Here is a 54,398-nt window from a genome sequence, read left to right as displayed (position 1 = left end):
CAGGGCGCGCGACTGCTGCCGTTCCCCGCCAACTGACCACCCCGCACGCCCTTTTGGAGCATCCGCACATGACCGTCCGCAAGAACCAGGCCACCCTGACCGCCGACGAGAAGCGGCGGTTCGTCGCCGCCGTCCTGGAGCTGAAGCGCAGCGGCCGCTACGACGCGTTCGTCACCACGCACAACGGCTTCATCATGTCCGACACCGACAACGGCGCACGCACCGGCCACCGTTCGCCCTCCTTCCTGCCCTGGCACCGCAGATTCCTGCTCGACTTCGAGAGCGCCCTTCAGTCGGTGGACCCCTCGGTCGCGCTCCCCTACTGGGACTGGAGCACCGACCGCTCCCCGCGCGCCTCGCTGTGGGGCCCCGACTTCCTCGGCGGCACCGGGCGCAGCCGGGACGGGCGGGTGATGGACGGCCCGTTCGCCGCGGACACCGGCAACTGGCCGATCAACGTGCGGGTCGACGGCCGCACCTATCTGCGGCGCGCGCTCGGGAGCGGCGTCCGGGAGCTGCCGACCCCGGGCGAGGTGGAGTCGGTGCTGTCCATGGCGACGTACGACACGGCCCCCTGGAACAGCGCGTCGGACGGCTTCCGCAACCATCTGGAGGGCTGGCGCGGGGTCAACCTGCACAACCGCGTCCATGTCTGGGTGGGCGGGCAGATGGCGACCGGGGTCTCCCCCAACGACCCGGTGTTCTGGCTCCACCACGCCTACGTGGACAAGCTGTGGGCCCGGTGGCAGCGGCGGCATCCGGACTCCCGGTACCTCCCGGCGGCCGGCACCCCCGATGTCGTCGACCTCGACGAGACCATGCGCCCGTGGAACGACGTACGCCCCTCGGACCTGCTGGACCACACGCCCCACTACACCTTCGACACCGCATAGGAATCGGCTTGCGGCGGTTTGCCCTCCGGATGACGCGGTACCCGCGCCGCACACACCGAGAAGACGAAGGAGGGATTCACCCGTGTCGCAGGTCGAGGAATCCATCGAGGTCGGCGTGCCGGTGCACACCGCCTACAACCAATGGACGCAGTTCGAGACGTTCCCCGAGTTCATGAGCGGGGTCGAGCGCATCGAACAGCGCACCGACACGCTCACGCACTGGGTGACCAACGTCAACGGGGTGCACAGGGAGTTCGACGCGGAGATCACCGAGCAGATCCCGGACGAGCGGGTGGCGTGGACCACGATCTCCGGCGAGGCCAAGCAGGCCGGTGCGGTGACCTTCCACCGGCTCGACGACAGCCACACCAAGGTGATGCTCCAGATGGACTTCCATCCGGACAGCATCACCGAGAAGGTGGGCGACAAGCTCGGGTTCGTGAAGCGGCAGACCAAGGGCGACCTGGAGCGCTTCAAGACGTTCATCGAGGAGCGCGGTCAGGAGACCGGGGAGTGGCGCGGGGCGGTCCTCTGACCGGCGCGCCCCGGCGCTATCCGGCCGCTTCCGTACGGCATTCCGGGTGGCCCCAGCCCTGGGCGTTCTTCGCGATGGGCTCGCCCGCCGCGTAGGAACGTCCGCACAGACACCGGCCGGGGAACTTGGCCTTGATCGTGCGGGAAGCCGAACCACCGCTCCGCTTGGGCGACTTCGCCCGGGCGGGGCGGTCGTTCTTTTTCGGGGTGTCCGGCGACGGCGGCTCCGGGGAGCCCAGTTCGCTGCTCGCGGGCTCCTGGACGATCGCCGCCTGGCTGGCCGCCCGGTCGGCGAAGTCGTTGAGCGGGTCGCCGTCGACCTGGTGGGCGGGGACGTAGCGGAACTCGACCGTGCGCCCGTCGAGCAGTTCGTCGATCCGCACCACGAGGTCCTGGTTGGCGACCGGCTTGCCCGCGGAGGTCTTCCAGCCGTTGCGCTTCCAGCCCGGCAGCCAGGTGGTGACGGCCTTCATGGCGTACTGGGAGTCCATCCGGATCTCCAGCGGTACGTCCGGGTCGGTCGCGGCGAGCAGCCGCTCCAGCGCGGTGAGTTCGGCGACGTTGTTGGTGGCCCTGCCGAGCGGGCCGGCCTCCCACCGGTCCGGCGTCTCCGACTCGTCCGCGATGACCCAGGCCCAGGCCGCGGGCCCCGGATTTCCCTTCGAAGCCCCGTCGCACGCGGCCACCAGTCGTTCCTGCATGCGCTCGATCATGCCATGTGCGGAAGGGCGCCCGTTCACCCCACCGCGACGACCGCGGCCACCGTCCGGCGGGCCTCCCGGCACTCCGCCGCTCCGTGCCTCGCGCAGTTCCCCGGAGAAGCTGGACGCACCGGTCACGGCGGGTGCGCACCGGCTAGGGCACGTCGGAGATCTGCGGCATCTCACCCTGGGTGGTCGTCATGTCGATGACCGAGAAGTTCGCGCCCTGCGGGTCGCTGAGCGCCGCGAACCGGCCGAACGGGGAGTCCATCGGCCCGAACCGCAGGACGGCGCCCAGCTTGGTAGCGCGGGCCACGGCGTCGTCGCAGTCGTCGACGGAGAAGTAGACGTTGATGTACGCCGGCACCTCGGGCGGGAAGTCGTCGGTCATCCTCATGCGGCCGAGGACGGTGTCGTCACCGAGGTTGAACATGCGGAAGTCGACGGCGTCGTCCTGCATCTGCCGGACGCTGTAGCCGAAGACGGCGGGGAAGAACGCGTCGGACTTCTCGGGTTCGCGGGTGTAGACCTCGCCCCAGCAGTACGCGCCGGGCTGCTGGGGCGGCGCCTCGAAGCCCTCGTGGGTGCCGCCCTGCCACACGCCGAAGACGACACCGCTCGGATCGCGCCCCAGGCACATCGTGCCGAAGTCGCCGACCTGCATCGGCTCCATGAGCACCTCGCCGCCGTGGTCGCGGATCCGGCCCGCGGTGGCGGCCGCGTCCGGCGAAGCGAGGTACAGGCACCACTGCGACTGGCCCTCCTGCCCCGGCATCGGCGGCACGACGGCGGCGACGGCCTTGCCGTCCGCGTAGGCCTGCGTGTAGTTGCCGTACTCCGACGACGCGTCGCCGAAGGTCCAGCCGAGGACTTCGCCGTAGAAGCTCTTGGCCCCCTCGACGTCGCTGAACATCGCGTCGGCCCAGCAGGGGGTTCCCTCAGGTTGTACGGCCATGATCGCGGCCTTTCACGAATCGGTGGTCTGTCCGTCTCCTCACGCTAGTCACGGCTCCGTCCGACCGCGCGCCGAACGGACGATTCACCTTCAGACGGGACAGAAGGGGCACTCACCGAGGGAGCGGGTTCGTCGGGACGCCGCCCCTGGAGGCGGGGTGTCGCTGCGCAAGGAGGCCGAGCGCCTGGCCGGTTCCCACCCGTCCGGTGCGCCATGCGCCCTCGGCCGCCTCAGCTGCACCGTGCGGGACGACGGCATCGGCTTCGAGCCCGGTCAGGCCGAGGAGCGGTTCGGGGTGTCCATGCGGGTGGCACCGGCGGTCCCGACACGCCGGAGGGCTTGGGGCTCGTCGTCGTGTGAAGGGTCGCGGCACTGCACCACGGCCGGGTCGGCGCGCGCAGGGACGGGCCCGGCACGGGAGCGACGTTCACCGTTGTCCTGCCGGCCACCGGCCCGCCCCGACCTCGGCCGGCGGCCGTCCGGCGCACGCCACACGGGCCGGCCGTGCTGATCTTTGGAGCACACCGAGGAACCCGGCCGCGACTTGTCACATGCAGCTGTAACGGCGGGGCCACCGGGTGACGACCGGGGACACCGGAACCGCCGCGCCGACCGCGACCGGGACGCAGGCGTTCGACGTGGTGCTGGGCGACCTCGGGACCCCCGACATCGACGGCCGCACGGTCGCCCGCCGGGTGCGGGTCCACCCGGGCGGTGGGTGGCTCCGGCTCCTCGCGGTCTCCGGATTCAGCCAGGGCACCGACCGCGCGCGCCCCGGGCGGCCGGGTTCGACGCCCGTCCGGCCGAGCCGCTGGCGCCGGTCGAGCCGACGGAGGTCGTGGCGCGCCGGGACGGCGACTGAACCGTGCGGCGCGTCTTCCCCCCTGGACTCTGCTGTGCTTGCCTGGGGAACCGTTTTCGGCGACCGGGGCGGGAGTCGCGTATGCGGACACCGTGGATCGTGGGATTACTGACCGCAGTGCTGCTGCTCGGCGCCTGCGGCGACCCCTCGGACGGGCCGGCGCCGGCGCCCCCGGCGCCGGGCGTCCCCCGCGCGGCCACCACGCACCAGCGCGCCCCCTCCTCCCCGGACGCCTCCCCGGCCGTCGTCGCCCCGCGCGTGCTGTACCTGGGCGACTCGCTCGCCGTGGAGGCCCAGCGGGTCCTCGGCCAGGAGCTGCGCCGGGAACTGCGGGCGACGTACACGAGCGCGCCGTACCCGGGGACCACGCCGTGCGACTACCTGGAGGGCACCGGGAAGAAGTCGCTGGTGCCCGACCGGGACAAGGCGGCCGCGCTGGTGCGGGCGTTGCACCCGGACGTCGTGGTGCTGCAGTTCTGGGGCAACGCGTGGGACTTCACGTGGTGCATGGACGGGATCAGCCATGCCGCTTCCCCGCGGAAGTACTTCAGCAGGTACCGGGCGGACCTGCGGAGGCTGACCGGACAGATCTCCGCGGCGGGCGGTGAGCGGCGGCCCCGGATCGTGTGGGTGGCCCAGGGTCCGGACCCGATCACCCCCGACCGGGTCCGGCGCGTGAACGAGCTGTACGCCGGGCAGGCGGCCGCCTCGGGAGACGTCGTCGCCGACGCGGGCGCGACGGTGGCACCCTCCGGAGCCCGCTACACCTGGGCGCAGTACCTGCCGTGCACCTCCTACGAGCACGAGCATCCCGACTACTGCACCGAGCCGGCCCGCGATCGCACCGCCCTGCACCTCGACAAGGACTACCTGCACTTCTGTCTGGCCCCCACGACGCCCAGGCCCAGGCCGTGCCCGGTGCGCTCCCCCGGCATCCTGCGGATGGCCCGCGAGGTCACGCGGGTGATCGGCCGGTCGCCCGCCGGCTGACGCTCACTCCCCCGCGTACGCCTTCTCCAGGGCGGCCACGTCGAACTTGCTCATCGCCATGAACGCCTTGGTGACGCGGGCCGCCTTCTCCGGGTCCGGGTCGGCCACCATGTCGGCCAGCCCCTCGGGCACGACCTGCCACGACAGTCCGTAACGGTCCTTGAGCCAGCCGCAGGGACCGGGCTCGCCGCCGTTCTCGGTGAGCTTGGTCCAGTAGTAGTCGATCTCCTCCTGGTCCGCGCAGAAGATCTGGAAGGAGACGGCTTCGGTGAACTTGAACTGCGGTCCGCCGTTGAGGGCGACGAAGTTCTGCCCGTTGGCCGTGAAGTCCACCGTCAGGACGGTCCCGGCGGGCTGCATCGCGCCCTCGGGGTAGTGGGTGACCCTCCCGACGGTGGAGTCCTTGAAGACCGAGACGTAGAAGTGCGCGGCCTCCTCGGCCTGGCCGTCGAACCAGAGACATGTGGTGAAGGGCTTGCTCGCCATGGGGTCCTCCCGAAGGGTCGTGGTGCGGTCGTCTTGGGGACCGATCCCCGGCGCAGAACTCATCGGTCGGGCGGCCGGTTAATCCGTGTGGCGTGTACACCGGTGCGACCTAGCATCCCCGCATGACGTCAACCGGCAGCATCACGCCCTTCCGCCTCGCCGTTGCGCAGAGCGACCTCGACGACCTCCACGACCGGCTCGACCGCACCCGCTGGCCCGACGACCTCTCGGCCACGGGCTGGGCGTACGGCGTGCCGGCCGGCTATCTGCGCGACCTCGCCCACCACTGGCGGCACTCCTACGACTGGCGGGCGGCCGAGGCCCGACTGAACGAGTGGCCGCAGTTCACGACCGTCATCGACGGCACGACCGTCCACTTCGCGCACGTCCGCTCCCCCGAGCCGGACGCCACGCCCCTGGTGATCACCCACGGCTGGCCGGGCTCGATCGTCGAGTTCCTGGACGTGGTGGGCCCGCTGACCGACCCGGCGGCCCACGGCGGCGACCCGGCCGACGCCTTCCACGTCGTCGTACCGAGCATCCCGGGTTTCGGGCTTTCCGGGCCTCCCGCGGACACCGGCTGGGAGGCGGGCCGGATCGCCGACGCGTGGGCCGAGCTGATGACCCGGCTCGGCTACGAGCGGTTCGGCGCGCAGGGCGGCGACTGGGGCTCGGCGATCTCCCGGGAGCTGGGCCGCGCCCACCCGGGGCGGGTCATCGGCGTCCACCTCAATCTGCTGCCGGGCGCGCAGGCCACCGAGGAGCCGACCGAGGAGGAACTCGCCGCGCTCGGACCCGGGGAGCGGGAACGCGCCCTGGAGTCGTGGCGTCGGTGGAGCGCCTGGTCCCGCGAGGGCACCGGGTACGCGGTCCTGCACTCCACCCGGCCGCAGACCCTCGCCTACGCGCTCACCGACTCGCCCGTCGGCCAACTCGCCTGGATCGTCGAGAAGTTCCAGGAGTGGACGGACTCCGCCGAGCTGCCCGAGGAGGCCGTGGACCGGGACCGGCTGCTGACCAACGTGATGCTGTACTGGCTGACCGGGACCGCCGGTTCGGCCGCCCGGATCTACTACGAGCGGGCGCACGCCACCGACGGGAGGGCGGCCCGGCCCACCGAACCGTCGACCGCGCCGACCGCCCTCGCCGTCTTCCCTGCGGAGCTCCAGCTCCCGCTGCGGCACAAGGCGGAACGCACCGAGAACCTCGTGCGCTGGACCGAGTTCGACCGGGGCGGCCACTTCGCGGCGATGGAGGAGCCGGACCTGCTGGTGGGCGACGTCCGGGCGTTCTTCCGACAGCTGCGCGAGACGGGCTGAGCACACCCCGGGGCCCGCGCTCTGCCGGTGGCGAATCTGCCACCGGCAGAGAAACCGCTTCGGGGCGTCGTCCGAGGTCAAGAGTGGAGCCGACGGCATCCCTACGACCACGAGGACCGCCCATGACTTCCATCCGGGCCGAGGACGGCGACACCCCTCCCACCCGCTTCGACGACCAACTGGCCGCCCAGCTCCTCGCCCAGCGCATCGTGCTGCTGGGCACCCAGGTCGACGAGGTCTCCGCCAACCGCGTCTGCTCCCAGCTGCTGGTCCTGTCCGCGGAGGACCCGCGCACCGACATCAGCCTCTACATCAACAGCCCGGGCGGTTCCGTGTACGCGGGCCTCGCCATCTACGACACGATGCGGCTGATCCCCAACGACGTGTCGACGCTCGCCATGGGCTTCGCGGCGAGCATGGGCCAGTTCCTGCTCTGCGGCGGCACCCCCGGCAAGCGCTACGCCCTGCCGAACGCGCGGATCATGATGCACCAGGGTTCCGCGGGCATCGGCGGCACCACCGCCGACATCCTGATCCAGGCCGAGAACCTGGACCACAGCAAGCAGACCATGGAACGCCTCCTCGCCGAGAACACCGGCCAGACACCGGAGACCATCGCCCGCGACGGCGACCGCGACCGCTGGTTCACGGCCGAGGAGGCCAGGGAGTACGGCATGGTGGACCGGGTCGTGGAGTCCCTCGCGGACGTCCGCCCGGCCGCCTCCAGGCGACGGATGGGGCTCTGACATGGCGAACTACACGATTCCGTACGTCACCGAGCGGACCGCGCACGGCGAAAGGTCCTCCGACGTGTTCAGCCGCCTGCTCTCCGAGCGGATCATCTTCCTCGGCACCGAGATCGACGACGGGGTGGCCAACGTCGTGATCGCACAGCTCCTGCACCTGGAGTCGGCCGCGCCGGAGAACGAGATCTCGATCTACATCAACTCCCCCGGCGGCTCGTTCACCTCGCTGATGGCGATCTACGACACGATGACCTACGTCCAGGCGCCGATCTCGACGCTGTGCGTGGGGCAGGCGGCGTCCACCGCGGCCGTCCTGCTGGCCGGCGGGGATCCCGGACGGCGGCTGGTGCTGGAGCACGCGCGCGTGCTGCTCGGTCAGCCCGCCTCCGGCGGCAGCCGCGGCGCGATCTCGGACCTCGCCCTCCAGGCCAAGGAGATGGTCCGCATCCGCTCCCAGGTCGAGGAGGTGCTGGCCCGCCACACCCACCACGACATCGCGACCCTGCGCGCCGACATGGACCGCGACAAGGTCTTCACCGCACAGGAGGCCGTGGAGTACGGGCTGGCCGACGAAGTGGTGAGCCGGCGCCTCGTGCGCGTCTGAGGCACCGGCCCACCGGGTCAGGCCGCCAGGCACATCCCGTCGTACGACGATCCCGGCAGCGCGCGCCGGCTGCGGGCGGAGTGCCGGCTGAGCTCGCCCTGGGCCAGGGAGAGCAGATCACCGAGGCCGAGGCCCAGGGCGTGGGCGGCGGCCGCGAGGACCTCCGAGGAGGCCTCCTTGCGGCCGCGCTCCACCTCGGAGAGGTAGGGCATCGAGATCCGGGCCGCGTCGGCCACGTCCTTGAGCGTGCGCTCCTGGGCGAGGCGCTCACGGCGCAGGACATCCCCGACGAGGTCGCGCCACAGGGGTTCCCTGGCGGCGGGCTCCTGCGGCGGGGCGGTGGCGGGGCGTTCGGAGACCGGGCGGACGGACCCCGGGCGCGCGGACGGCGGGCGCAGCGGGATCACGCGGGCTTGGTTCGGCGCTTCGTTGCTCACCGGATCAGCCTAGGTTCCGTGGCCGTCAGGGGAAGGGGTGGGTATTCCGCCCTGGGTGGAATCGACGACGGACGAGGGTGGGGTCACGGTGCTGCGGGAGACGTTCGACAGGGCGGCGGAGCTGTACGACAGGGCACGTCCGGGCTATCCGCCCGCGCTGGTCGCGGAGCTGGCCCGGATGACGGGTCTCGGCCCCGAAAGCCGCGTCCTGGAGGTGGGGCCGGGGACCGGACAGCTCACCCGCGACCTGGCCCGGTTCGGCTGTCACATCACCGCGGTGGAACTGGGGGCCGCGATGGCCGCGGTGGCCCGGCGGCGGCTGGGCGCCTTCCCCCGCGTCGACGTGCGGACCGCCGAGTTCGAGGGCTGGCCGCTGCCCGCGGAACCCTTCGACCTGGTCGCCTGCGCCACCGCCTTCCACTGGATCGACCCGGCCGTCCGGGTGGAGAAGGCGGCGGACGCGCTCCGGACCGGGGGACGACTCGCCGTCGTGGTCACCCACCATGTGGCGGGCGGCTCCACCGGCTTCTTCGCCCGGGCCCAGGAGTGCTACGAACGCTGGGATCCGGCCACACCACCCGGGCTGCGGCTGCGGTCGTCCTCCGAGATCGTCCCCGATACGGAGGAGTTCGAGAACTGCCCGCGCCTCCGTGACGTAACGGTGACCCGCTTCGAGCAGGACATCCCTTACACCGCCGACCAGTACATCGACGTACTCCTCACCTACTCGGGCCACCGGGCCCTCGACAGCACCCGTCGCGACGGTCTGCTGGCCTGTCTCAGGGATCTGATCGAGACACGTCACGGCGGCCGGGTCACCAAGCGCTACCTGCACGAACTGATCGTCGCCACCCGCGTCGGCCCTTGAGGACGACGATTTTTGGCCACTGGTCAACTTGGTGGGCATGTCTCGTCACTCCCCGGGTACGCGCAGGGCGAAGGGAGCTGCGGGCGGTGGATTCGGCCGGTGGCCCGGGGAGGCATATGTTGTCGAGAACCGGGTACACGGCAGGCCACATCTGCAGGACCCGAGACAACCCAGGCCGAAGAGGCAGACGTCGAGCCGTGACTTTCGTGGGAGAGGTAATGCATACCGCCGTCACCGCCGTGAACCGTTCGGAGGCACAGGTCGCCGAGCACGCCAGCGGGGCCAGGACGGGTGAGACACCCCTGCCGGGAGTCGAGGAACCGCGGTCCGTCGCCCCGCGGGACGCACGGGAGCTGTCCCGCCAGTTCTTCCAGCGCCTCACCGAGCTCGAGGAGGGGACGCACGAGTACCAGTACGCGCGCAACACCCTCATTGAGATGAACATGTCGCTCGTGCGCTTCGCGGCCGGGAGGTTCCGGGGCCGCGGCGACGACATGGAGGACATCGTCCAGACCGGCATGATCGGTCTGATCAAGGCGATCGACCGGTTCGAGATCTCCCGTGAGGTCGAGTTCACGTCATTCGCGCTGCCTTACATCGTCGGCGAGATCAAGCGTTTCTTCCGTGACACCACCTGGGCGGTGCACGTTCCGCGGCGCCTCCAGGAGCTGCGCGTCGAGCTGGCCAAGGCTCGCGAGGAACTCGCCAGCCGGCTGGACCGCGACCCGACGGTGGCCGAACTCGCCACCCTGATGAACATCTCCGAGAACGAGGTGATCGAGGCGCAGATCGCCTCGAACGGCTACAACTCCTCGTCCCTGGACGCCGCCCTGACCGGCGACGGCCCCGAGGGCGGCGAAGCGGTGCTCGCCGACTTCATCGGGGTGGAGGAAGAGGGGCTGCGGCTCGTCGAGGACTTCCAGTCACTCGCCCCGCTGATGGCCGAGCTCAGCGAGCGCGACCGGCAGATCATCCACATGCGGTTCGTGGAGGAGGCCACCCAGTCGGAGATCGGCGAGCGCCTCGGCTGCTCGCAGATGCACGTGTCCCGGCTGATCAAGCGGATCATCACGCGGCTGCGCGAGGGCATGCTGGGCGAGCTGGGCTGCGCCTGACACACACGGCCCGACAGGTACAGAGCGACAGAAAAGCGGGTGCCGTCCTCGGACGGCACCCGCTTTTTGACCGGACCAGTTCAGTCGGTGGCACCGAAGCGGCCGGGACGAGCCGTCACTCCTTGGCGCCGAAGCCCAGCACGGCCCGCACCCGCTTGCCCACCGGTACGCGTTCCGCCGCCACCTCCCGGGCCAGCACGTGCACGATCTCCAGACCGTGCCGGCCGACGCGCTCGGGATCGCGCGGGAATCTGCGGGGCAGGGCCGCACTGCTGTCGTAGACCGTGACCACGACCTCGGCGTCGGTGCCCTCCAGCTCAAGGATGTACGGCCCGTTGCTGTGCCGGTCGGCGTTGGTGACGAGTTCGCTCACCACGAGGAGGACCTCCTCCTCGGCGCGATCGCCGATGTCGGCGCACCACTCGGTTCGGAGCCGCTCGAGGAAGTCCGCGGCGAACGAGCGCGCCGCGGCGATGCTCCCCGGCTCACCGGTGTAGTGCGCCGCCCGCCGCAAGGGTTCCACGGGCACGTCGAAACCAGTCGGTATCACTGCCCCGTCCAGGTGATCGATCATGCGTTTCTCTCTCGGAAGCCGGACTGGCCGGACGCTGCTGCACCAGTCCTCGTACCCCAAGTCGCGCGTCGCAGTCCAGGTGACGCGTCACACCGCCCACGAGACGGCGGCACCGGACAGGGGCGCCGACTGTGTGGTGCTCTCCGTGGTGTCGGAGACGAGGGGCGGCTGCGGGGACGAGGAGTCGGGCGCACTGCTTTCACCTGGGGATTCACTGCTGGGCGGCGGCGGTGAAGGCGGGCTCGAGGGCGGTGAGGACGGGGCGATCAGGGCCGGCGGGCACGGACTCGACGATCCGGACGTTGCTCCGGAGGACGTGGAGACGCAGGGCTCCGGGGATTTCGGGGACGCCGGTGTGCTCGGCGTCGTCGGCGGTGACACGCTCACCGGCGGGGAGGGCTTGGCCGGCGGGTGGGCCTTGTGGTCCTTGCCGCCGGTGTCGCCGCGGTGCCGGGCGACCCAGTCGTGGTGGTCGGGGTCGTAGAGCACGAAGACGTCGATGACCGTCGTCGAGGGCGCGACCACGACCACGTTCGAGGGGTCGTACGACGGCCAGGAGTCGCCGGTGCGCTTCGGTGCGGTCTGCTGGGCGACCGGCGGGGTCAGCGGGTTGCCGCAGGCGCAGCGCGTGCGGGGCACTCCGCGGTCGTCGACGAGGACGGCGGTGCCGGCCTGGAGGACGGCCTGGTAGCTGGTGGCGGCGCCGTCGCGGTAGCCGTGGTTGGTGACGCGGGTGTCCATGCGCAGCTGGACCGGGGTGAGCGAGCGCAGGAAGGCGGGGACCCCGGACGGCCGGACACCGGCGACGGAGGCGAACACGCTGTTCTTCTCGGGGTCCGCCCGCAGGGCCTTGATCTGCTTCTCGACGTCGCAGCTGGAGGCGTTGCGGGTACCGCCGTAGAGGCCGGGAGCGGCACCGTCCACACCCCGTACCGCGTTCGCGGGTTCGGAGGAGCCGCTCGGAGAGGCGGTGACCGGCGGGACCGAGCTGTCCTTGGCGGTCGACTCGGTGAAGGGCTCGGGACCGGTCTTGGCGGCGGCCTGGAGGAAGACCTCGCCGTTGCCGCCGGTCGGCGAGGAACCGCCGCCGGAGCGGGTGAACACGACAGCGAGGACCACGGCGACGACGACCGCGGCGGCGATCACCGCGACCCGGGGCGCCGACCTCCACCAGGGGCGGCGGGGTTCGGGCGCGGGCGCTCCGCCGCTGCTGCCCGGGGGCTGCGAGGGTGGCCCGGTGGGCGGCTGCGAGGGGCCCGACAGCGGGCCGGAGGGCGGGCGGGTGGGGCGGCCCGACGAGGGCGGTTCGACGCTCACGAGTTCTTCTTCCCGACGCGGGATTCCTGCGGCGCGATCCGAATGCCCCGATACAGCCGCATTTTTCCGCGACATACCCATTGTCTGCTCGGGTCCCGTGCACCCCGCAAGCGGACGCGGACGGACCTCCCGGCAGGCGGGCCGCCGGCACGCTGCTTAGCGTGGCAGGGTGCATCCGCAACCCCCCTTCGACCAGGCGGCCGTCGCTCGCCACGGCTGGGTTCAGGCCCTGGTCACGGTCCTGCTGACGGTGGTCGTCATGAGTGCGGTGGCCGCGCTGGGACTGTGGGCGGCGGGGGCGGCCGACCTTCCGGACCACGCGTTCCCCCGGGTCGTGGCGGCGACCGTGGTCACGGCCGTCGGCGGCACGGTCAGGCTGTCGGGCGGTGCGGGGGGCCTCGCCGGCAGCGCGGCCGGACTCACCGTGATCCCGCTCTCCGTCACCCTGGCCGGAGCGCTGGTGTCCGGCGCGGGCTTCCTCAGACCGCTGCGGCACCGGGCCGTCGCCGGCGGCCGGGAACTCGCCGGACGGGCCGCCCGCATCGGCCTGCTGTGGCTGCTCGCGCTCCTCGCGCTGGCCTCAGCGGCCCGCCAGAAGTTCAGGCTCTCCGTCGGTGACGACACGCTGAACGACCTGGGCGATCTGTTCGGTGTCTCCCCCGAGGTCGGCTTCACCGCCGACGTCCCGCGGACCCTCCTGTTCGGCCTGTTGTGGATGGCCGGTGTCCTGGTGCTGGCCCTGCTGGTCTCGCGCCGGGCTCCCCTGCCGGGGCGACTGCTGCGCCTCCAGGAGCCGGTGCGGCCCCCGGCGCACGCCATGGTCGTGCTCCTGCTCTCCCACGTCGTCCTCGGCACCCTGATCGCCCTGGTCGTCGCCGCGACCCGCGGCCATGCGCCCGAGACCCTCGCGGTGATCCTGCTGGGCATGCCGAACCTGGTCTGGCTCGCCCTGACCATCGGCCTCGGCGCCACCTGGAACGGCCGGGTCGACGGCCCCTTCGGACTGCCCATGCCGCACCTCCTGGACGAGGTCCTGCGCTCCTCCGACACGGCCACGCTGAACCTGCGCACCCTCGCCGAGCACGACGGCCGGGTCTGGTGGCTGGTGGTGGTCGAGGCGGTCCTGCTGCTCTCGGTGGCGTTCCTGGCGGCGGCCCGCTCCCCCGCCCGCGTCCGCGCCTGGCAGCACGCCGTGCACCTGGCGGTCGCGCTCGCCCTGACGGTCCTCATGATCTGTCTCATGGGCCGGATCTCCGCCCACTACGGCCTGTCGGTCCTCGGCATCGGAGACCTGGGCGGCGGCCTGACCGGTCAGCTGTTCCTAGAACCGGAGCTGTGGCGTGCGGTGGCCCTCGGCGCGCTGTGGGGCCTGGTCACCGGTTTCCTCGGGGCGCTGCCGGCGCGGTTCGTGCGCCGCGCGGGGGAGACCGGGCCGGCGGGCACCTGACGGGGGTCCCGGCCGGGAGCACGGCCGGCTACCGCCCCCGGACCACCGGCTCCGCCCAGCGCGGCGGGGGCTTGGGCCGGGTGTCCGGCGGTTCCACGGTGCGCAGGGCGACCTGCGTCGGCGGGTGGCCGCCCGTCGCCGTCGAGCGGAGGGCCGCGACGAAGTCGAGGCAGGAGTCGTGGCGGTCGCTGGGGGACTTCGCGAGCGCCCTGGCGAACACCGCGTCGAGCGCTGTGGGCAGTCCCGCGCGGGACTCGGAGAGCGCGGGCGGGGCGTCGTACTGGTGGGCCCAGAGCAGGGCCATGTCGTCGTCGCGGCGGAACGGCGGGTGGCCCGTGAGGGACTCGAACACCACGCAGGCGAAGCCGTAGACGTCGCAGCGGCCGTCGACCGGGCGGCCGGAGATCTGCTCGGGGGCCACGTAGTCCAGGGTGCCGACGAACTGGCCGACCGACGTGAACCCGGTCAGCGAGAGGGACTTCTTCGTGAGCCCGAAGTCGGTGAGGTACACGTGTTCGGGATGGTCGCTGTCGGTGCCCCGGGAGACGAGGATGTTGCCCGGCTTCACGTCCCGGTGCACCAGGCCGTGCTCGTGGGCGGCGTCCAGCGCGGAGGCGACCTGGGCCGCGATCCGCAGCGCGGTCGCGAGCGGCAACGGCCCCTGGCGGTCCAGGAGATGACGCAGGTCGCTGCCGGCGACGTAGCGCATGGCGATGTACAGCACGCCGTCCGTCTCGCCCGCCTCGAAGACGGGGACGATGTGCGGGTGGTCGATCGCGGCGGCCACCCGGGACTCGTGGCTGAAGCGCTTGCGGAAGGTGTCGTTGCGGGCGAGCTCCGGGGCCAGCAGCTTCAGCGCCACCGTGCGGTCCAGACGCAGGTCCCGGGCCCGGTAGACGACGGCCATGCCGCCCCGCCCGATCTCCTGCTCGATGCGGTAGCTCGCGACCTGCCGGCCGACCAGTTCGGAGGGGCTGCCGGAGAAGAGGCTGGTCTCACGGGCCATCCGGGGTCACCACCTGGGTGGGGGCGTGCCCGGGACCGTCGGCGGCCGCGCGGGGCGCGTCGTCGGTGGCGTAGGTGGCGAGCCGGGTCCCGTCGGCGTACACCCAGCGTCCGTGCTGGGCGTCGTACAGCCATACGTCCTCCCCGTCGACGACCACCCCGATCCGCAGTCCCCGGGTGCGGCCGCGGAAGGCCTCCCCGTCGAGACCGCCGCGGGCCAGCTCCTCGACGGCGGCCCGGTAGCGGGCGAGGGTCTCGTCGGCGCGGGCCAGCAGGGGGCGCGGGTCGGCGGCGCGGGTGAGCGGGCTGTCGGGGGCGGGCGGGTCCTGGGGTACGGCGATCAGGTGGCGGCCGTCGACCCACGCCGACCAGCCGTTGGCGCACAGGACGTGCGCCCAGTCGCCGCGCCGCTCGACGAGCTGGACCGGCAGGAGGGGGTCGAGGGGCACGGTGGGACGGGCGGGGTCGGGGGCCTCCCAGGCGGACATGCCGCACCCGGGGACGACATGGCTGGGCCGGAAGCCGGGGGTCGTCATCGGCGGCCTACTTCCGCATGACCGCGGGTTCGTGGCGGCGCAGCAGCCGGGAGACGAGGAATCCGAAGAGCACCGAGAGGACGACGAGCATGCCGACGTTCAGCAGCCACACGCCGGCCGAGTGCTCGAACAGCGGGTCGCCGGTGAGATCGCCGGGCACGATCCGCCCGAGGCCGATGGTGCCGGCCATCGCGCCGAGCGCCCAGCGCGAGGGCACCAGCCAGGAGAACTGCTCCAGTCCGGGCACACCGTCGAGTCCGAGCAGGGCGCCGCAGAACACGACCTGGACGATGGCGAGCAGCACGAGCAGCGGCATCGTCACCTCCTCCTTGCGGACCAGCGCGGACACGAGCAGGCCGAGCATCATCGCCGTGAACGCCAGCAGGGCGACCGCGAGGGTGATCTCCGCGAGGGGCGGCATCACCACGCCCTCGCCACCCGGAGCGTTGAGGTCGACACCCAGGAGGGCGACCAGGGTCAGCACCACCGCCTGCACGACGGTGATCGTGCCCAGCACCACGACCTTGGACATCAGGTACGCCGATCTGGACAGGCCCACGGCCCGTTCCCGACGGTAGATGACCCGTTCCTTCACCAGCTCGCGCACGGCGTTCGCGGCGCCGGTGAGCACACCGCCGACGCACAGGATGAGCAGGGCGTTCATCGCGGTGTCCCGGGTGAGCTCACTGCCCGCGAGGGCCCGGGCCATGGCGCCCATGACGAAGGGGAGGGCGATCATGATGGCGAGGAACGTGCGGTCGGCGCTCAGGGCGGCGGTGTAGCGGCGGATCAGGGTGCCGAGCTGGGCGCCGCGGCTGCGGGGCCGGGGCGGGGGCGCGATGACGACCGGTTCGGAGCGGGGCGTGCGGGGCTGGGCGGTGGCCTCGGTGACGTACTGGTGCCGGAAGGCCGAGGAGTGGAAGTCGCCCGCCCAGTCGCGGTCCTGGTCGCGTTCGAACGCTTCGAAGGCCTCGGGCCACTGGGTGAAGCCGAAGTAGGCGAGGGCGTCCTCGGGCGGGCCGTAGTAGGCGATCCGGCCGCCGGGGGCGAGGACGAGGAGGCGGTCGCAGACGTCGAGGCTCAGGACGCTGTGGGTGACCACGATGACCGTGCGGCCGTCGTCGGCGAGGCCGCGCAGCATGTGCATCACCGAGCGGTCCATGCCGGGGTCGAGACCGGAGGTCGGTTCGTCCAGGAAGAGCAGGGACGGTTTGGTCAGCAGTTCCAGCGCCACGCTGACGCGCTTGCGCTGTCCGCCGGAGAGGCTGTGCACGGGCTGCCGGGCGCGCTGTTCCAGGCCGAGTTCGCGGATGACCTCGTCGACCCGTTCCCGGCGTTCGGCTTTCGCGGTGTCCTGCGGGAAGCGCAGTTCGGCGGCGTAGGACAGGGCACTGCGGACGGTGAGCTGGGCGTGCAGGATGTCGTCCTGCGGGACCAGGCCGATGCGCTGGCGCAGTTCGGCGTAGTCGCGGTAGAGGTCGCGGCCGTCGTAGAGGACGGTGCCGTGGTCGGCGGGGCGCTGCCCGGTGAGGGCGTTCAGGAGGGTGGACTTGCCCGCGCCGCTGGGGCCGACGACCGCGAGCAGGCACTTCTCCCCCACCGGGAAGGACACGTGGTCGAGCAGGGTCCTGCGGCCGCGGTCCACGGCGACCGTGAGGTCCTGGACGTCGAGGGAGACCTCGCCGGTGTCGACGTACTCCTGGAGCGTGTCGCCGACGAGGCAGAACGCCGAGTGCCCGATGCCGACGATGTCCCCCGGCCCGATGGGGGCGCTGGTGACGGGCCGGCCGTTGAGGTAGGTGCCGTTGTGGCTGCCGAGATCGGCGATCTCGTAGCTGCCGTCGGGCAGGGCGCGTAGTTCGGCGTGGTGGCGGGAGACCACCAGGTCGTCGACGATCAGGTCGTTGTCGTCGGCGCGGCCGATGCGGACCGTGCGGGCGGGCAGCGGCCGTACCGCCGTGGGCCGGCGGAAGGTGCCGGTGAGACCGGGCATCGAGACCGCCGAGGGGCGTTCGGGGGCGGGCACGCCCAGCAGGACGGCGCAGGGGCCGTCGGAGGGGCTGCCGAAGTGGATGATGCTGCCGGGGCCGACGTGCCATTCGTGGACGCGGCGGCCGTCGGCGTAGGTGCCGTTGGTGCTGTTCTCGTCCTCGAGGGTCCAGTGGTCGGCCTCGGGTCGCAGCACCGCGTGGTGCCACGAGACCCGGGCGTCGTCCAGGACGATGTCGCTCAACGGGTCGCGCCCCACGCGGTAGTCGTGGCCCGGGCTCATCACCGTGGAGCCGGTGTCGGTCTCCAGGACGAGCTCGGGCGCCGTCGGTGCGACCGGCCGCTCCGCCATGCCTGAATTCTACCGATTCACCCCTTTGGCCGCCCGGCGGCGGGGTCGGGGCGGAGAGTGTGGGGTCGGCGGCTCGGGTCGCGCACAGGGCCCAGGAGGGGGAGGACGGCGCCGTTTCACGAAGGAGCGGGGTGCGGCGGGTCTCCGGGGACAGGAACGGGAAGCAGTACCCGTACTCCCGCGGAAGCGGGGTGCGGCGGGGCAACCCGGCGACGGGGAGCGGGCAGCAGCGACGCGGCTCCGGCAGGGCCGGCGGGTTGCGGCAAGCCGCAAGCGGCTGGGCAACCACGGGCGCCAGGGAACAGGGCAGCCGGCCGCGGCGGAGCGACCCCGCACACAGGGAGCGGACGGCGGCGAGGCGGCTCAGGCGACCGGCGTGAAGAGCGCCGAGGCCATCCGGTGGATTCTCAAGGCGTCCACGGACTCGGCGAGCAGTTCGTACTCGGTGGTGTCGTCGCTCGCGGCGATCCGGACCAGCCGGCCGGCCGCCAACTCGTCGGCGACGAGCTCCTGTTGGTACAGATCGGTGCACCAGGCCCGCATCACCGCGGGCACGTCGAGCACGGTGTCGGCGACCGGGACGAGGGCACCCACCGGCAGGTACTCGGCCTCGGGCTGAGGATCCAGCCGGTCGGCGATCCAGGAGGCCCGGTCGCGTAACCACCACAGGGCGAGGGCGAGGGTGGGCGCACGGTAGGTTCCGAGGGGGACGCCGATGCGCCGCCCGTCGCAGATGCCGTACCCCGTGACATGGCACAGGAATTCGTCGTGCACGATCCACTCCCCCGCTTGCTCCAGTCGCCTGCCGGCAGGGTCCTCGCTTCCGTGCGGCTCAGTGGTGGTACGCGCTCTTGCTGTACGTGACGGGTCCTTCGCTCGATGTGAAGGACCTGTCAGTCGAGTATGTTCACTACTGAAACACTGTCACCACATCTTTTTGGCCAGTCTCCTGGCATATTCACCCCCCTTCCTGGCCGAAATCTGACGGGTACACGTTCAAACACCATGACCCCGGAAGTAATCGACGGTTCCGGGCGCCGCGGGCAGGGTTGTCGCAGCAGGTCCCACCAGCACAGACGACCTCGACGGAGGCTGATTTCCCATGCCCGCGAACACAGACCGCTATGAGAGTGCCGTGGCCCGCTACTTCGAAGCGTGGAACGCGCGTGAGCCGGAGGCACGTGCCAAGGCGGTGACGGCCGCCTGGACAGTGGACGGCGGCTACACCGACCCCCTCGCCGAGGTGGTGGGCCACGACGGGATCGCCGCGGTGATCGCGGCGGTCCACGAGCAGTTCCCGGGGTTCGTCTTCCGGATCATCGGCGCCGTCGACGGCCATCACGACACGGCGCGGTTCTCCTGGGAGCTCGTCAGCGAGGACGACGGCTCGGCGCCCGTCGCCGGATCCGATGTGGTCACGCTCGCCGAGGACGACCGGATCCGGACCGTGCACGGCTTCCTGGACCGGGTGCCGGCCGGGGCGTGAGGGACGGCCGCGATGAGTTCTCACCCCGTCGGAGGTCTCCTGAGAAGGAAGCCGTCGGCGAGGGAGAACATCATGGCCACGACCGGAAAGGTGGACGCGGAATTCACCGCGGTCCTCAGCAGGAACCCGGGGAAGGGCGGCTGGACCTGCGTCCGCTGGCCCGCCTCCGTGGAGTTCTTCGGCACCCGGGGGCTCGTCAAGGTCCGCGGGACGGTCGACGGGCACCCCTTCCAGAGCTCCTTCATGGCTCTCGGGGACGGCACGCACATGCTGCCCGTGAAGGCCGAGGTGCGTAAGGCGATCGGGAAGGACGTGGGCGACACGGTGACCGTGCGCATCGAGGAGCGGACCGGGTGATCGCTGCGGGACGCGGACCGGGCACCGGCCTGAGGCCGGTGCCCGGTTCCTGTGGCTGCGCGGCCGTGCCGGCCGGGGCGGTCAGCCCTTGACGATCACGTCGATCCTCGCCAGTTCCTCCGCGTCGAAGTCCAGGTTGGCGATGGTGCCCACACTGTCCTCGATCTGCTGCGGGCTGCTCGCGCCGACCAGCGCCGAGGTGACACGGCCGCCGCGCAGGACCCAGGCCAGGGCCGTCTGGGCCAGGGTCTGGCCGCGGTCCTTGGCGATGCCGTCGAGCTCGCGGAGCCGCCGCACCAGGTCCTCGGTGACCGCGTCCGAGTTCAGGAAGGGGCTGTCGCTCGCCGCGCGGGAGTCCTCGGGGATGCCGTCGAGGTAGCGGCCGGTGAGGAGGCCCTGCTCCAGCGGGGAGAAGACGATCGAGCCGACCTGGAGCTCGTCCAGCGCGTCCAGCAGACCGCCGTCCTCGGGGCGGCGGTCCAGCATCGAGTAGCGCGGCTGGTGGATGAGGAGCGGGGTGCCGAGTTCGCCGAGGATGCGGGCGGCCTCACGGGTCTGCTCGGCCGAGTAGTTGGAGATGCCGACGTACAGCGCCTTGCCCTGCTGGACCGCGGTGTGCAGGGCACCCATCGTCTCTTCCAGAGGGGTGTCCGGGTCGGGGCGGTGCGAGTAGAAGATGTCGACGTAGTCCAGGCCCATCCGGGTCAGGCTCTGGTCCAGCGAGGACAGCAGGTACTTGCGGGAGCCCCACTCGCCGTACGGGCCGGGCCACATCAGATAGCCGGCCTTGGTGGAGATGATCAGCTCGTCGCGGTAGGCCGCGAGGTCGGCCTTGAGGGCCTCCCCGAACGCGGACTCGGCGGCGCCGGGCGGCGGACCGTAGTTGTTGGCGAGGTCGAAGTGGGTGACACCGAGGTCGAACGCCCGGCGCAGGATGGCCCGCTGGGTGTCGACGGTGCGGTCCGCCGGGCCGAAGTTGTGCCACAGACCGAGCGAGATCGCGGGAAGCTTCAGGCCGCTGCGTCCGGTGCGCCGGTAGGGCATCTCCGCGTAGCGGTCGGGGTGTGCGGTGTACAACGCGACTCCAGAGGGGTTGGCACGGTGGAACCGAAGTCTTCGATCGCTGCCCACTCTTTCGCGACCTGGGGGCATTGGTCCAACAGAAGAATCCGATGGAATTGAGCGGCTAGGCTTCTCAATCATGGAACTGCGTCATCTCCAGCACTTCGTGGCGGTCGCCGAGGACCAGCACTTCACCCGGGCCGCCGAGCGGCTCCTGGTGTCCCAGTCCGGGCTGTCCGCGTCCATCCGGGCGCTGGAGCGCGAGCTGCAGACCCCGCTGTTCGTACGGACCACCCGCCGGGTGACGCTCACCCCGGCCGGGCGGGCCCTGCTCGGCGAGGCCGAACGGATCCTCGCACAGGTGCGTTCCGCCCACGAGGCGGTGGCCGCCGTGCAGGGCGTACTGCGCGGGATGCTCGCACTGGGCTCCGAGCAGTGCATCGCCGGGGTGAATGTGGCGGGGCTGCTCGCCTCGTTCCGGCGGCAGCATCCGGACGTGGAGATCTGTCTGCGCCAGGCGGGCTCGGGCGCGCTCGCCGAGGAGGTCGCCGCGGGCCGTCTCGACCTGGCGTTCGCCGTACGGGGGACGCCTGAGGAGACCGACCAGCTCCGGGCCGTACCGCTGACCGGTGAGCCGATGACCGTGCTGTGCCATCCCAGTCACCCGCTCGCCACGGCCGGTGCGGCCGTGACGCCGGAGGACCTGGGCGGCGAGGTCTTCGTCGACTTCCACCCGGACTGGGGGCCGCGCCGCACCACCGACGCCGTCTTCGCCGCGGCGGGGGTGCGCCGGACGGTCGCGCTGGAGGTCAACGACGTGCACAGCCTGCTCGACCTGGTGGACGAGAACCTCGGTGTGGCCGTCGTCCCGCAGCACTTCCGGCACAAGCGGCCGTCGCTGACGGCCCTGCCCGTCAAGGGCACCGGGGAGACCGTGTACGAGACCGTCGCCCTGCTGCCGCCCCCGCAGGCCACCAGTCCGGCGGCGCGAGCCCTGATGGCCCTGCTGGAGACCTGAGCCACCGCGCCGAAGAGGGGGCCTGGCAACACCCCAGGACGGGGCCCACCACTCCTGACCCGAGCCGTCCCGCACCGCAGACTCATGACCGTCAGCGAGGACAACTGCGGTCAGGAGCAGGGAACATGACGGACCCCACACGGACCACGCACTCGGCACGGACGGCGAACGCCGCGAGCACGACCGACTCCGCACGGACGACCGACCCCACACGCCGCAACGTCCTGCGCGGCGCCGCGGCGGTCGCCGCCGCGGGCGGGCTGATCGGCACCGGACCGGGCGCGCAACCGGCCTCCGCGGCCCCGCACCCGGCGTCCACGCGCCGCTTCCCGTTCCTGGAGGGTGCCTTCGAGCCGGTCACCGAGGAGCTGACCGCCTTCGACCTGCCGGTAACCGGGCGCGTCCCCCGCGAGCTGAACGGTCGCTACCTGCGCACCGGCCCCAACGTGCTGGGCCTGGAGGACCCGCGTGCCCACCACTGGATGCTCGGCGACGGCATGGTGCACGGCGTCCGGCTGCGCGAGGGCCGCGCCGAGTGGTACCGCAACCGCTGGGTGCGCTCCTCCCAGGTGGCGAGGAAGCTCGGCGAGCCCTACCCCGGCCCGGTGCCGCCGGACGACTTCCCGTGCAACACCCATGTGATCCCCCACCGGGGGCGGATCCTGGCGCTCCAGGAGAGCGGACCGCTGCCGTACGAGCTCGACGACGAACTGAACACCGTGGGCACCTACGACTTCCGGGGCACCCTGGAGGGCGCGTTCACCGCGCACACCAAGTTCGACGCGTACGCCGGCGAGCTGCACGCGATCGCCTACTACCCGACCTGGGACCACGTCCGGCATCTCGTGGTGGACCCGAGGGGACGCGTCTCGCGCAGCACGCGCATCCCGGTGGCGGACGCGCCGATGATCCACGACTTCGCGCTCACCGAGCGGTACGTGATCGTCCTCGACATGCCGGTCACCTTCGACATGGCGGGCGCCGAGCGCGGTGACCTCGTGCCCTACGTCTGGAACGACCGGCATCCGGCGCGGGTCGGCGTCATGCCGCGTGCGGGCGGTGCGGTCCGCTGGTTCGAGGTCGACGCGGTGTACTACTCGCACACCCTCAACGCGTACGAGGAGGGCGACAACCTGGTCGTCGACATGACCAACTTCGACGCGCCCTTCCTCGTGGCGGGCAACGGATCGGGAGGCCCGTACGGGGCGGGCACCCCCCGTCTGGACCGCTGGACGGTCGACCTTCGGCAGGGGCGGGTGCGGACCCGGACCCTCGACGACCGGCCCCAGGAGTTCCCGCGCGTCAACGAGGCGCTGGTGTCACGCCGGCACCGCTACGGGTACTCGGCGGCGGCCGCGGAGATGGCGGTGGCCTATCAGGCGGTCGACGGCAACCCGCCGCCCGACCGGGCGTTCAGCAACGCGCTCGTCAAGCACGACCTGCTGCGGGGCACCTCGCAGGTGCACCGGCTGTCCCGGGGCGCGGCGGCGAGCGAGGCCGTGTTCGTGCCGTCCGACCCCTGCGACGACAGGGCCGCCGAGGACGACGGGTACGCGATCGCGTACGTGCACAACCCCGAGCGCGGCGCCTCGGACCTGCTGATCCTCGCGGCCCAGGACTTCACGGGCGAGCCGGTGGCCCGGATCCATCTGCCGGGACGGGTGCCGCTGGGCTTCCACGGGAGCTGGATTCCCGACGCGTGACCGCGGGGCCGGTTCCGAAGCGTGCCTCCGGGCCGGAATCCGGCGCGTGACGCGGCGCGATGCGCGATGGTGGATGTCATGCATGCAAAGGACATCCTCATCGACGGTTTCGGCCGCATCCAGGAAGAAGTCCACGCCGTCGTCGAGGGCCTGGGCCCCGACGACCTCAACCACCGTCCCGGACCCGACGCCAACTCCGTGGCGTGGCTGGTCTGGCACCTCGCCCGCGTCCAGGACGACCACGTGGCCGGCGCCTTCGGCCTCGACCAGGTGTGGCTGACCCAGGACTGGGAGAAACGGTTCGGCCTCGACCTGAAGCCGCGCGACATCGGCTACGGCCACACCTCCGCGCAGGTCGCCAAGGTGCGGGTCGACTCCGCGGACCTGCTGACCGGTTACTACGACGCCGTGCACGCCCAGAGCCTGGAAGCCCTGCGCGGGCTGAGCGCCGCCGACCTGGAGCGGGTGGTGGACGAGAACTGGGACCCGCCGGTCACCCTGGGAGTGCGGCTGGTCAGCGTCCTGTCCGACGATCTCCAGCACGTCGGACAGGCCGCCTATCTGCGGGGGCTGCTTCAGAGCGCGTAGCCCGGCAGGACGACGTCCTCGATGAGGGCCCTGCGCTCGTCGAACGGGATGAAGGCGCTCTTGAGCGCGTTCACCGTGACCGTGCGCAGGTCCTCGACCGTCCAGCCCGCCTCCTCGACCATCAGCGACATCTCACGGGTCATGGTCGTCCCCGACACCAGCCGGTTGTCGGTGTTGAGGGTGACCCTGAAGCCCAGGTCCTTCAAGGCCGTGATCGGGTGGTCGGCGATCGAGTCGGCCGCGCCGGTCTGGAGATTGGACGTCGGGCACATCTCCAGGGCGATACGGCGGTCCCGGACCCAGCCCGCGAGCCGGCCGAGCTTGCCGGCGGCGAGGTCGGGGATGTCCTCGGTGATCCGCACACCGTGGCCGATCCGCTGGGCTCCGCACACCTGGACGGCCTGGTGGATGCTGGGCAGGCCGTGGGCCTCACCGGCGTGGATGGTGAAGGGGACGTTCTCGCGGCGCAGGTGCTCGAAGGCGTCCCGGTGGTCGGCGGCCGGGAAGCCGTCCTCGGCGCCGGCGATGTCGAAGCCGACGACACCGGCGTCCCGGAAGGCCACGGCCAGGTCGGCGGCCTCGCGCACCCGGTCGAACATCCGCATCCCGCACAGCAGGGTGCCGACGCGCACCGGGGTGCCCGCGGCGGCGGCCTTCGCCATGCCGGCGGCCAGACCCTCCTGGACGGTCTCGACGACCTCGGCCATGGTCAGCCCGCCGTTGGTGTTCAGCTCGGGGGCGTAGCGCACCTCGCCGTACACGACCCCGTCGGCGGCCAGGTCGAGGACGTACTCCTCGGCCGTGCGCAGCAGGCCCTCGCGGGTCTGCATGACGGCGAGGGTGTGCTCGAAGGTGGCTATGTAGCGCACCAGGTCACCGGAGTTGGCGGCGTCGAAGTACCAGGCGGCGAGCTCGTCCGGGTCGGTGCTGGGCAGGGTGTGGCCGACCTCCGCCGCGAGCTCCACGACGGTGGCGGGGCGCAGGCCGCCGTCGAGGTGGTCGTGCAGGACCGCCTTGGGAAGGCGGCGGATCAGGTCGGAGTCTACGCGCGTAGCGGTCATGACGGGGTCTTTCTTCGAACGTCCGGCGGAATGGCGGGAGGGAGGTCAGTCGGCGGGCTGGAGCAGGTCCCAGCGGTTTCCGTACAAGTCCTGGAAGACGGCGACCGAGCCGTAGGGCTCGTGGCGGGGCTCCTCAAGGAAGGTCACACCCGCGGCGAGCATGCGGGCGTGGTCGCGGGCGAAGTCGTCGGTGTGCAGGAAGAAACCGACGCGACCGCCGGTCTGGTTCCCCACCCGGTCCTGCTGGGCCTCGTCCTTGGCGCGGGCGAGCAGCAGGTCGGTACCGCCCTCGCGCTCGTCCGGCCGCACGACGACCCAGCGGGAGCCGTCGGGGCGCGGGGCGTCCTCGACGAGACGGAAGCCGAGGGCCTCGGTGTAGAAGCGGATCGCCTCGTCGTAGTCGTCGACGACGAGGGTGACCAGGGCGACGCGTCTCATCGGAACCTCTCGGGAGGGGTGGTTGACGGGAGAGGTTATACGTAAAACTCAGGTGGCGCCAGTCCGGTCCCGTGGGCCTCGGGTCGGCGGTCCGCGCGGCTCGTGGCAGGCTGGTGATCACCGCCGGGGTCACGGCTCCGGCGCCCTCGTACACCGGACCGCACAGGAGTCGAGCACCATGGCCGAACTGCCGAAGTCGACCGCAGCACCCGCCCACCAGAACGTCACCTTCCCGAGCGGCGGCACCACCGCGCACGGCTATCTGGCGCTGCCGCCGTCCGGGAGCGGGCCGGGGGTCATCGTGATCCAGGAGTGGTGGGGACTCACCGACCACATCGCCGACGTCGCCGACCGGCTGGCCGCCGAGGGCTTCGTCGCGCTCGCTCCCGACCTGTACGGCGGCAATGTCGCCCACGACAGCGACGAGGCCCTGCGGATGATGCAGGCGCTGCCGGTCTCGCGGGGCGTGGAGCTGCTGTCCGGTGCGGTCGACCACCTGCTGTCGCTGGACGAGGTCACCTCGGACACCGTCGGCGCGGTCGGCTTCTGTATGGGCGGCGGCTTCGTGCTGTACCTGGCGGCGGCGGAGCCCCGGGTGAGCGCCGCGGTGCCGTTCTACGGGGTGATCCAGGGCGAGCTGCCGGACTTCTCCGGCCTGAAGGCGGAGATCCTCGGCCACTACGGCGAACTCGACCGGACCATCCCGGCGGAAAGCCTCGACGCCCTGAGCGAGGCCGTCCACGAACAGTCCGGGATCACCCCGGACCTGCGCCTCTACCCGGCGAACCACGCCTTCTTCAACACCGGCGGCCCGACGTACGACGCCGAGTCCGCTTCCCTCGCCTGGGAGCGTACGGTGCCCTTCCTGCGTGAGCGGCTGGGGTAGGGCGCGGGCTCAGCGGCCGGCGGTGCGCGTGGTCCGGCGTTTCCGGCCGCGCGGTGCCGAGGATGTGCTGACGCCGCCGGCTGGCGTGGGCGGCCGGTAGGTCTGTTCGACAGCGGCGCCGCCGGGCCGGGCGAGGGGGTGCGGGTGCCCGGACGGAGGGTTGCGGGTCGTCCGGCGCGCGGACCTGCCGGGGGTGGTGGGTGCGGCTCACCGCGTCCAGCCGCGTGGCGGCGGTGCCGATCCGTCGGCGGGCCGCCTCGCGACGACAGAGCGGCAGGGGCTCCGGAGGCGGGTCGGCCTCCACCGCGGCGGAATGGGTCACCGGGCGCCCAGGGCTTGGCGCACGCCGATGCGCAGTCGCCGGGGGCGTGTTGGGAACGTACGCCCACGCGGGGGGGCGGCGGGGCCGAGCCGTCGGCCGGTGGAGCCGCGCCGAGTCGGCAACATGGCCGACCCATGGAGGCACACGGGGCTCGCGACGAGCGGATGGACCACCGGACAGCTCTCAGGTCGTCTGCCGGTCGTGGGGCCTGACGGGTTGCCGGAGGCCGCGTTCGGTCGCCGGCTCGGGGTGGGTGGCCGCCGGCCGACAGACACCCAAGGGCCCGTGGCCACGCGTTCACGGCCGTCGGCGGCCGAGTCAGTACGTCCAGGGGGTCCGTCGGCCCGCCAGGACGATGTGGCCGGGCTGCCGGACGTGGGTCGGGCACTCGGGGGTGTTCGGTCCGTGGTCGTAGGGCCGACGGCCGAGGCGGTGGGGGACGGTGGGCCGGTAGCGTCCGGAGCATGACGATCGCCGAGAGTCGCAGCGCCGAGCAACGCAAGCATGACGTACTGGCCCGTCTGGAGCGGGAGAAGGACATCTGGGTGGCCTCGGCGGATGCCGACGGGCTGCCGTGTCTGGTGGCGCTGTGGTTCGTCTGGGACGGCGAGTCCGTCTGGGTGTCCACGCGGATCACCAATCCCACGGGGCGCAATCTGCGTGACGGCGGCCGTACCCGGCTGGCGTTCGGGGACACCCAGGACGTCGTGCTCATCGACGGGGACGTGCGGACGTACGGCGGCAAGGACGTGCCGGCCGCGGCGATCGAGGCGTTCCGGGCGAGGACGGGCTGGGATCCGCGCGAGGACAGCGATTCCTACGCCTTCTTCCAGGTGCGTCCGCGCACCGTGCAGGCGCTCAACGGCGTGCACGAGATGCGCGGGCGGCATGTCATGGAGGACGGCGAGTGGATCGTGTGACCCGTCAACCGGCCTTCTGATGCAGTGAGTCGAGCGTGTCCCGTTCCTCGTCGGTGAGCCGGAGGGCGCCCGCCGCGATGTTCTCGGTGAGGTGGTCGGGGTTGCCGGTGCCGGGGATGGCGAGGACGTGCGGGCCCTGTGCGAGGGTCCAGGCGAGCCGGACCTGGGCGGGTGTCGCCCCGTGCGCCCGCGCGACGGCCAGGACCTCCTCGTCGTGACCGGCGGTGGCCCCGTGCGGGCCGCCCTCCCCCGCGCTCGCGAAGAACGGCACGAAGGCGATGCCCTGTTCGCCGCAGATCCGCAGGATCTCCTCGGTGCCGGGGGAGCGGGAGCCGAGCCCGAACCGGTTCTGCACGCACACCACCGGCGCGATCGCCTGCGCCTCGGCGAGGTGGCGGGGCTCGACGTCGGAGACGCCGAGGTGCCGGATCAGGCCCTTCTCACGGAGGTCGGCGAGCACCCCGAAATGCTCGGCGATCGAGTCCTGGCGCATCCGCCGCAGGTTCACGACGTCGAGGTGGTCGCGTCCCAACTGGCGCAGGTTCTCCTCGACATGGCCGCGCAGGTCCTCCGGCCGGGCCGAAGTCGCCCACTCCCCCGCGTAGTTCCGGAACGGACCGACCTTGGTGACGATGACGAGGTCGTCGGGGTACGGGGAGAGCGCGCTGTTGATGAGCTCGTTGGCGGAGCGCAGCGAGGAGAAGTAGAAGGCCGCCGTGTCGATGTGGTTGACGCCGAGCTCCCTCGCCCTGCGCAGCACGGCGAGGGACCGCTGCCGGTCGCTCGGGCTGCCGAGGTGGAAGGCCGCGCTGCCGGTCAGCCGCATCGCGCCGAAGCCGACGCGGTTGACGGTGAGATCGCCGAGTGTCCAGGTGCCTGCCGCGTCCGCGGTGATCGTTTCGTACGTCATCGGCGGATGATGACACACCTGTCGCTCGGGTCCTTCGGTCCCTTCCCGGCTCCTACCTCCGCTGTGCGGCCAGCCTGATGGGCGCGTTGGCCGCGCCGAACCCGGCGTAGCCGCCCGAGCGCTGCACGAATTCGAAGAAGACATGGCCGACCGTCTCCGTGTAGCAGTGCCGGAACTCGCCGCCGCGCTCGTCGCGGTCGTAGAGGATGCCGAGCTCCCGGTACGTCTCCAACTCCCCCTCGGGGAGGTCGAAACGGGCCTCCAGGTCGTCGTAGTAGTTCGCCGGGACGCGCAGCAGCCCCGCCCCGGCCGCCCGGAAGCGGCGGACCGCGGTGACGATGTCGTCGACGGCGAACGCCACGTGCCGGGCGCGCGTCCCGCCGTCCTCCTCCGGCGTGGGCGCGAGGTTGAGGACCAGCCGGGGTCCGTGGGAGGAGGCGGACAGGGCGCGGCTGCGGAACAGGCCGTAGGGGTCGGCGAGTTCGACGGTGTCGTGCGGGCTGAGCCCCAGGACCGTGCGGTGGAAGAGCACCGCCTCGTCGAAGTGGTGCCAGGGCTGGGTCAGCGCGAGGTGGTCGATGGTGAGGGCGGCCGTGGCCGGGGGCTCGGCGGTGTGGGCGAAGTCGTCGGTCCAGTCCGGGAGTTCGGGACGGCCGGTCGCGCAGAACAGGACTTCGGTGCCGTCCGGGGCGGCGATCGACTCCAGCGGGACGTCCTGTGCGCCACGGCGCTTGGGCAGGGCGGGCGCGAGCAGGGCCTCCGCCCGCCGCGCGGAGGCGGCCGGGTCCGTCGTCTCCAGGCCCACGGCGGCCAGGGTGGTGTCGGTACGGCGGCCTGCGGTCGCGGTGTTGACCAGGACCCGGGCCTCGCCCTGCTCCCACAGGTCGACCGGCTTGCCGTGGTGGCGGCCGGTGCGGGTGAAGCCGAGAGCCGTGAGGAGTTCGCCGACGGGTTCGGGGTCACTGGTGGCGAGTTCGGCGAAGGCGACGCCCGAGGGGGTCACCGGGGCCGGGAGCGGCAGGACTCCGGCGTTCTCCTCCAGGGCGAGCAGGGAGCGCAGTCCGTCCAGCGCCGTACGGCCCGCGTCCGCCTGACGGAAGACGTCGTTGAAGACTTCCAGGGAGAGCGGGCCGTCGTATCCGGCGGCGAGGACGTGCCGCAGGAGTCCGGCGACGTCGAAGCCGCCCTGGCCCGGGAAGCAGCGGTAGTGGCGGCTCCACTGGAGGACGTCCATGGCCATCAGCGGGGCGTCGGCGAGCTGGAGGAAGAAGATCTTGTCGCCGGGGATGTCCTCGATGCCCTTGGGGTCGGAGCCCCTGGAGAGGATGTGGAAGCTGTCCAGACAGGTGCCGAGCGCCGGATGGTCCGCGGCCCGGACGATCCGCCAGGCGTGGTCGTACGTGCTGACGTGCCGTCCCCACGCCAGCGCCTCGTAGGCGACGCGGATGCCGGACTCCCTGGCCAGGTCGGCCAGCCGGCTCAGGTGCTCCGCCGCGAGGGCGTCGTCGTCCACGGCGTGCGGGGAGACGCTGGAGCAGACGAGCACGGTGTCGGCGCCGAGCCTGCGCATCAGCTCGAACTTGTGCCGGGCCCGCCTGAGATTGCGGGCGAACAGCTCCTCGGGAACGGCCTCGATGTCCCGCATCGGCTGGTAAAGGTCGATGCGCAGGCCCAGGTCGGTGGTGCGGGCGGCGATCTCCTCGGGAGCGAGCGGGCTCGCCAGGAGGTCGTTCTCGAAGATCTCGACGCCGTCGAAGCCGGCCCGCGAGGCCGCTGTCAGCTTTTCGGTGAGGGTGCCGCTGAGGCAGACGGTGGCGATGGACTTCCGCAGGCTCGCTCCCGAGGACTTGCGGGGGCCTTCTCCCGAGGTGTCACGCATGGTCCCTCCCGAGGTCGATCCAGGTCTTTCCGCGTTCAGACCGGATCCGTGCCGGTGTCGCGAGCACTGCTGCTTTCATGGAGACTCCTGGCGACCACCAGGCGGTCCGAACGATCCACTGTGCGGTCAGCCTAGGTACGGTCGACGCGTCGAGCAAGGGCGCTGGGCGGGGAGGCTACGGAAGAGTCGGTCTGGTCGGTCCGCTGTACGGAACTTGGAAACCGTTCATCGGCACGCATGGGACAACCATTTGTTCGGTGTCACGGTTTGCCCGGTCCGCAGAGCGGGCTACGGTCGGAGGCAGCGGCGGTCGAGTGCCGCGGGCAACGTATGGGGAGGCAGCGGGTGAGCGACGGACGGACGCGGGCCGAGGGCGAGGCGGACCAACAGGCGGGCGGGGTGCGCAGTGTGCGGCGGGCCTTCGACATCCTCACCCTGCTCACCGAGGACCGCCCGGTGATCACCCTGCGGGAGATCACCGGCGCGACCGGGCTCGCCAAGACGACCGCCCTGCGTCTGGTGCAGACCCTGGAGGACACCGGCCTGCTGGCCTCGCACCCGGCCGGCTACAGCGCGGGGCCCGCCCTGTGGCGCTGGGCCTATCTCGCCCGCGGCCAGTGGGAGGTGCCGCAGGAGACCCGGAAGGTCATGCGCGATCTCGCGGACCGGCTGGGCGAGACGGTCAACCTGTTCGTCGCCCGGGGTGTCCACCGCATCTGTGTCGCCCACGAGGAGAGCCCGCACCCGCTGCGCCATGTCGTCGACGTCGGTGACGAGCAGCCGCTGTGGGCCGGCGCCTCCTCCAAGATCCTGCTGCGGGACGCCTCCGAGGCGTTCCTGCGCCGGGTGGCGGCCGCGTCCCCGCAGGGCGAGGAGCACGCCGGCCGGCTCGGGGCCTGGGCCGCGGAGGCCGCGGAGCGCGGCTATGCCGTCAGCAGCAGTGAGTTCGACGAGGGGCTCACCGCCGTGGCGGTCCCGGTCACCGGCCGCACGGGCCGGGTCGTCGCCTCCCTCTCCCTGAGCGGCCCCAGCCACCGCTTCCCCTACGAGGCCGTCGAGCGGTTCGCCACGGAACTCGCCGAGGGAGCGCGGCTCATCTCCGGCCAGGGCTTCAGTCACCCCCTGAGCAGCGACACCTGACGCGCCGGGGGCAGGAGCGGCCCGGTCGGCGCCCCTGCCCCCTCCGGACATGCCGTCAGCCCGAGGCCTGGTCGTTGTCCTTCATCTCGCCCCAGCCGTGCCAGCGCTCGACCTCGATCCAGGCGCTCACGCGGCCCCGGACCCGGTTCGGGTAGGGGCGGCCGCCGTAGTGGGTGGAGAGGCGGTCGATGTCGGTGAGGTCCGTGTCCTCGTACGTCTCGGTCACGCGGCCGATGAGCGTGATGTGCGTGTACCAGTCGTCGCCGGCGAGGACGGTGAGGGTCACCCGCGGATCGCGGCGCAGGTGCTTGAGCCGGACCCGGCCCTCGTCCAGGTTGATCAGGACACGGCCGTCCTCCCAGAGGTACCAGGTCGGGGTCGACACCGGTGCTCCGTCGGAGCGCAGGGTGGCCATCACACAGGGGTTGGGGCGGCGCAGCAGTTCGACGGCCTCGGGCGGCAGCGGGGGCTTGGACATGGGGGGTCCTCCTCGGGGTCGGGCGTTGTGGTCTCTTGGGTCAGGTGTCCGCTCTCGGCCTCAGGCCTTCTCGTCGAAGCTCGCGAAATAGGCGGCGGCCATGTCCTCGTCGCCGTGCCCCTGGGCCGCGGCCCGCTCGAAGCGCTCGGCACTGGCGGCGGCCACGTCCAGGCGGACTCCGCTCCGCTCGCCGGCCTCCACGATGAGCCGCGCGTCCTTCGCGGCGGTGGACACCGCGAACTGGGCCGGGGACAACCGGTCGTCGAGGACCAGGCCCGCCTTGGCCCGCAGGTAGCCCATGTCGAGGGGGCCGCCGTCGATGGCGTCGAAGAAGCCCTGCGGGTCCACGCCGAGGGCCTTCGCGAGGGCGAGGGCCTCGCCGGCCGCGTTGGTCACGGCGAGCACCCAGCTGTTGGCGACCAGCTTGAGCCGGGTGGCGCTGCCTTCGGCGCCGTCCTCGCCGGTCCACACCGTGCGGGCGCCGACCGCGTCGAACACGGGAGTGACGGCATCGCGTCCGTCGACGGGTCCGGCCGCGAGGACCAGGAGCTGACCGGCCTCGGCGGGCTGCCGGGTGCCCAGGACGGGCGCGTCGAAGAAGACCAGCCGGTGCTCGCGGGCGAAGGCGGCCAGGTCGCCGATCGCCTCGATGCCGGCGGTGGTCGACTGCACCCAGGCGGCGCCCGGGCGCAGCCCCTCGGCGGCCCGGCGCATGACGTCCAGGGTCGCGGGACCGTCGTACAGCATGGTCAGGACGACGTCGGCGTCGCGCACTGCCGCGGCGGGGCTGTCGGCGATGTCGACGCCGTCCGCGGCGAGCGGCCGTGCCTTGTCCGGGCTGCGGTTCCAGGCGCGGACGGTGTGTCCGGCACGGGCGAGGTTGCGGGCCATCGCGGCACCCATGATGCCGGTGCCCAGGACGCTCACGGTGAGCTTGTCGTTCATGACGTCAACTCCATGCGGGGTTACGGATGTTCTGTCGGCCACCGAGCTTGCCGGAACCGTTCCGACGAGCCCGGCCCGGGGGTCATGGCTCGGGCGGGTCGGCGGTCGGGGTCCGGTCGGCGGACAACGTGGCGCGCAGGACGCCGGTGCGCCTGAAGGTGCGGGTGGTGTGGAGCGGGCGCTGCTCCTCGTGTGGGCGGCTGACACGCCCGGAGGCGGCTCGGTGGGCCGGGGTGTCGTAGAAGCCGGAGAACTGCACGCCTCCCGGTCGGGCCGGGCCGGTCCGTGCGGTGGTCACGGCGCGGGAGATCCGGTTGGCTGTCCGGCGCACATCACGGCAGGCGCGGCCGAGACAGCTGCAGGCGACGTCGCCCCGTGCGTGGTGGGCGGGGACGGCGGCCCGGCGCAGCGGTGCGACGAGCCGGTCCTCGGAGAAGGGCATGCCGAGGAAGCCGTTGCCCCGGTGGGCCGCGGTCGGGGGCGCCGAGGCGGTCGGCATCGCCCGGTCGTGCATCGGTGCTCCCCCGTCTTCCGCACAGGCAGTGCGCCGTGGTGCTCCGGTCGTCGGCATCGAGACTAGAAGCAAGCGGCGGTCCCGTCGGCCCACCGGGTGGGAAACCGCGCTGATGGCCCAGCAGGTCCACCGGCCTGCCGGACCGCGCCTCGAAGCGCGCCACGTGCGGCGCCTAGCCGAGCGGCTTCTCCAGGACCGCCTTGCGGTGGCTGAACGTCTCGATGGACCAGCGGCCGTGGTAGTTGCCCATGCCGCTCTCCCCGACTCCGCCGAACGGCAGGTCGGAGACGGTGAGGTGGGCCAGGGGCAGCCCGAGGCCGAGGCCGCCGGAGGAGGTCTCCTCGGCGAAGCGGTCGCGGGTCGTGTCGGAGTCGGTGAAGACGTACAGCGCGAGGGGCTTGTCCCGGTCGTTGACGAAGTCGATGGCGGCGTCCAGTCCGGGCACGGTGACGATCGGCAGGATCGGGCCGAAGATCTCCTCCCGCATCACCGGGGAACCGGGGTCGACGTCGGCGAGGACGGTGGGCGCGATGTACTTGCCGGCACGGTCGCTCGTGCCGCCCACGACCGTGCGCCCCGAGTCGAGGAGCGCGGTGAGCCGGTCGAAGTGCCGTTCGTTGATGATGCGGCCGTACTCGCCGGAGTCGGCGGGGTCGGTGCCGTACAGCGTGTCGACGGCGTTCTCGAGGAGCGGCTCCAGGGCGGCCGCGGTCTCCGGGTCGGTGAGGACGTAGTCGGGGGCGACACAGGTCTGGCCGGCGTTGAGGAACTTGCCGCGGGCCAGACGGTCGGCCACCACGGTGAGGTCGGCGTCGCGGTCGACGAACGCCGGGGACTTGCCGCCCAGTTCGAGGGTGACCGGGGTGAGGTGCTCGGCGGCGGCACGCAGGACGACACGGCCGACGGTGCCGTTGCCGGTGTAGAAGATGTGGTCGAAGCGCTCGGCCAGCAGGGCGGTGGTCTCCGGGATGCCGCCCTCGACGACGGCGACGGCGTCCGGGTCCAGGTAGGCGGGCAGCAGCCGGGCCACGGCGGCGGAGGTGGCCGGGGCGAGTTCGCTGGGCTTGGCCACCACCGCGTTGCCCGCGGCGAGGGCGCCGACCACCGGGGCGAGCAGCAGCTGGGCCGGGTAGTTCCAGGGCGCGATGACGAGGACCACGCCTAGCGGGTCGAACCGGGTCCAGGCGGTCGCGTCGGCGCCGAGGTGGGCCGGGACGGCGGCGGACTCGGGGCGCAGCCAGTCGGTGAGGTGGTCCAGGGTGTGGTCGATCTCGCGGATCGTGAAGTCGATCTCGGTGCGGAAGGCCTCGGTGGAACTCTTGCCCAGGTCGGCGTGGAGGGCGGCGGCCAGGTCGGTGCCGTTCTCCGTGAGCATCTCGCGCAGGCGGCGCAACTGGGTCGTACGCCACTCGACGGGCCTGGTGCGTCCGCTGCGGAAGGTGGCACGCAGTCGGGCGACGACGTCGGCGGGCTGCTCGGGGGCGGGGTGGTTCACGGGTGCCTCGCTGGGGTGCGCGGGCCTTGCGGCCTGGGTCTCGACAGTCAGATGTATATTGCAACCTTTTTCCGGCCGGGCACATTCCCGGCCGCCCTCGGCACCTTCCGCGGCGAGGTCACAGCGAGCGGCGGCGGCGTTCGAGATAGGCGCGCTCCGCCGGGTTCCCGGTGAGCTCCGCGGCCTTCGCGTAGGCGTCCGCGGCCTCCGTGACCCGTCCGAGGCGGCGCAGCAGGTCGGCCCGGACGGCGTGCAGGACGTGGTAGCCGTCGAGGTCCAGGTCGTCCACCAGGGCGAGGGCCCGCGCGGGTCCCTCGGTCTCGGCCACGGCGACCGCGCGGTTGAGGGCCACGACGGGGCTCGGCGCCACCGTCATGAGCTGGTCGTACAGCGTGCGGACCTGCTCCCAGTCGGTGGGCGCGTCGCTGTGGACGGCCTGGACGGCGGCCTGGATCTGGTACGGCCCCGGCCGGTTCCGGCGCAGGCACCGCCGGACGAGTGACTGCCCCTCGGCGACGAGAGCGCGGTCCCAGCGGGCCGGGTCCTGCTCGGACAGCGGTACGAGAGCGCCGTCGGCGTCCGTGCGGGTGGCCCGGCGGGACTCGACGAGCAGCATCAGCGCGAGCAGACCGGTGGCCTCGGGCTCGTCCGGCATCAGCTCGGTCAGCAGCCGGCCCAGCCGTACGGCCTCGGCGCACAGTTCGGGGGCACCGCCGTAGCCCTCGTTGAAGATGAGGTAGACGACGGCGAGCACCCCGTTGAGCCGGTCGGGGAGGTCGGCGTCGCGGGGGACGCGGTAGGGGATGCGGGCGTCGCGGATCTTGGCCTTGGCGCGGACGAGGCGCTGGGCCATCGTCGGCTCGGGGACCAGGAAGGCGCGGGCGATCTGCGCGGTGGTCAGGCCGCCGAGCAGCCGGAGGGTGAGGGCGACCCGGGCCTGGGGCGCGAGCGCGGGATGGCAGCAGGTGAAGATCAGGCGGAGCCGGTCGTCGCGCACGGGGCCCTCCTCGGGCGGTGCGTCGGGGGCGTGCAGCAGGGCGGCCTCGGCGTGGCGGGCCGCCCGGGTGGACTCTCGGCGCAGCCGGTCGATCGCGCGGTTGCGCGCGGTGGTGATGATCCAGCCGGCCGGACTGGGCGGCACACCGGTCTCCGGCCAGCGCCGCACGGCCGTGGCGAAGGCGTCCTGGACCGCTTCCTCGGCGAGGTCGATGTCGCCGAGGAAGCGGACGAGGACGGCGACCGCGCGACCGTACTCCTCGCGGAAGACGCCTTCGACGTCCAAGTCCGTCAGTCCTCGGACTCGTGCTGGAAGGGGCGCACCTCGATGGGCAGGGTGGTGGCCAGCGCCGCCTTGCGCCCCCACTCCAGGGCCGCGTCCAGGTCGGGTGCCTTCACGATGCAGATGCCGCCGAGTTGTTCCTTCCCCTCGGCGTACGGCCCGTCGGTGATCAGCACGTCCCCGTCGCGGGGCCGCAGCACGGTCGAGGAGTCGGGACTGTGCAGTCCTCCGGCGAAGACCCAGGCCCCGGCCTCCCGGAGCTCCCGGTGGAAGACGTCGAGCCGCTCGCCGATCTCGGCCAACACCTCGGGGGCGGGCAGTTCGTCCCAGCCGGGCTGCATGACGTTGAGCAGGTAGTACTGCATGTCCATCTCCTCCTGTGAGTGTGTCTCACCTCCTACACGAACGGCACACCCCCGGATCGACACCGCGCGCGACGGGATCGGCAGAATCCTGTGCATGACCACCACCCGGCATCCGCTGCTCGCCACCGCCCGTGCCCTCGCGGACGGCCTCCTCGCCCCGCACGCGGCGCGCGTCGACCAGGAGGGCGTACCGGTGGGGCACCTCGACGCGATCAGGAGCTCGGGTCTTCTCGGGGTGAGCGCGCCGAGGGAGTACGGCGGCGCGGACGCCCCCGACGCGGTGGCGCGGGAGGTCCAGGAGATCCTCGCCGGGGCTTGCTGCTCGACCTGGTTCGTGCAGACGCAGCACCACACGCCGGTACGCATGCTCGCGCAGTCCGGCGCGCCGGTGCGGGAGCGGCTGCTCGGGCCGCTCTCGACCGGTGAGTCGCTGGCCGGGATCGCCTACGCGCACGTCCGTGCCTTCCCCCGGGTGCCGGTGCGGGCAACGCCGGAACGGGGCGGCTGGCGGTTCCACGGCAGGGTGCCCTGGTACACGGGCTGGGGCCTGAACGACGTGATGCTGCTGGCCGGGGTGAGTGAGGCGGACGAGGTGGTGTTCGCGTTCACCGGGGCGCACGAGCAGCCGGGACTGCGGGCGTCGGATCCGATGCGGCTCGCGGCGCTCTCCGCGGCCCGCACGGTCTCGCTGGAACTGGACGGGCTGTGGCTGCCCGGGGACGCGGTGGTGCTGCGTACCCCGCAGGAGAAGTTCGCCCTGCTGGACCGGCCCCGCAGCACCAACGCCTCCCCCGCCGTCTTCGGGGTGGCGTACGCGGCGCTCCACGTGCTGGAGGAGGCCGGGGAGTCCGATACGGCGAGTGCTCTTCGCGAACGTCTCGACGAGGTACGCGGGCAGGTGTACGACCTCGCCGAGCACCCCGTCCCCTACGAGCGCGTCCCCGAACGACTCGCGCTCAAGACACGGTCGTACGACCTGATGCGCGCCGCCACGACCGCGGCCGTGGTGGCCGGCGGCGGCCGGGCCATGGGGCTCGGCGGCACGGCCCAACGGCTGTTCCGGGAGGGGATGTTCCTGCTGGTGCAGGGCCAGACGAACGACGTCCGCCGCGCGCATCTGGACGCCTTGGCGCAGATCTAGGCGGGAGGCCGACGAGGGCGGGCGGGGGGTGTGCGGGGGCCCTCCCGGACGAGATGACCGACGCGCGGGACGGCCGGGGCGACCGGGTCACGGCCGGGCTCTCCGCGACTGCGCCGGCGCACCTCACGGAGCCGCTGGGAAAGGTCCCGGTCAAGGGTTGCGGGACGGTCCTCGGGCGGACGGGTGAACCTGTGGGCGCGCTCGACCCTGGTCACGTGCGGTGCGAAGGAGGCGTACCACCGCTCGCGTCCCCGTACCCGGGCCAGGGTGTGCTCCGCGTGCTCCTACCAGGCCGTGATCGACTCCTCGACCCGCCAGTACGACACCGTGATCCCCGGACCGTTCGCCCCGTGCGCGGAGTCGGCCCCGAGGAAACCCGGCTGGTCGGCGGCCGGCTGGAACAGCCGCTCGTCCGTCTCCGCACAGCTATACCGGCGGTCCCTTCCCGAACGATCTCGCGCATCCGGCCGACCCCACGACCCCGCCCCTCCGGTTCACCTCCCGCTCAGAGCCCGCGAACGCCACGGCTGTGGCCTTCAGCTCGCGAACGGCACCTGCGCCGAAGGCACCGCCTGTGTGCCGAAGGGGTGCTGCCACAGGCCCTGGGCGGCGAGCCGCGGCAGGACGCCCTCGCCGAACCAGTACGCCTCCTCCAGGTGCGGGTAGCCGGAGAGCACGAACTCGTCGATGCCGAGGGCGTGGTACTCCTTGATCCGCTCGGCCACCTCGTCATGGCTGCCGACCAGCGCGGTGCCCGCGCCGCCGCGCACCAGGCCGATGCCGGCCCACAGGTTGGGGTGGATCTCCAGTCCGTCGCGGCTGCCGCCGCCGTGCAGGGCGAGCATCCGCTGCTGCCCCTCCGACTCGCTGCGGGCGAGCCCGGCCTGCACCGACCTGACCGTCTCGGGGTCGAAGCCCGCCAGGAGGCGGTCGGCCTCGGCCCAGGCCTGCTCGGAGGTGTCCCGGGTGATGACGTGCAGCCGTATCCCGAAGCGCAGGGTGCGGCCCTGCCCGGCCGCCAGGCCGCGGATCCAGGCGATCTTCTCGGCGACCTGCGCGGGCGGTTCGCCCCAGGTGAGGTACACGTCGGCGTACCGGGCGGCGACCTCCCCGGCGGCGGGCGAGGACCCGCCGAAGTAGACCTCGGGCACCGGGTCGGGCACGCGGGCCAGCTTCGCGTCCTCGACCTGGAGGTGCTCGCCGTGCAGGTCGACGGTCTTGCCCTCCCACAACCCCCGTACGACCTCCAGGAATTCACCGGTACGGCGGTACCGGGCGTCCTTGTCGAGGAAGTCCCCGTAGGCCCGCTGTTCGTGGCTCTCCCCGCCGGTGACCACGTTGAGCAGCAGCCGTCCCCCGCTGTGCCGCTGGAAGGTGGACGCCATCTGCGCGGCGAGCGTCGGGGAGACGAAGCCGGGCCGGAAGGCGACCAGGAACTTCAGGCGTTCGGTGTGCCGGCTGACCATCGCGGTGGTCAGCCACGCGTCCTCGCACCAGGCGCCGGTGGGGGTGAGCGCCCCCTCGAAGCCCAGGTCCTCGGCCGCGCGGGCGATCTGGCTGAGGTAGCCGACCGTCGGCGGCCGGTCCCGTCCGGAGACGGTGGCGGGCGTGCCGTGACCGCCGCCCACGACATGGCGGCTGTCGCCGTTGGTGGGCAGGAACCAGTGAAAGGTGAGGGACACGTGGGGTCTCCGTTCGGGTGTCTCTAGAGGAGGCCGTGGCGGGGCGGCCGGGTGCCGTTGAGCACGTAACGGCCGATGTGCTGGATCTTCCAGCGGGTCGGGTCGTGCAGGGTGTGGGTACGGGCGTCGCGCCAATGCCGGTGTAGATTGAGGGAGTTGAGGGCCGATCGGGTACCGGACACCTCGAACAGGGCGCTCGCCACGTCGACCGCCGCCTGGGCGGCCTGCACCTTGGCCGCGGCCACGGCGACGGACGCCTCGGCCGCCGAGTCGTCGGTGAGGTCGGATCGGGCCGCGTCGACGGCTCGGGCCGCCTCCTTCAGCAGTGCCTCGGACGCCCTCAGCTGGACGGCGAGTTCACCGAAGCGCTGGATCAGCAGGGGGTCCTCGGCCGCCGTGTCCGCTCCGCTCTCGAACCAGGGCCGGCTCTTCGTCCGGACGAACTCCGCCGCCTCCGCGAGCGCGCCCCCGGCGATCCCGGTGTCGATGGCCGCGTGCAGCAACTGGGCCACGGCTCCGTGAAGTTGGGGCCCCTCGAAGGTGAGGTGGTGGGGCAGGACCCGGTCGGCGGGGACCTCGACGCCTTCGAGCCGGACGGTGCCGCTGGCGGTCGTGCGCTGGCCGAGTCCGTCCCAGTCGTCGATCACCGTGACCCCGGGGGCGTCCCGGGGGACGTAGGCGACGTGCAGCTTGTCGTCCTCGGCGCGGGCCAGCACCGGGATCCAGTCGGCGAACAGGGCGCCGGTGCTGTAGTGCTTGACGCCGTCGAGGCGGTAGGAGCCGTCCGGGCGCGGGTGCAGGCGGGTGCGGATGTCCTGGACGTGCCTGGTGCCCGCTTCCGACTGCGCGTTGCCGAAGCGGCGGCCGGCGAGCAGTTCGGCGAAGAAGAACTTCCGCTGCTCCTCGGTGCCCTGACGGCGGATCACGTTGGCGTACACGAAGTGGCTCTGCGGGATCTGGGCGAGGCTCGCGTCGGCGGCGCCGAGCAGCCGGAAGATCTCGGCGAGGGTGGACGCGCTCACGTCCGCTCCCCCGTGTTCGGCGGGGACGGTGACGGCGAGCAGACCCGACGCGGAGAGGCGGTCCAGTTCCGCGCGCGGCAGCCGGCGTTCGGCGTCCCTGGCGGAGGCGCCGGCGCGGAACTCCCCGGCGAGCGACGCGGCGACCGCGAGGGCCTCCGCGTCGTCCGCGATCACATGGGCGGTCATGTTCCTCAGCCCGCCGCCGCCAGGACCGGGCGCCTTCCCAGCGCGGTCGAGAACTGGTCGACGACCTGGGCGAGGGCCTCGGTCGCCACCGGCGCCACGCTCAGCGCGCCGTCCTCGTGCACGGTGATGTCCTTGTCGAGGGTGAACCAGCCCTGCACGATGTGGGCTGCGCCCATGGAGCTGAGGACGGGGCGCAGGGCGTAGTCGATGGCGAGGACGTGGGCGGTGGAGCCGCCGGTGGCCAGCGGCAGCACGGTCTTGCCGGCCAGGGCGTACTGCGGGAGCAGGTCCAGGAGTGCCTTGAGGACTCCGGAGTACGACGCCTTGTAGACGGGGGTGCCGACGACGACCCCGTCGGCGCGCGCGAACAGCTCGGTGGCCTCGACGATGGCCGGGTGGGTGAAGTCGGCGCCGAGGAGGGCCTCGGCGGGGATCGTGCGGACGTCGAGCGGGATCACCTCGTGGCCCTGGGCTGCGAGGCGCCGGTCGAGGTGGCGCAGCAGCCGGTTGGTGCGCGAGGAGGCGGAGGGACTGCCGGAGACGGACAGGACGGTGGCCATGGGGTCCTCTTTCGGGAGGAGGGGCGCCCCCGGTTCAGGAGGGGGCGCCCCGCGGGACGGTCAGGAGTACCAGGTGGGTTCGGGCAGTTCTCCTTCGAGGACCCACCGGCCGACCTCGCGCCGCTTGTAGGCGACCGGGTCGTGCAGGGTGTGCGTGCGGACGTTGCGCCAGAACCGGTCCAGGCCCTCCGAGGTGGCCGTGGAGCGGGCACCCGTCACCTCGAAGATCCGGTTGGTGATCTCCAGGGCCACGTCGGTGGCGCGGGCCTTGACGGCGGCGACCCGGACCTCGAAGTCGCCGCGTGCCTCCTCGGTGACCGCGTCGGGGTCGTCGTGCAGCTTCTGCCCCTCGGCGGCGACGGCGTCGGCGAGGGCCTCGGCCGCCCAGAGCTTGGCGGTGAGGTCGCCGTAGGTGTCGATGACGTAGGGCTCGTCGACCGCGCGCTCGAAACCGCCGTGCAGCCAGGAGCGGGACTTCTCCCGGGTGTAGGTGGCCGCCGTCTCGAGCGCGCCGCCCGCGATGCCGAGGTAGAAGTTGACGAAGACCAACTGGATGGTGGGGACGTTGAGGGTGTTGTAGACGCGGGGCTGGAACACCTTGTCGACGTATCCGGCGGCGCTCGACCACGGGGTGCGGACGCCGTCGAGGGTGACGCCGCCGCTCTCGGTGAGGCGCTGGCCGATGTTGTCCCAGTCGTCGTGGAAGGTGAGGCCCGCCGAGTCGGAGGGCACGATGGCGAAGATGTGCTGGTCGGTGCCTTCCAGGACGCCTTCGAGGACGGTGACGTCGGAGACCTTGCTGCCGGTGGAGAAGGTCTTGCGGCCGGTGTAGACGAGGTCGTCGCCGTCCTCGGTGACGACCACGTCCTGGTCGCGCGGGTTGACCGCGCCGCCGAAGAACCAGCGGTTGCGGGAGGCCTCGGCCTCCACGTGCTCCCACTGCTCGCGGGTGCCGACCAGGCGGGCGGCCCAGAACCACAGGTAGTGGTAGCCGAGGAGCTGTCCGATGGAGCCGTCGGCCTTGGCGATCTCGCGGACGACCCGGTAGGCGGTGGTCCAGTCCTGGCCCGCGCCGCCGTGCTCGGTGGGGCCGAGGAGGGTGACGAGGCCGGCGTCCTTGAGGAGCCGCACCTCGGCGTACGGGGTGGCGCCCGCACGGTCCCGGGCGGCGGCGTCGGTGGCGAGGACGGCGGCGACCTCGGCGGCGCGGGCGATCCAGTCCTGCGCGGTGGCGGGGGCGGGGCGGGTGTGCCAGTCGGTGTTCGTGACGGTGCTCATGCCGGTGGCCTCCTCAGACCTGGGCGGGGACGGACTCGGGGAGCTGGGCCTCCAGTTCGCGCACCAGCGGCAGCACGCGTTTGCCGAAGTACTCGACCTCCTCGTGGTAGTGCAGGAAGCCGAGCAGGAGGAGGTCGACGCCGAGCTTCTTGTAGGCGACGATCCGCTCGGCGATCTGCTCCGGCGTCCCGATGAGGCCGGTGCGGAAGCCGTCGTTGTACTGGACGAGGTCCTCGAAGGTGGAGTCCTGCCACATGCCCTTCTTGTCGCCGGTGGACTGTCCGGCCTGCTTCACCGCGGCGCCGAATCCCTCGACGGCCTCACGGTCGGCCTTGGCGACGATCTCCCGGAGCGTGTCGCGGGCCTCGGCCTCGGTGTCGCGGGCGATGAGGAAGCCGTTGAGGCCGAACTTCGGTGCCGTGCGGCCGACTTCGGCGGCGGACTTGCGGACGTCGGTGAGCTGCTCGACGACCCCGTCGAAGTCCCTGCCGTTGGAGAAGTACCAGTCGGAGACCCGCCCGGCCATGGCACGGGCGGCGGTGGAGTTGCCGCCCTGGAAGATCTCCGGGTGCGGGCGCTCCTCGGTGTTGAGGGGCTTGGGCTTGAGGGAGAAGTCGCGCAGCCGGTAGAAGTCGCCGGCGAGTTCGGCGTGGTCCTCCGTCCAGATCTTCCTGAGGGCGGTGATGAACTCCTCGGAGCGGCGGTACCGCTCGTCGTGCTCCAGCCAGGGCTCGCCGAGGGCGGTGAACTCGCCCTTGAACCAGCCGGAGACGACGTTCACGGCGAAGCGGCCCTTGGAGAGGTGGTCGGCGGTGGCGCCGAGCTTGGCGAGGACGCCCGGGTGCCACAGACCGGGGTGGACGGCGGCGATGACCTTCAGGCGCTGGGTGGCGAGCAGCAGGGCGAGGCTGAAGCTGGTCGACTCGTGCTGGTACTCGGCGCCGTAGCTGGCCATGTAGCGGACCTGGCTGAGGGCGTAGTCGAAACCGTTGTTCTCGGCGAGGACGGCGAGTTCGCGGTTGTAGTCGTAGCCCCAGTCGGTGCGCTGCTCGATCTTGCTGGTGACGAGTCCCCCGCTGACGTTGGGGACCCAGTAGGCGAATTGCACGGGCGCGGCAGGCATGCGTGACTCCTGTTGCGGAATGTTTTCGAGCACGCCGAATTCAAGGAATGCGCGGGCGCACGGAATTCAGGCGTGAAAACTCTCGGTGGGAGAGGAAAACGCGGCGGATCGCGGGAGGTTGATCAGGCCGCGGCGCGACAGGAGGCGCTGGAGACGCGCGCGAGGTCGACATGGCGTCGCCGCGTGAGGTCCAGTCGCATCTTCATGGAGTCGATCGTGACAGCCCGCGTCGAGAGGCGTCAAGGAAAACCCGACCGGTCTCGTATCGCGGACCATTGAATTTCACGAACGTGTGACAGGGAAACCCTTGAACATGCCGTGCGGTGGCCCGCATTCTGCTGGGCGTGCGGACGGAACAACTGGAATACATCGCGGCGGTGACCCGGCTCGGTTCACTGCGCCGGGCAGCGGAGGAACTGCGCCTGTCGCAGCCCGCGTTGAGCGAGACCGTGCGCAATCTGGAGCGGGAGCTCGGGGTCGACCTGCTGGAGCGCAAGCGGTCGGGGGCGACGATGAGCGCGGAGGGCCGGGAGCTGCTGCCGCACATCGTCGGTGTGCTGGAGGCGGTGGACCGGCTGCGGGCGGCGGCGGGCGAGCAGCACCGCGTCAGCCGTATGGTCCGCGTCGGCACGGTGAACGCGGCGACCGTGCCGCTGCTGATCCCGGCGGTCGAGGATTTCCGGGCCGCGCATCCGGTCACGCAGGTGGAGGTGGTGGGCGCGCAGCAGACGGAGATCCAACGGGCCCTTTCGGAGGGCGCGTTCGACCTGGGCCTGGTCAACCACCTCGACGGCGACGACACGCCCGCCGGTCACGAGTCCACCCAGCTGCTGCACGGGCGGCCGGTGGTGTGCCTGCGTCCGGACAGTCCGCTGGCCGCGCGGGCACATGTGCCGGTGGACGATCTGCTCGCCCAGCCGTTGATCGCCATGCGCACCGGTTATGTCATGCACCGCTTCCTCCACCGGCTGCTGGACGGGCGCGGGCCGGCCTTCGCGTACTCCACCGACGGGGCCGAGATGGGCAAGCTGATGGTGGCCGAGGGGCTGGGGGTGACCGTGCTTCCCGACTTCAGCGTGGTCGGGGATCCGCTGGAGCGCCGGGGCACGATCACCCACCGGCCGATCGAGGGCGACTCGACGCGGGTGCTGCTGATGCTCCAGCGCCGCAGGGCCGAGTCCGTACCGCGGGCCGCCCGGGACCTGCACGAAGCGTTCGTGCGACAGGCCGGGCGCCTGGGCGGGACGCTCACGCCGCCCGGCTGACCCTCCCGTTCAGCCGTCCCGCCCGGGGCCTCTCTGTTCAGTCCTCGTCCCGCCCGGGGACCACCACGAGGAACGCGTCGGACTTGAGATCCATCACCACGGTCGCCGGTTCACCCTGCGCCCGCCTCTGCGCCGCGTACTCCTCTGCCGGCCACGATCCGCGCGGAGCTCCCGCAGGAAACCGCTCCAACACCTTGGCGCTCATAGCGGCAGACACCTCCAACATCGCTGACGAACCGTCTCGTACCTGTGCGGTTGCCCGGGATTCGGGCGTACATGTCACGCCTTCCCGGTTTCCGGGACGGCGGTCGGCCACCACACGCGAGCCCCGATGTCCCGCACCAGCGCGGGCACGAGCAGGGACCGGACGACCAGCGTGTCGAGCAGGACACCGAAGGCGACGATGAAGGCGATCTGGGCGAGGAAGGCCAGCGGGATCACCCCGAGGGCGGCGAAAGTGGCGGCCAGCACCACGCCGGCGGAGGTGATGACCCCGCCGGTGGTGACCAGACCGCGTGCCGTGCCCTGCCGCACCCCGTGCCGCAGGGACTCCTCGCGGACCCGGCTCATCAGGAAGATGTTGTAGTCGACGCCGAGGGCGACGAGGAACACGAACCCGTACAGGGGCACGGAGGGGTCGGTGCCGGTGAAGCCGAGGACATGGCGGAACACCAGGGCCGAAACACCCAGCGTGGTCAGGAAGTTGAGGGCGACGGTCGCCACCAGCAGCACGGGCAGCAGCAGCGACCTCAGCAGGACGACCAGGATGAAGAGGATGATCGCGAGGACCACGGGGACGATGAGGGTGCGGTCGTGCTGCGCGGTGCGCAGGGTGTCGTACTGCTGGGCCGTGTAGCCCCCGACGAGGGCGTTCGCGTCCGGCACCCGGTGCAGGGCGGTGCGCAGCCGCGCGACGGTCTGCTTGGCGGTGTCGCTGTCGGGGGCGGCGGTGAGGGTCACGTCGACACGGACCCGGCCGTCGACGACGAGCGGCTCGGCGCCGGGGCGGCCGGAGGCGCTCGCGGGCGTGGCGGCGGCGACCCCTTCGGTTCCGCGGGCCGCCCGGACGACCTCGGTGACCCGGTCGGCGTCGGCGACGACGACGGCGGGGTTGCCCGAGCCTGCCGGGAAGTGCCGGCTCAGGGTCTGCTGGGCGGCCACGGAGGGGGCGTCGTCGACGAAGGTCTCGTCGAGGGGCACGCCCTTCGAGGTGAGGGCGGGAGCGAAGGCGGCGCCGGCCAGCAGGACGACGAGGGTGACCGCCCAGACCTTGCGCGGTGCCCGGTCGACGAGCGCGGCGACCCGGTGCCAGACGCCCTCACGGCGGTCGTCGACCGGGCGCGGACGGGCGGGCCAGTAGGCGGCGCGGCCCAGCAGGGCGAGGGCGGCGGGCAGGAAGGTCAGGGAGGTCAGGACGGCACAGGCGATGCCGATGGCCCCGACCGGACCGAGGGCGCGGTTGTTGGTGAGGTCGCTCAGCAGCAGGGCGAGCAGTCCGAGCGCCACCGTGGCCGCGCTGGCGACGATCGCCGCCCAGGACTGCCGCAGGGCCGCCCGTGCGGCGGTGAACCGGTCGGTGTCGCGGGCGAGTTCCTCGCGGTAGCGGGCGGTGAGCAGCAGGGCGTAGTCGGTGGCCGCTCCGATCACGAGGATGGAGAGGATGCCCTGGACCTGCCCGTCGACGCGGACGACGTCGTGGTCCGCCAGGGCGTACACGACGGCGCAGGCGACGCCGAGGGCGAAGACCGAGCCGAGGATGATCACCAGCGGCAGGAGCACGCTGCGGTACACCAGCAGCAGGATGACCAGGACGACGGCCAGCGCGACGGCGAGGAGCAGTCCGTCGATGCCGGCGAAGGCGTCGGACAGGTCGGCCTGGGTGGCGGCCGGTCCGGCGAGCCGGACGGTCGTTCCGGGCACACGCTCGGCGGCGGACCGTATCCGTTCGAGGGCGTCGGGCAGGGTGTCACCGAGGTCGGGGCGCAGGGGGACCACGCCTTCGAGGGCCTTCCCGTCATCGGAGGGGATCGCGGGCGACACCTCGCCGGCGACTCCGGGTGCGTCGGCGAGGGAGGTGAGCGCCCGGTCGGCGTCGGCATTGCGGTCGGCCACCGCTCCGCCGGTCCAGACGACGATCACCGGCAGGGTCTCGTTCTGCCGGAACCTCTTCTGCTCGGCGATGACCGCGGTCGACTCCGCGCTGCGCGGCAGGAAGGCCGCCTGGTCGTTGGTCGCGACCTCGCCGAGACGGCCCGCGAAGGGGCCGAGGGCGCCGCCGGCGACGAGCCAGAGGGCCAGCAGGAGGAGCGGGAGGAGCACACGGGTGCGGCGGGCGGCGGGGGACATCGGTCTCCTGGGTTCGCGGACATGTAACTCGATGAAAAACAATCTCAATCATTGAGTTACATCATGTCTGTGATCGTAGACGACGCCTGTGCTTCCCCCGTCACCCGGTCGGCGGATGCGCCCGCGGCGGGCGGAATCAGCCGCCGGCCGGCCGCGCGGCGGACAGTTCCTCGTTCAGCGCCTCGAGGAAGCGCACCACCACGGTCAGGTCCCGCTCGTCGAAGCGGGAGCGGGCGGCCTCGGTCGCCTCGGCCAGCGGACGGAAGTACGACCGCGCGGCCGCCCTGGCCTCCGGTGCGTAGTGCAGGTGCACGACCCTGCGGTCCGCGCTCTCCCGGACCCGGCGGATGTGGCCCGCCCGCTCCAGCCGGTCCACGCACGCGGTCACCGCGCCCGACGTGAGCCCGAGGTGGCGGCGCAGGCCCCCGGGTGTCATCGGCTCTTCCGCGTCCATGATCGCGGCGAGCGCCTGGATGTCGGTGGCGTGCAGCCCGTGGTCGACCGCGAAGCCCTGGACGAGGCGGTTGATCTCACCGTTCATGCGGCGCAGCCGGACGGCGAAGGCGTACAGGTCGGTGGGCGCCCCGCCCGTGCCGGACTCCGGTCGCTCGTCCTGTTCCCGCTGGTTCGCTGTGGCCACGTGATCAGCGTATAGAAGCGCCGCACTCCCGCGGACCCGGCCCGCATCCGAACCGGACCCGGCGGTCGAAGTGATCGGCAGGGGCGACAGGAAGGGCGGAGCGTGATGGAGCACGACGACACGCGCGCGGGACTGCGTTGTCTGGTGACCGGTGCCACGGGGTACATCGGCGGACGCCTGGTCCCCGAGCTGCTGGACGCGGGGCATCGCGTACGGTGTCTGGCCCGCTCCCCCGACCGGCTGCGCGACCATCCCTGGGCCGGCCGGGCCGAGGTGGTCGCCGGTGACGTGACCGACGCCGCCTCCGTCGCCCGGGCCCTGGACGGGGTGGACGTGGCGTACTACCTGGTGCACGCGATGAGTTCGGGCAAGGACTTCGAGGAGACCGACCGACGGGCCGCCCGGATCTTCGCCGAGCAGGCCCGCCGGGCGGGTGTGCGGCGGATCGTGCACCTCAGCGGACTCACCCCGGCGGGCGTGCCCGAGCACGAGCTCTCGCCGCACCTGCGGTCCCGCGCGGAGGTGGCCCGCATCCTGCTCGACTCGGGGGTCCCGGCCACGATCCTGCGCGCGGCCGTCGTCATCGGCTCGGGCTCCGCCTCCTTCGAGATGCTGCGCTACCTGACCGAACGCCTGCCCGTGATGGTCACCCCGAGCTGGGTGCACACCCGCATCCAGCCCGTGGCGGTCCGCGACGTGCTGCGGGCCCTGGTCGCCGGCGCCACCATGCCACCGGACGTCGACCGGGCCTTCGACGTGGGCGGGCCCGAGGTGCTGACGTACCGGCAGATGATGCTCAGGTACGCGGCGGTCGCCGGGCTGCCGCGCCGGGTCATCCTCCCGGTGCCGGTCCTCACCCCCGGGCTCTCCAGCCACTGGGTGGGTCTGGTGACACCGGTGCCCGCCTCGATCGCCCGGCCGCTCACCGAGTCGCTGCGGCACGAGGTGGTCTGCCACGAGAACGACATCGCCCGCCATCTCCCCGGCCCGCCCACCCCTCCGATCGGCTTCGACGAGGCCGTACGACTGGCCCTGCAACGGGTCCGGGAAGCGCGGGTCACCACCCGGTGGTCGTCGGCGTCGGTGCCCGGCGCCCCCAGCGATCCGCTGCCCACGGACCCGGACTGGGCCGGCGGAAGCCTCTACAGCGACCACCGGGAGCTCCCGGTCGAGGCGTCGCCCGAGGCGCTGTGGCGGGTCGTGGAGGGCATCGGCGGCGAGAACGGCTGGTACTCCTTCCCGCTCGCCTGGGCGGTGCGGGGCTGGCTGGACCGGATGGTGGGCGGGGTCGGGCTGCGCCGGGGCCGCCGGGACGCGGCACGGCTGCGGGTCGGCGACTCGCTGGACTTCTGGCGGGTGGAGGCGATCGAGCCGGGCCGGCTGCTGCGGCTGCGGGCGGAGATGCGGCTGCCGGGTCTGGCGTGGCTGGAGATGGGCGTGGTGACCGACCAGGACGGCCGCACCCGCTACCGGCAACGCGCCCTGTTCCATCCGCACGGTCTGCTCGGCCAGGCCTACTGGTGGAGCGTCTCGCCCTTCCACGCGATCGTGTTCGGCGGCATGGCCCGCAACATCGCCCGCGCCGCGGCGAGTTCCGCGGCTCACGCCCCCGAGCACGCCCCGGTCCACTGACCTCCCGGCTCCTTCCCGCATCCCGGAGTACGCGCCATGAGCATCTCGGTCGTCCTGTTCACCTGCGACCTGCGTCTGCACGACAACCCCTCGCTCGCGGCGGCCCTGGACGGCACCGAGCGGGTCGTCCCGCTGTTCGTGCGGGACCGGGCCGTGGACGCCGCGGGCTTCGCCGCCCCCAACCGGCTCGCGTTCCTCGCCGACTGCCTGCGCGACCTCGACGCCGCTCTGCGCGAGCGGGGCGGCCGGCTGGTCCTGCGCTCCGGCGACCTCGTCGACCAGGTGCGCAAGGTCGCCGCCGAGGCGGACGCCGACGAGGTGCACATGGCGTCCGACGTCAGCGCGCACGCCCACCGGCGGGAGGAGCGGCTGCGCCGGGTCCTGGAGGCCGAGGGGGTACGGCTGCACGTCCACGACGGGGTGGTCACGGCCGTCGCTCCCGGCGGGGTGGCCCCGGCCGGCTCGGACCACTTCGCCGTCTTCACCCCCTACTTCCGGCGCTGGTCCGAGCAGCGGCTGCGGGACCCGCTGGCGGCCCCGCGGACCGTGCGGGTCCCGGACGGCGTCGCATCCGAGCCGCTGCCGTCCCGCGACGGCCTGTCCGGGCTGTCGGAGGGACTCGCCGCGGGCGGTGAGACGGAGGGCCGCAAGCGGTTCACCGCCTGGCTGCGGAGCGGCCTGGCCGGGTACGGGGACGGCCACGACGACCTGGCCGGCGACGCGACCTCCCGGCTCTCCCCGCACCTGCACTTCGGCACCCTCTCCCCCGTCGAGCTCGTCCACCGGGCACGCCGGACGGGCGGCCCGGGCGCGGAGGCCTTCGTACGGCAGCTCGCCTGGCGCGACTTCCACCGGCAGGTGCTCTCGGCCCGTCCGGCCGCGGCCAGCGCCGACTACCGCGGCCGGCACGACCGTTGGCGCTCCGAGCGGACCGCGGGCGGCGACATCGAGGCGTGGAAGGAGGGCCGCACCGGCTACCCGATCGTCGACGCGGCGATGCGCCAGCTCCGCCACGAGGGGTGGATGCACAACCGCGGCCGTCTGCTGACCGCCAGCTTCCTCACCAAGACGCTGTACGTGGACTGGCGGATCGGCGCCCGGTACTTCCTGGACCTGCTGGTGGACGGGGACCTCGCCAACAACCAGCTCAACTGGCAGTGGGTGGCGGGTACGGGCACCGACACCCGCCCCAACCGGGTGCTCAACCCGGTCGTCCAGGCCAAGCGGTACGACCCCGACGGCACGTACGTCCGCCGCTGGGTGCCCGAACTGGCCGGGCTGGCGGGCTCCGTGGTGCACGAGCCGTGGAAGCTGCGGGGCCCGGAGCGCGCCGCGCTGGACTACCCGGAACCGATCGTGGAGCTGTCCGAGGGGCTCGCCCGCTTCAAACAGGCACGCGGCCGCGACTGATTCAGGCGGACGGTTCCGCCGCGTACAGCCGGGCCAGCGAGTCCAGGGCGTCCTGGAAGGTCGTCGGCCGCAGCATTCCCTGGCTGGAGCGGCCGAGCCAGCCGGCTCCGCCCAGCATCACCACGGGCCTCGTGCGGGCGCCCTTCACGCCCCACTGGGCGCCCGCGATGTGCCGGGCCAGGGGCAGGCTCGCCGTGGAGCGGGCCTGCGCCCACAGGACGACGGCCGCCGGGCCGAGCCGGTCGACGGCGGCGGTCAGTGCCTCCACGGGTACGGCGGCCCCGAACATCCTGGTGGGCAGGCCCAGTTCGCCCAGACCGGCGTTGAGCGCCTCCAGCGCCAGCGTGTGCTGCTCACCCGGGGCACAGGCCAGGACGACCGGCCCGGGTCCGAGCGCGTCGCCCTGCCGGGCCGGCGGGCGGGTGCGGCGGCGCAGAGCGGTGGACATGTGCCAGGACAGCAGGTGCTCGACCTCGACGTAACGGTCGCCGGAGGAGGCCCACTTGCGTCCCACCGCGTGCAGCGTGGGCACCATCACCTCCTGCCAGGCGACGGCGAGCCCGTGCGTCTGGACCGCCGCGGCCAGCTGCTCCTCCACCGCGGGCGCGTCGAGGCGGACGGCGGCGCGGGCGAGACCGCGGCACTCCTGCCGTACGTCGCCGAGGGGGAGGGTGCCCGCCGCCCGGGAGCGAGGGCGGGTCGCGGGTTCCGGCGCACTCGGCGGGACCACGCCGCCGCCCGGTCCGGGCGCCGACCCCTTCGCCGCGCGGGCCGCCTCGGCGGGCGGTACCCCGGCGGAGGTGAGCCGGCACATCGACTCCAGCACGGCCACGTCCCGCGGGGTCCAGCGGCGATGCCGGCCGTCGGTGCGGACGGCGGGGCCGATGCCGTAGCGGCGGTCCCAGGAGCGCAGCGTGGTGGGCGACACCCCGAGCCGACGGGCCAGGGCCCCGGTGGTGAGACTCGTCGCGATGTCCGGGAACGCCGGTTCCGGCCGCTCCTCCCGCTCTTCGCCGTCCGGTATGCCGTTCATGGAGCGACTATACGACGCAGAACCGATGCGAGTTGATGACCTTGGTCCCCGGCCGGGAGCATGGGGACACGGTGGCCGCGCGGACCGCGGGCCCGTCAGCGCTTTCGATGCAGCAGCGATGCGTTGGTCGTCAGCTGCCGCGCAGGGTGCCCGGCTCACCGTCCGCCCTTCGGAGGGAGTCGGCGCTCTTCGGGGGGCGGGCCCGGTCATCTCTACACATAAAGGGGAAATAAGCGCAAAATGTGTGCAGGCGGCGCTCACCGCACTCCGCACCAGACGCGGTCAGGCCAGTAAGTCAAAGGAGACGATCATGGCCAACGTCTCGCACACCAGAGGTGACATCAGCAGCCACCCCGACGCACCTGAAATGCGGGAACGCTACGCCCGCATGCTCGGCGGTCGCGATGTGGCCCTCGTGGACGGACCGGTGTTCCTGCTCGGTCTGTACTGCGCCGTGTCCCCCTGGATCCTCCACTACACGACGAGCCAGCCCGCCCTCGTGACCCACAACCTGATCGTGGGCATAGCGATCGGTCTGCTGGCCCTCGGATTCACCCAGACCCCCGACCGCATGTACGGCCTGAGCTGGGCATTCTGCGCCGTCGGCATCTGGATGATCATCGCTCCCTGGGTCGTCGGCGACAGCCCCGACACCGGTGTGGCGCTGAACAACATCATCATCGGCGCCCTCGCGGTGATCCTGGGGCTGATGTGCACCGTCACAGCGGCGAAGAGCGCCCCCAGGCCGTAGGGGCCCCTCGGCACGTAGAGGTCCCCTCGGCACGGAAGACGGCGGGGCCGGCCCACCGGGCGTGGGCCGGCCCACCGGGCGTGGGCCGGCCCTCCGCTGCGTCACCCGTGGGGGTGTCACCTCAGGAACGCCCCGAGCGCGTCCCGGTGCTCCGCGACCCACTCCCGCGCGGCCCGCACCTCCGCCACGGCCCCCCTCTCGCGCAGTCCGGTCATGGCCGGCTCCCCCCGCAGCGCACCCGCCTCGATGCCCCTCCAGCACCGGTCCTGCCACCACAGCACCGTGTCGAGCAGCCCGTCCCGCTCGTCGAGGCCGTAGGCGTCGCAGACCAGCCGGAGACGGCGGGCGGTCCGCCGTACGTCCCTGACGCCCGGCCCCAGTTCGAGGTACTGCCAGCACACATGGGCCAGGTCGTGCGTCCGCTCGCCGGGGGCGGCCAGGTCCCAGTCGATGAACGCGACAGGCCGCCAGGCGGCGTACACGGTGTTCTTCGGCGCGAGGTCGTTGTGGCAGACGACGTCCTGGTCCCCGGCGAGCGCTGTTCCGTGGGTCAGGTCGTGGAAGGCGCGGACCAGCCGGGCGACCTCCGCGAGGGCCTCGTCGGTGCGGGCCGCGGCGCGCTCGCCCGGGGTCACGGCGGCCTCGCCCCCGAGGTACTCGAAGATCTCCCTGCCGCGTTCGTCGACACCGAGGAACCGCGGGGCGCCCCGCCAGCCCGCGCTCTCGAAAAGGGCCAGCAACTCCCGTACGTACTCCGACCGTTGGGACGGCCGACGTCGTACGGTCCCTCCGATCCGGACGACCTCGTTGACCGCGCCGCCGCCGAGCACCGACTCCTCCATCCGACCCCCTCCCTGGGGCAGGATCGGCCCATGGACACGAACCGAACCCTCACCCTCGTCCCACCGGTGCGCCTCGCAGGCTACGGCGTCGTACTGCGCGAGTGGACGGACGCCGACCTCGCCGACCTGGTCGCCCTCTACGACGACCCCGAGATGGCCCGGTGGACCCCGGTGGCCTCGCCGTTCGACCTGGAGGCGGCGCGTGCCTATCTCGCCGGGGCGCGGGAGGGCCGGGCGCAGGGGCGCAAGGTCCAGTTGGCCGTCACCACCGACGGGGTCCGTCCCCGGGGCGAGGTGCTGCTGTTCCTCAGCGGTCCGGACGAGCGGGACGTGGAGCTCGCCTACGGCGTCGGCCCCGCCCACCGGGGGCAGGGGCTGGCCGCGCGGGCGGTGCGGCTGGCCGCCGAGTACACCGTCCGGGACATCCGGCCGCGCCGGGTGGTGCTGCGCATAGACGCCGCCAACACGGCGAGCGAGGCGGTCGCCCGGTCCTGCGCCTTCGAGCTGGCGGACGAACCGCCGGTCCGCAGGGTGTCGCGGGGCCGCGAGATCGTCCTGCGCACATGGTGGCTGCCCGCCTGAAGTCCCGTGGTCCGCCGGGGACATGGCGTGCCGCTCTCGACTTCACGGGGCAGGTGCATCCGGCCCCCGAGGGCGATCCGGTCCGGACCGGGCCGCCATCGGCAACGCAACCTGACCGCCGTGTGGTGGAACCACGCCGAACTCGGTTGCCGGCGCCTCGTCCATGTGAACACCGTGAGCGTGCTGGAGGAGTCGACGGGCATGTTCCGACGGGCGACGGGCGAGGGCGTCCTGATCGTACGGGTCCTGCTCACCGCGACCGACGAGACGGCCGAACGGGCGGGTCGACGACGAGCAACGGCTCAAGCGGAAGGCTTTCGGTGCCGGTG

Annotated in this window: 56 protein-coding genes and 1 pseudogene (1 of these 57 cut by a window edge); 25 read left to right on the top strand and 32 right to left on the bottom strand. The window is 72.4% G+C overall.

Annotated elements, in window-relative coordinates; genetic code table 11:
* The 3 genes from ACIQJT_RS12165 to ACIQJT_RS12155 form a co-directional block, all read left to right on the top strand.
* A protein-coding gene (locus tag ACIQJT_RS12165; RefSeq protein WP_365449419.1) for a tyrosinase cofactor crosses the window boundary here: on the top strand, nt 1–36 show its 3' end. 309 nt of this gene lie to the left of the window's left edge; the window shows 36 of its 345 coding nt (coding positions 310–345); its start codon lies off the left edge, out of view; it ends in the stop codon at nt 34–36.
* A gap of 32 nt (nt 37–68) precedes the next feature.
* Nucleotides 69–893 carry a tyrosinase family protein gene (locus ACIQJT_RS12160; RefSeq protein WP_402642467.1) on the top strand — a complete coding sequence of 275 codons (825 nt, stop codon included), beginning with the start codon at nt 69–71 and terminating at the stop codon, nt 891–893.
* An 82-nt stretch (nt 894–975) separates the two neighbouring features.
* Nucleotides 976–1,428: an SRPBCC family protein gene (locus ACIQJT_RS12155; RefSeq protein ID WP_402642464.1), complete on the top strand. Its 453-nt coding sequence runs from the start codon at nt 976–978 to the stop codon at nt 1,426–1,428.
* Between the two features lie 16 nt (nt 1,429–1,444).
* Here ACIQJT_RS12155 and ACIQJT_RS12150 read toward each other — a convergent pair whose 3' ends face one another.
* Nucleotides 1,445–2,140: a ribonuclease H gene (locus ACIQJT_RS12150; protein ID WP_402642461.1), complete on the bottom strand. Its 696-nt coding sequence runs from the start codon at nt 2,138–2,140 to the stop codon at nt 1,445–1,447.
* Between the two features lie 142 nt (nt 2,141–2,282).
* Nucleotides 2,283–3,083, bottom strand: coding sequence for a VOC family protein (locus ACIQJT_RS12145; RefSeq protein ID WP_402642459.1), 801 nt, complete (start codon nt 3,081–3,083; stop codon nt 2,283–2,285).
* 943 nt (nt 3,084–4,026) lie between these two features.
* Here ACIQJT_RS12145 and ACIQJT_RS12140 point away from each other — a divergent pair.
* Nucleotides 4,027–4,935 carry an SGNH/GDSL hydrolase family protein gene (locus ACIQJT_RS12140; RefSeq protein ID WP_402642457.1) on the top strand — a complete coding sequence of 303 codons (909 nt, stop codon included), beginning with the start codon at nt 4,027–4,029 and terminating at the stop codon, nt 4,933–4,935.
* A 3-nt stretch (nt 4,936–4,938) separates the two neighbouring features.
* On the opposite strand, the gene ACIQJT_RS12135 is transcribed toward ACIQJT_RS12140, so the two are convergent.
* Nucleotides 4,939–5,421, bottom strand: a complete 483-nt coding sequence (locus ACIQJT_RS12135) for a VOC family protein (protein ID WP_365449407.1) — start codon at nt 5,419–5,421, stop codon at nt 4,939–4,941.
* 122 nt (nt 5,422–5,543) lie between these two features.
* Here ACIQJT_RS12135 and ACIQJT_RS12130 point away from each other — a divergent pair, with 122 nt between their 5' ends.
* From ACIQJT_RS12130 to ACIQJT_RS12120, 3 genes are all read left to right on the top strand, one after another.
* Nucleotides 5,544–6,740, top strand: coding sequence for an epoxide hydrolase family protein (locus ACIQJT_RS12130; RefSeq protein ID WP_365449405.1), 1,197 nt, complete (start codon nt 5,544–5,546; stop codon nt 6,738–6,740).
* Nucleotides 6,741–6,862: 122 nt separating this feature from the next.
* Nucleotides 6,863–7,486 carry a ClpP family protease gene (locus tag ACIQJT_RS12125; protein ID WP_053849636.1) on the top strand — a complete coding sequence of 208 codons (624 nt, stop codon included), beginning with the start codon at nt 6,863–6,865 and terminating at the stop codon, nt 7,484–7,486.
* 1 nt (nt 7,487) lies between these two features.
* The gene (locus tag ACIQJT_RS12120; RefSeq protein ID WP_053849635.1) at nt 7,488–8,090 is read left to right on the top strand and encodes a ClpP family protease; all 603 of its coding nucleotides are present in this window, start codon (nt 7,488–7,490) and stop codon (nt 8,088–8,090) included.
* 17 nt (nt 8,091–8,107) lie between these two features.
* Here ACIQJT_RS12120 and ACIQJT_RS12115 read toward each other — a convergent pair whose 3' ends face one another.
* Nucleotides 8,108–8,527: a helix-turn-helix transcriptional regulator gene (locus tag ACIQJT_RS12115; RefSeq protein WP_365449403.1), complete on the bottom strand. Its 420-nt coding sequence runs from the start codon at nt 8,525–8,527 to the stop codon at nt 8,108–8,110.
* Nucleotides 8,528–8,615: 88 nt separating this feature from the next.
* Between ACIQJT_RS12115 and ACIQJT_RS12110 the strand changes: the two genes are divergently transcribed.
* Together ACIQJT_RS12110 and ACIQJT_RS12105 are read left to right on the top strand one after the other, a co-directional pair.
* Nucleotides 8,616–9,395 (top strand): methyltransferase domain-containing protein, encoded by a 780-nt coding sequence (locus tag ACIQJT_RS12110; RefSeq protein WP_365449575.1) that lies wholly within the window; start codon nt 8,616–8,618, stop codon nt 9,393–9,395.
* Between the two features lie 218 nt (nt 9,396–9,613).
* Nucleotides 9,614–10,510 carry an RNA polymerase sigma factor SigF gene (locus ACIQJT_RS12105; protein ID WP_365449401.1) on the top strand — a complete coding sequence of 299 codons (897 nt, stop codon included), beginning with the start codon at nt 9,614–9,616 and terminating at the stop codon, nt 10,508–10,510.
* 115 nt (nt 10,511–10,625) lie between these two features.
* Here ACIQJT_RS12105 and ACIQJT_RS12100 read toward each other — a convergent pair whose 3' ends face one another.
* Together ACIQJT_RS12100 and ACIQJT_RS12095 are read right to left on the bottom strand one after the other, a co-directional pair.
* Nucleotides 10,626–11,084 (bottom strand): ATP-binding protein, encoded by a 459-nt coding sequence (locus ACIQJT_RS12100; protein WP_365449399.1) that lies wholly within the window; start codon nt 11,082–11,084, stop codon nt 10,626–10,628.
* Between the two features lie 87 nt (nt 11,085–11,171).
* Nucleotides 11,172–12,401: a DUF6777 domain-containing protein gene (locus tag ACIQJT_RS12095; RefSeq protein ID WP_402642451.1), complete on the bottom strand. Its 1,230-nt coding sequence runs from the start codon at nt 12,399–12,401 to the stop codon at nt 11,172–11,174.
* Nucleotides 12,402–12,570: 169 nt separating this feature from the next.
* Between ACIQJT_RS12095 and ACIQJT_RS12090 the strand changes: the two genes are divergently transcribed.
* The gene (locus ACIQJT_RS12090; protein WP_402642449.1) at nt 12,571–13,848 is read left to right on the top strand and encodes a streptophobe family protein; all 1,278 of its coding nucleotides are present in this window, start codon (nt 12,571–12,573) and stop codon (nt 13,846–13,848) included.
* A gap of 28 nt (nt 13,849–13,876) precedes the next feature.
* Here the strand turns inward: ACIQJT_RS12090 and ACIQJT_RS12085 are convergent, their stop codons facing one another.
* From ACIQJT_RS12085 to ACIQJT_RS12070, 4 genes are all read right to left on the bottom strand, one after another.
* A complete protein-coding gene (locus ACIQJT_RS12085; protein WP_402642447.1) occupies nt 13,877–14,854 on the bottom strand; it encodes a serine/threonine-protein kinase in 978 nt (325 codons plus the stop codon).
* Nucleotides 14,844–15,389 carry a hypothetical protein gene (locus ACIQJT_RS12080; RefSeq protein WP_365449391.1) on the bottom strand — a complete coding sequence of 182 codons (546 nt, stop codon included), beginning with the start codon at nt 15,387–15,389 and terminating at the stop codon, nt 14,844–14,846. The genes ACIQJT_RS12085 and ACIQJT_RS12080 overlap by 11 nt, the downstream gene beginning before the upstream one ends.
* Nucleotides 15,390–15,396: 7 nt before the next feature.
* Complete coding sequence (locus tag ACIQJT_RS12075; RefSeq protein WP_402642444.1) at nt 15,397–17,730, bottom strand: FHA domain-containing protein; 2,334 nt, start codon at nt 17,728–17,730, stop codon at nt 15,397–15,399.
* Nucleotides 17,731–18,093: 363 nt separating this feature from the next.
* Nucleotides 18,094–18,504, bottom strand: coding sequence for a hypothetical protein (locus tag ACIQJT_RS12070; RefSeq protein WP_365449387.1), 411 nt, complete (start codon nt 18,502–18,504; stop codon nt 18,094–18,096).
* A gap of 328 nt (nt 18,505–18,832) precedes the next feature.
* On the opposite strand from ACIQJT_RS12070, the gene ACIQJT_RS12065 reads away from it, so the two are divergent.
* Together ACIQJT_RS12065 and ACIQJT_RS12060 are read left to right on the top strand one after the other, a co-directional pair.
* Nucleotides 18,833–19,216 carry a nuclear transport factor 2 family protein gene (locus ACIQJT_RS12065; protein ID WP_402642441.1) on the top strand — a complete coding sequence of 128 codons (384 nt, stop codon included), beginning with the start codon at nt 18,833–18,835 and terminating at the stop codon, nt 19,214–19,216.
* Between the two features lie 72 nt (nt 19,217–19,288).
* The gene (locus ACIQJT_RS12060; protein ID WP_402642438.1) at nt 19,289–19,573 is read left to right on the top strand and encodes a DUF1905 domain-containing protein; all 285 of its coding nucleotides are present in this window, start codon (nt 19,289–19,291) and stop codon (nt 19,571–19,573) included.
* Nucleotides 19,574–19,654: 81 nt separating this feature from the next.
* On the opposite strand, the gene mgrA is transcribed toward ACIQJT_RS12060, so the two are convergent.
* Nucleotides 19,655–20,650 (bottom strand): L-glyceraldehyde 3-phosphate reductase, encoded by a 996-nt coding sequence (gene mgrA, locus ACIQJT_RS12055; protein ID WP_402642436.1) that lies wholly within the window; start codon nt 20,648–20,650, stop codon nt 19,655–19,657.
* Between the two features lie 124 nt (nt 20,651–20,774).
* Here mgrA and ACIQJT_RS12050 point away from each other — a divergent pair, with 124 nt between their 5' ends.
* From ACIQJT_RS12050 to ACIQJT_RS12040, 3 genes are all read left to right on the top strand, one after another.
* A complete protein-coding gene (locus tag ACIQJT_RS12050) occupies nt 20,775–21,653 on the top strand; it encodes a LysR substrate-binding domain-containing protein (protein WP_402642433.1) in 879 nt (292 codons plus the stop codon).
* 125 nt (nt 21,654–21,778) lie between these two features.
* Nucleotides 21,779–23,356 (top strand): carotenoid oxygenase family protein, encoded by a 1,578-nt coding sequence (locus ACIQJT_RS12045; RefSeq protein ID WP_402642430.1) that lies wholly within the window; start codon nt 21,779–21,781, stop codon nt 23,354–23,356.
* A gap of 78 nt (nt 23,357–23,434) precedes the next feature.
* A complete protein-coding gene (locus ACIQJT_RS12040) occupies nt 23,435–23,944 on the top strand; it encodes a DinB family protein (protein WP_402642427.1) in 510 nt (169 codons plus the stop codon).
* Here the strand turns inward: ACIQJT_RS12040 and ACIQJT_RS12035 are convergent.
* Nucleotides 23,932–25,005 (bottom strand): adenosine deaminase, encoded by a 1,074-nt coding sequence (locus ACIQJT_RS12035; protein ID WP_402642424.1) that lies wholly within the window; start codon nt 25,003–25,005, stop codon nt 23,932–23,934. The genes ACIQJT_RS12040 and ACIQJT_RS12035 overlap by 13 nt on opposite strands.
* 45 nt (nt 25,006–25,050) lie before the next feature.
* Nucleotides 25,051–25,443: a VOC family protein gene (locus ACIQJT_RS12030; RefSeq protein WP_351987478.1), complete on the bottom strand. Its 393-nt coding sequence runs from the start codon at nt 25,441–25,443 to the stop codon at nt 25,051–25,053.
* 178 nt (nt 25,444–25,621) lie between these two features.
* Here ACIQJT_RS12030 and ACIQJT_RS12025 point away from each other — a divergent pair, with 178 nt between their 5' ends.
* Both ACIQJT_RS12025 and ACIQJT_RS12020 read left to right on the top strand, forming a co-directional pair.
* On the top strand, nt 25,622–26,329 hold the full coding sequence (locus ACIQJT_RS12025) for a dienelactone hydrolase family protein (protein WP_402642422.1): 708 nt from the start codon (nt 25,622–25,624) through the stop codon (nt 26,327–26,329).
* Between the two features lie 786 nt (nt 26,330–27,115).
* The gene (locus tag ACIQJT_RS12020) at nt 27,116–27,571 is read left to right on the top strand and encodes a pyridoxamine 5'-phosphate oxidase family protein (protein WP_402642420.1); all 456 of its coding nucleotides are present in this window, start codon (nt 27,116–27,118) and stop codon (nt 27,569–27,571) included.
* Nucleotides 27,572–27,575: 4 nt separating this feature from the next.
* Here ACIQJT_RS12020 and ACIQJT_RS12015 read toward each other — a convergent pair whose 3' ends face one another.
* Nucleotides 27,576–28,481 carry an oxidoreductase gene (locus ACIQJT_RS12015; RefSeq protein WP_402642417.1) on the bottom strand — a complete coding sequence of 302 codons (906 nt, stop codon included), beginning with the start codon at nt 28,479–28,481 and terminating at the stop codon, nt 27,576–27,578.
* A gap of 52 nt (nt 28,482–28,533) precedes the next feature.
* Nucleotides 28,534–30,312 (bottom strand): bifunctional sugar phosphate isomerase/epimerase/4-hydroxyphenylpyruvate dioxygenase family protein, encoded by a 1,779-nt coding sequence (locus tag ACIQJT_RS12010; protein WP_402642637.1) that lies wholly within the window; start codon nt 30,310–30,312, stop codon nt 28,534–28,536.
* Nucleotides 30,313–30,705: 393 nt separating this feature from the next.
* On the opposite strand from ACIQJT_RS12010, the gene ACIQJT_RS12005 reads away from it, so the two are divergent.
* Nucleotides 30,706–31,500, top strand: a complete 795-nt coding sequence (locus tag ACIQJT_RS12005; protein WP_402642415.1) for an IclR family transcriptional regulator — start codon at nt 30,706–30,708, stop codon at nt 31,498–31,500.
* 55 nt (nt 31,501–31,555) lie between these two features.
* On the opposite strand, the gene ACIQJT_RS12000 is transcribed toward ACIQJT_RS12005, so the two are convergent.
* From ACIQJT_RS12000 to ACIQJT_RS11975, 6 genes are all read right to left on the bottom strand, one after another.
* Nucleotides 31,556–31,978, bottom strand: coding sequence for a PPOX class F420-dependent oxidoreductase (locus tag ACIQJT_RS12000; protein WP_365449361.1), 423 nt, complete (start codon nt 31,976–31,978; stop codon nt 31,556–31,558).
* Between the two features lie 60 nt (nt 31,979–32,038).
* Nucleotides 32,039–32,923 carry an NAD(P)-dependent oxidoreductase gene (locus tag ACIQJT_RS11995; protein WP_365449359.1) on the bottom strand — a complete coding sequence of 295 codons (885 nt, stop codon included), beginning with the start codon at nt 32,921–32,923 and terminating at the stop codon, nt 32,039–32,041.
* Between the two features lie 82 nt (nt 32,924–33,005).
* Nucleotides 33,006–33,437 (bottom strand): hypothetical protein, encoded by a 432-nt coding sequence (locus ACIQJT_RS11990; protein WP_402642412.1) that lies wholly within the window; start codon nt 33,435–33,437, stop codon nt 33,006–33,008.
* A gap of 172 nt (nt 33,438–33,609) precedes the next feature.
* Nucleotides 33,610–34,932, bottom strand: coding sequence for an aldehyde dehydrogenase family protein (locus tag ACIQJT_RS11985; RefSeq protein ID WP_402642409.1), 1,323 nt, complete (start codon nt 34,930–34,932; stop codon nt 33,610–33,612).
* A 118-nt stretch (nt 34,933–35,050) separates the two neighbouring features.
* Nucleotides 35,051–36,223, bottom strand: coding sequence for an RNA polymerase sigma factor (locus ACIQJT_RS11980; protein WP_402642634.1), 1,173 nt, complete (start codon nt 36,221–36,223; stop codon nt 35,051–35,053).
* A complete protein-coding gene (locus ACIQJT_RS11975) occupies nt 36,220–36,576 on the bottom strand; it encodes a YciI family protein (RefSeq protein WP_365449351.1) in 357 nt (118 codons plus the stop codon). Before ACIQJT_RS11975 ends, ACIQJT_RS11980 begins: the two co-directional genes overlap by 4 nt.
* A 94-nt stretch (nt 36,577–36,670) precedes the next feature.
* On the opposite strand from ACIQJT_RS11975, the gene ACIQJT_RS11970 reads away from it, so the two are divergent.
* The gene (locus ACIQJT_RS11970) at nt 36,671–37,717 is read left to right on the top strand and encodes an acyl-CoA dehydrogenase family protein (RefSeq protein WP_402642406.1); all 1,047 of its coding nucleotides are present in this window, start codon (nt 36,671–36,673) and stop codon (nt 37,715–37,717) included.
* A gap of 536 nt (nt 37,718–38,253) precedes the next feature.
* Here ACIQJT_RS11970 and ACIQJT_RS11965 read toward each other — a convergent pair.
* From ACIQJT_RS11965 to ACIQJT_RS11940, 6 genes are all read right to left on the bottom strand, one after another.
* The gene (locus ACIQJT_RS11965) at nt 38,254–39,399 is read right to left on the bottom strand and encodes an LLM class flavin-dependent oxidoreductase (RefSeq protein WP_365449347.1); all 1,146 of its coding nucleotides are present in this window, start codon (nt 39,397–39,399) and stop codon (nt 38,254–38,256) included.
* A gap of 23 nt (nt 39,400–39,422) precedes the next feature.
* On the bottom strand, nt 39,423–40,607 hold the full coding sequence (locus ACIQJT_RS11960; RefSeq protein ID WP_402642402.1) for an SfnB family sulfur acquisition oxidoreductase: 1,185 nt from the start codon (nt 40,605–40,607) through the stop codon (nt 39,423–39,425).
* Nucleotides 40,608–40,612: 5 nt separating this feature from the next.
* Nucleotides 40,613–41,167: an NADPH-dependent FMN reductase gene (gene ssuE / locus ACIQJT_RS11955; RefSeq protein ID WP_053851330.1), complete on the bottom strand. Its 555-nt coding sequence runs from the start codon at nt 41,165–41,167 to the stop codon at nt 40,613–40,615.
* Nucleotides 41,168–41,227: 60 nt separating this feature from the next.
* Nucleotides 41,228–42,445, bottom strand: coding sequence for an acyl-CoA dehydrogenase family protein (locus tag ACIQJT_RS11950; protein ID WP_402642399.1), 1,218 nt, complete (start codon nt 42,443–42,445; stop codon nt 41,228–41,230).
* A 13-nt stretch (nt 42,446–42,458) separates the two neighbouring features.
* A complete protein-coding gene (gene sfnG, locus ACIQJT_RS11945; protein WP_402642397.1) occupies nt 42,459–43,568 on the bottom strand; it encodes a dimethylsulfone monooxygenase SfnG in 1,110 nt (369 codons plus the stop codon).
* A gap of 122 nt (nt 43,569–43,690) precedes the next feature.
* Nucleotides 43,691–43,768: a putative leader peptide gene (locus tag ACIQJT_RS11940; RefSeq protein WP_351405193.1), complete on the bottom strand. Its 78-nt coding sequence runs from the start codon at nt 43,766–43,768 to the stop codon at nt 43,691–43,693.
* Between the two features lie 144 nt (nt 43,769–43,912).
* Between ACIQJT_RS11940 and ACIQJT_RS11935 the strand changes: the two genes are divergently transcribed.
* A complete protein-coding gene (locus ACIQJT_RS11935) occupies nt 43,913–44,833 on the top strand; it encodes a LysR family transcriptional regulator (protein WP_402642631.1) in 921 nt (306 codons plus the stop codon).
* 37 nt (nt 44,834–44,870) lie between these two features.
* On the opposite strand, the gene ACIQJT_RS11930 is transcribed toward ACIQJT_RS11935, so the two are convergent.
* From ACIQJT_RS11930 to ACIQJT_RS11920, 3 genes are all read right to left on the bottom strand, one after another.
* Nucleotides 44,871–45,059 carry a hypothetical protein gene (locus ACIQJT_RS11930; RefSeq protein WP_007379835.1) on the bottom strand — a complete coding sequence of 63 codons (189 nt, stop codon included), beginning with the start codon at nt 45,057–45,059 and terminating at the stop codon, nt 44,871–44,873.
* 53 nt (nt 45,060–45,112) lie between these two features.
* On the bottom strand, nt 45,113–47,179 hold the full coding sequence (locus ACIQJT_RS11925; RefSeq protein WP_402642393.1) for an MMPL family transporter: 2,067 nt from the start codon (nt 47,177–47,179) through the stop codon (nt 45,113–45,115).
* Between the two features lie 136 nt (nt 47,180–47,315).
* Nucleotides 47,316–47,819 (bottom strand): MarR family winged helix-turn-helix transcriptional regulator, encoded by a 504-nt coding sequence (locus ACIQJT_RS11920; RefSeq protein WP_402642390.1) that lies wholly within the window; start codon nt 47,817–47,819, stop codon nt 47,316–47,318.
* 105 nt (nt 47,820–47,924) lie between these two features.
* Between ACIQJT_RS11920 and ACIQJT_RS11915 the strand changes: the two genes are divergently transcribed.
* Entirely contained in the window at nt 47,925–49,451 is a 1,527-nt protein-coding gene (locus ACIQJT_RS11915; RefSeq protein WP_402642628.1) for an SDR family oxidoreductase, read from the top strand.
* Nucleotides 49,452–49,487: 36 nt separating this feature from the next.
* On the top strand, nt 49,488–50,861 hold the full coding sequence (locus ACIQJT_RS11910) for a cryptochrome/photolyase family protein (RefSeq protein ID WP_402642387.1): 1,374 nt from the start codon (nt 49,488–49,490) through the stop codon (nt 50,859–50,861).
* Between the two features lies 1 nt (nt 50,862).
* Here ACIQJT_RS11910 and ACIQJT_RS11905 read toward each other — a convergent pair whose 3' ends face one another.
* On the bottom strand, nt 50,863–51,894 hold the full coding sequence (locus tag ACIQJT_RS11905; protein ID WP_402642384.1) for a MerR family transcriptional regulator: 1,032 nt from the start codon (nt 51,892–51,894) through the stop codon (nt 50,863–50,865).
* 310 nt (nt 51,895–52,204) lie between these two features.
* On the opposite strand from ACIQJT_RS11905, the gene ACIQJT_RS11900 reads away from it, so the two are divergent.
* Nucleotides 52,205–52,645: an SPW repeat protein gene (locus ACIQJT_RS11900; protein WP_402642381.1), complete on the top strand. Its 441-nt coding sequence runs from the start codon at nt 52,205–52,207 to the stop codon at nt 52,643–52,645.
* Between the two features lie 116 nt (nt 52,646–52,761).
* Here ACIQJT_RS11900 and ACIQJT_RS11895 read toward each other — a convergent pair whose 3' ends face one another.
* Nucleotides 52,762–53,487 (bottom strand): phosphotransferase, encoded by a 726-nt coding sequence (locus ACIQJT_RS11895; RefSeq protein WP_402642378.1) that lies wholly within the window; start codon nt 53,485–53,487, stop codon nt 52,762–52,764.
* 30 nt (nt 53,488–53,517) lie between these two features.
* On the opposite strand from ACIQJT_RS11895, the gene ACIQJT_RS11890 reads away from it, so the two are divergent.
* Both ACIQJT_RS11890 and ACIQJT_RS11885 read left to right on the top strand, forming a co-directional pair.
* Complete coding sequence (locus ACIQJT_RS11890) at nt 53,518–54,069, top strand: GNAT family N-acetyltransferase (protein WP_402642376.1); 552 nt, start codon at nt 53,518–53,520, stop codon at nt 54,067–54,069.
* A 38-nt stretch (nt 54,070–54,107) separates the two neighbouring features.
* Nucleotides 54,108–54,363: pseudogene (locus tag ACIQJT_RS11885) on the top strand (hypothetical protein); the annotation flags it as partial.
* Between the last annotated feature and the right edge of the window lie 35 nt (nt 54,364–54,398).

This window comes from Streptomyces sp. NPDC091972, from assembly GCF_044756385.1.
Lineage (GTDB): Bacteria > Actinomycetota > Actinomycetes > Streptomycetales > Streptomycetaceae > Streptomyces.
This window is presented reverse-complemented; position numbering and strand designations above follow the sequence as displayed.

Bases quoted from the DNA above. Each gene is read 5' to 3' on its own strand.
- ACIQJT_RS12160 (WP_402642467.1), top strand. From the start codon at position 69: ATGACCGTCCGCAAGAACCAGGCCACCCTGACCGCCGACGAGAAGCGG.
- ACIQJT_RS12150 (WP_402642461.1), bottom strand. From the start codon at position 2,140: ATGATCGAGCGCATGCAGGAACGACTGGTGGCCGCGTGCGACGGGGCT.
- ACIQJT_RS12145 (WP_402642459.1), bottom strand. From the start codon at position 3,083: ATGGCCGTACAACCTGAGGGAACCCCCTGCTGGGCCGACGCGATGTTC.
- ACIQJT_RS12140 (WP_402642457.1), top strand. From the start codon at position 4,027: ATGCGGACACCGTGGATCGTGGGATTACTGACCGCAGTGCTGCTGCTC.
- ACIQJT_RS12135 (WP_365449407.1), bottom strand. From the start codon at position 5,421: ATGGCGAGCAAGCCCTTCACCACATGTCTCTGGTTCGACGGCCAGGCC.
- ACIQJT_RS12130 (WP_365449405.1), top strand. From the start codon at position 5,544: ATGACGTCAACCGGCAGCATCACGCCCTTCCGCCTCGCCGTTGCGCAG.
- ACIQJT_RS12125 (WP_053849636.1), top strand. From the start codon at position 6,863: ATGACTTCCATCCGGGCCGAGGACGGCGACACCCCTCCCACCCGCTTC.
- ACIQJT_RS12120 (WP_053849635.1), top strand. From the start codon at position 7,488: ATGGCGAACTACACGATTCCGTACGTCACCGAGCGGACCGCGCACGGC.
- ACIQJT_RS12105 (WP_365449401.1), top strand. From the start codon at position 9,614: ATGCATACCGCCGTCACCGCCGTGAACCGTTCGGAGGCACAGGTCGCC.
- ACIQJT_RS12100 (WP_365449399.1), bottom strand. From the start codon at position 11,084: ATGATCGATCACCTGGACGGGGCAGTGATACCGACTGGTTTCGACGTG.
- ACIQJT_RS12085 (WP_402642447.1), bottom strand. From the start codon at position 14,854: ATGGCCCGTGAGACCAGCCTCTTCTCCGGCAGCCCCTCCGAACTGGTC.
- ACIQJT_RS12080 (WP_365449391.1), bottom strand. From the start codon at position 15,389: ATGACGACCCCCGGCTTCCGGCCCAGCCATGTCGTCCCCGGGTGCGGC.
- ACIQJT_RS12075 (WP_402642444.1), bottom strand. From the start codon at position 17,730: ATGGCGGAGCGGCCGGTCGCACCGACGGCGCCCGAGCTCGTCCTGGAG.
- ACIQJT_RS12065 (WP_402642441.1), top strand. From the start codon at position 18,833: ATGCCCGCGAACACAGACCGCTATGAGAGTGCCGTGGCCCGCTACTTC.
- ACIQJT_RS12060 (WP_402642438.1), top strand. From the start codon at position 19,289: ATGGCCACGACCGGAAAGGTGGACGCGGAATTCACCGCGGTCCTCAGC.
- ACIQJT_RS12050 (WP_402642433.1), top strand. From the start codon at position 20,775: ATGGAACTGCGTCATCTCCAGCACTTCGTGGCGGTCGCCGAGGACCAG.
- ACIQJT_RS12045 (WP_402642430.1), top strand. From the start codon at position 21,779: ATGACGGACCCCACACGGACCACGCACTCGGCACGGACGGCGAACGCC.
- ACIQJT_RS12040 (WP_402642427.1), top strand. From the start codon at position 23,435: ATGCATGCAAAGGACATCCTCATCGACGGTTTCGGCCGCATCCAGGAA.
- ACIQJT_RS12035 (WP_402642424.1), bottom strand. From the start codon at position 25,005: ATGACCGCTACGCGCGTAGACTCCGACCTGATCCGCCGCCTTCCCAAG.
- ACIQJT_RS12030 (WP_351987478.1), bottom strand. From the start codon at position 25,443: ATGAGACGCGTCGCCCTGGTCACCCTCGTCGTCGACGACTACGACGAG.
- ACIQJT_RS12025 (WP_402642422.1), top strand. From the start codon at position 25,622: ATGGCCGAACTGCCGAAGTCGACCGCAGCACCCGCCCACCAGAACGTC.
- ACIQJT_RS12020 (WP_402642420.1), top strand. From the start codon at position 27,116: ATGACGATCGCCGAGAGTCGCAGCGCCGAGCAACGCAAGCATGACGTA.
- ACIQJT_RS12015 (WP_402642417.1), bottom strand. From the start codon at position 28,481: ATGACGTACGAAACGATCACCGCGGACGCGGCAGGCACCTGGACACTC.
- ACIQJT_RS12000 (WP_365449361.1), bottom strand. From the start codon at position 31,978: ATGTCCAAGCCCCCGCTGCCGCCCGAGGCCGTCGAACTGCTGCGCCGC.
- ACIQJT_RS11995 (WP_365449359.1), bottom strand. From the start codon at position 32,923: ATGAACGACAAGCTCACCGTGAGCGTCCTGGGCACCGGCATCATGGGT.
- ACIQJT_RS11990 (WP_402642412.1), bottom strand. From the start codon at position 33,437: ATGCACGACCGGGCGATGCCGACCGCCTCGGCGCCCCCGACCGCGGCC.
- ACIQJT_RS11975 (WP_365449351.1), bottom strand. From the start codon at position 36,576: ATGCAGTACTACCTGCTCAACGTCATGCAGCCCGGCTGGGACGAACTG.
- ACIQJT_RS11970 (WP_402642406.1), top strand. From the start codon at position 36,671: ATGACCACCACCCGGCATCCGCTGCTCGCCACCGCCCGTGCCCTCGCG.
- ACIQJT_RS11960 (WP_402642402.1), bottom strand. From the start codon at position 40,607: ATGACCGCCCATGTGATCGCGGACGACGCGGAGGCCCTCGCGGTCGCC.
- ssuE (WP_053851330.1), bottom strand. From the start codon at position 41,167: ATGGCCACCGTCCTGTCCGTCTCCGGCAGTCCCTCCGCCTCCTCGCGC.
- ACIQJT_RS11950 (WP_402642399.1), bottom strand. From the start codon at position 42,445: ATGAGCACCGTCACGAACACCGACTGGCACACCCGCCCCGCCCCCGCC.
- sfnG (WP_402642397.1), bottom strand. From the start codon at position 43,568: ATGCCTGCCGCGCCCGTGCAATTCGCCTACTGGGTCCCCAACGTCAGC.
- ACIQJT_RS11940 (WP_351405193.1), bottom strand. From the start codon at position 43,768: ATGCGACTGGACCTCACGCGGCGACGCCATGTCGACCTCGCGCGCGTC.
- ACIQJT_RS11930 (WP_007379835.1), bottom strand. From the start codon at position 45,059: ATGTTGGAGGTGTCTGCCGCTATGAGCGCCAAGGTGTTGGAGCGGTTT.
- ACIQJT_RS11925 (WP_402642393.1), bottom strand. From the start codon at position 47,179: ATGTCCCCCGCCGCCCGCCGCACCCGTGTGCTCCTCCCGCTCCTCCTG.
- ACIQJT_RS11915 (WP_402642628.1), top strand. From the start codon at position 47,925: ATGGAGCACGACGACACGCGCGCGGGACTGCGTTGTCTGGTGACCGGT.
- ACIQJT_RS11910 (WP_402642387.1), top strand. From the start codon at position 49,488: ATGAGCATCTCGGTCGTCCTGTTCACCTGCGACCTGCGTCTGCACGAC.
- ACIQJT_RS11905 (WP_402642384.1), bottom strand. From the start codon at position 51,894: ATGAACGGCATACCGGACGGCGAAGAGCGGGAGGAGCGGCCGGAACCG.
- ACIQJT_RS11900 (WP_402642381.1), top strand. From the start codon at position 52,205: ATGGCCAACGTCTCGCACACCAGAGGTGACATCAGCAGCCACCCCGAC.
- ACIQJT_RS11895 (WP_402642378.1), bottom strand. From the start codon at position 53,487: ATGGAGGAGTCGGTGCTCGGCGGCGGCGCGGTCAACGAGGTCGTCCGG.
- ACIQJT_RS11890 (WP_402642376.1), top strand. From the start codon at position 53,518: ATGGACACGAACCGAACCCTCACCCTCGTCCCACCGGTGCGCCTCGCA.